Below are 57,671 nucleotides of genomic sequence, written 5' to 3'. Positions count from 1 at the left end.
AACTAAGTAAATTGAAAATATCTGCTTTGACGTTTCTGCTAATTCTAGAACTTCACGCAAGTTTTCACTGTGAGCGATTAAGCCATTAGCATTGTAAGCAATATATTGATTTTTATATAAATCTAATAACATCTGGCGATTCTGGTTTAACCACTTCAGCATTTGCTGGCTTTCATCGGCAGAGGGTGTTTTATTCATAGATTTTGCTGACAATTTCAGCCATTTTCTACCAGCTTGCCTTTTACTTATGATTGTATCTGCGATCGCTGTGCATCTTCTGGTTAAAAAAGAGCGATCGCCTGAGCTAAAATAATATCCCAGGCTCAATAATGGTTATTACTAATGACGATATTTACAAATCAAAATAATCAATCTTCTTCAATTTTATAAGTTTGTGGTTTAAAGACAATTTTTTCATATTCATCTAAGTCAACAAAAATTAAGTTCCCTTTTTCTACATTCTCTAAAGCTTTGAGTAGATGTTTTTTGTTTGTTTCTGATTTCAGAAGATAGGTAGTTTCGTCTTCTTCAGATGTTGGTTCAACTAGCATAATGACTTGTACGAAAGTTTTCGTATGTTTCTCAGTATATTGTAACTGTATCTGAGTCAGATGAATTGGAGTGATTGCTAATCCAAACATTTTGTTGACTAGCCCGATTCTCAGTTATTTACCTCAAGGCTTATTAGCAAACTCCCATTCTTCTACCGCGTAATCTGCTATCTCCTTATAGCATCTACCTATATAAATGTCACCATTACTTAATTTCTGAGTTTCCCGTAATGTTGCTATAAATGGTTTATTTTTACTACGCCAAAGAATATTTGATTTGTTAATTACATTTGTAATTGGGCTTTGTTTGTAACCTCCCCAACACCATTTTATTGCACGTTCTAGCTTTATCCCATCCCATTTACCTAATTGAGGGCTTCTACTTAAAAGATTACTTAACAGCGATTTAATTATTAACTGTGTGTATGTTTTCCTTCCGTGTAATTTTATAATTCTATTAAAGCCTATATTATTTTTTTGGTAATCTACATAAGCTGAGATTATGTTTTCTTTCGCTTTTTTGTTTATTGCGCTATTATTTAAAATTTGATTTATAAATTGAGCAAAAGTTATATTAGGATCTTGAATTAAAGGTAAAATCTCTTGAAGTTGCCGTAAGTAAATTTCTTCACTATTTGACATACTTCTTCCTTCATTATCTGCAATAATTAATTCAATAATATCCAAAAAATCATTTACTTTTCTCATCTCTACCTGAACTTTGAAATTAGATTTATCTTTATTCGATTTTTCCAGTAATTTCAGTAATGCAGTGACTCTATGCCTGCCTCCTATAATATAACTGTGTCGTATAGGATTATCATCATCATTATCATCTTCTCTTTCCAATTCTACGTATGCAATACTAGGTAATCTGAAAAATTTATTATATTTTTTCAAACTGTTCATAATATCGAGTAATCTTTTAGAGTTTTCTTCAATAAGAGCTTGATTAAAAGTTTTTTCAGTTCTTTCAAAAGCTTTTTCCAGTTTCTCCGCTGTCATTATTCCTATATATGGTTCATAACCTTTTTCATAACTTATCCAGTTTTCTTGATTTTGAGAAAAACTACTCATTATTTTTTCCTTGTAATTTTATTTATAAAAAATGATGAATTATATATTTTCTGTATTTACAGTTATAGTAACTTTGCATCGTTGTCTAGTGGTTGAATACTACCCACTAGCAGAAGATTGTATGTGTGTTCCTCTTTCGTTAAAGGTATTTAGCGCCGTTGCATAGCATGTTAGGGTCTTATAGGGCGTTGGGAAGCTGTTAGATAAGGCTGAGGCATTTACTTACAAATTCTCTTTAAAATAAACTCTTGTTCGCTGCCTGGTATTGCATACTTCCAATCTAAAGGCTCTTTATTATCTTCCTGGGTTAATACTTCGCCACTATCATTATAAAAAACAACGGTCAAGTTTTTGAAAGCCATTAAATCACAGCTAACGGCTTCATGGAAAATTACTGATTTTATATTGTCACTAGAGATTGTTTTATAGATTATTTTTTGCCAAAAGAATGCAGGTTTGCCATTAACTTTAATAATTCTGTCAACAAATGAAGCAAATTTATCGTTTTGATCTACAAAAACCCATTCGGCTTTGACTATTGTCGGAACAAATATAAAAGTAGATGTTATTGCTGCTATGGCTATTTTTTTTAACATACAAGTACTAAAACTATACTTCGGTTTTACCTACTAAGTGAAAAATATTGCAACAGTATAACTACTAAAACATCTGTAACATCGGTCAATAAATTCTGACTGATTGGAGTTCAAAACGTTGTAGGCTGTCGATTACAGGGTTTACAGTAAGCGTGATGAAAATAAATCGACACGGACGCGCTAAGGTATTAATGTAGTCAGAGATACAGAGATACTTGTGTAGTTTTCAGAGATGTCTAATGAATGAGTAAGGCGCTCGCTAATATGATCTAGTTCCTGCTCAAAACCGTGTTTCTACAGGCGTCGAATCCTCGTAAATTGGTGAAGGTCTTGTGAAGTAAAAAAAGGACGAACCCGAAAGTTCGCCCCTAACATAGTGTTATGCTGTTGCTAAATCCAAACCCAAATCTAAATCTTCGCTTCTTCTCTCACCAACTTATCCCAACCCAAATCTTTCAAATTATTATTTCGACGCAACGGACGAGTCACCAACTCTAACATGTCACGCGCATTCGTAAAGCCGTGAATTTGAGCAAAAGTGAACTCCACAGACCACTTAGTATTAATACCGCGTGCTTCCAACGGGTTAGCATGAGCCATACCAGTAATTACCAAATCTGGTTTCAACTCATAAATCCGCTGAAGTTGATTGTAATTATCCGGCTTCTCCACAATCCTTGGCAGGGGTGAATTCATTTCTTGGCAAGTTTTCTCCAACAGTGCCAACTCAGCAGCTTGATAGCGCTTATCCATGTAGGGAATGCCGATTTCGTGAACCGTCATCCCACACCGGATTAAAAATCTTGCTTGGGAAACTTCCAGCAAGTTATCACCCATGAAGAATACAGACTTACCGCGAATCAGTTTCACATAATCTTCCAAACCTGCCCAAATTTGGGCTTCCCGTTCATCCAAACCCTTGGGAGTAATACCGAACACCGAGCAGATTTTCTCAATCCAAGCGCGAGTGCCATCGGGGCCAATGGGGAAAGGTGCGCCAATGAGTTTACACTTGCGGCGACGCATTAAGGTGGTAGCTGTGCGGCTGAGGAAGGGGTTGACACCAGCGACATAATACCCTTCTTCCAGTACTGGCAGTTCAGTGAAGCGCTTCGCGGGTAGCCAGCCGGAAACTTTGATGCCTTGTTTCTTTAATTCCAAGGTTAACTGAGTAACTACGGGGTCGGGAAGGGAGCCAAAGAGAACCAGTGGTGGATGATCTACGTACTCAGATTCATCTTGAGCGACATCTTCTTTCTTCTTGCCGAAGTTGAGTAATTTAGCGATCGCATTGCGTTCATTTTTCTCTGTTTCCGCCACAGGAGCCTTATCAGGACAACGGTTAGCCATTGCTGCTAATACAGTGTCTTCCCCTTGCGTGAAGGCGTAATCTAGACCATTTGCCCGCGCTACAACGATGGGAATACCGATTTCGGATTCCAGCTTCGGTGCCAAACCTTCCAAATCTGTTTTGATAATTTCAGTGGTGCAAGTGCCAATCCAGACAATTACACTAGGATTGCGATCGCGTTTAATTTGCAAGCACAACCGCTTTAACTCTTCATAATCACTCAGCTGTGCCGAAATATCGCCCTCTTCCAACTCTGCCATTGCATAGCGGGGTTCAGCAAAAATCATCACCCCCATCGCGTTTTGCAAGAAGTAGCCACAAGTTTTTGTCCCAATCACCAAAAAGAAGCTATCTTCAATTTTTTGGTATAACCACGCCACGCAGCTAATTGGGCAAAAGGTATGGTAATTCCCAGTTTCACATTCAAAGTTTAAAGCTTCTGGTTGTTGAGCGACAGTCATTTTGGTTTTTTCTCCCCTTGATATTTAATGGCAGGTCAACCAATTCTAGATTTTAGATTGACGATTTTGGATGAAGACTGGGACAACAGAAGTATCGTATGTCTGACGACAATTTCCCTAATTCCTAATCCAAAACCCCAAATCTAAAACTTAAAATTGCGAGGAACGGCAATAATTAAGCGTTGGGGAAGAGACGGGCAATTTCTGATTCATCAAAAACGCCTGCTGGCAGTTCTTCCCCCAAAAAATCGTTACTTTCTTCAGCCTTTTGTAAAGCTGTTTCATCACCCCAGACATCTGATAACACGTCTTTAAACGCATTCTCATCTAGTGGACTATCCTCAAGCGCCTGGTCGTCATCCAGCTTTACTTCGTTTGCAGCTGTTGTATCGAAGGCAATTTCCCCAAACTCATCTGCTTCTAGACTAGAGATTTGGAGAGACTCATCTTTTGAGTCGTGTCCGTTGGATAAGGAAATATCGCCAAAGTCATTTTCGGTTTCCCCCAACTCGCTGATCCCCAGGCTTTGATCATCAGAATCCACTATTGCGAACTCCTGAACTACCGCCACCGACCCAAAGCCATTTGTATGAGAATGTGTCAATGTTTCATCTTCAAGCTTTTCGTCAATGATCGCTGTTGCTTCTTCTACGTATCTCTCTGGTTCTGGGTTGATTACAAAGCGGTTACCGAGAGCAAAATCTGGGTCAAAATGCAAATCCAGCACCTCAATCAGCGTATCGGCGTCAGGATTAAGTTTGGCAAAGGGCAACATTAACTGCGCTAGCTTTGGCTCTAGGGCGTTAACTACTCCCAGGATGAGGTAAGAAGGTGGTCGCTTCCCGCCATCAGGGGTGTACACTGATTCCACTTGCATGTGCAGGGTAATCCAGTCCCGATTGTTCTGGAAAAATTGCAACCACTTTTGCTTTAATGAATCTGTAAAGCTGTGAAAGAAAGCCATATTATTGTCCCCCATCCTGAGAACTTGGTGATTTATACAATCATCAAGTCTAGTTCCTCTTCTGAATTAGGAACCTGGGGTTTACCCGGATTTAGATAAAAATCGGACAACAAAGAGAACAGCTCACGATCTGGTGTATCGTTAGGTACAACACCTTCGGGACGCGCCAGAATTTGGTCAGCGATGTTGAGATAGTAATCGCAAACGTAGTCTAGGGAAGGATCTTGCTCTGCCATCTCAAACAAAGTCTTGCCTTTCACACGGGAAACACGGATATCTTCAATCAAAGGTAAAACTTCCAAAACTGGCATTGGCACAGCTTCTATATATTTTTCAATCAAGTCGCGCTTGGAGGTGCGATTGCCAATCAACCCAGCTAGACGCAGTGGGTGAGTTCGTGCTTTTTCGCGGACTGAAGCAGCAATGCGATTAGCAGCAAACAAAGCATCAAAGCCGTTGTCTGTAACAATCAGGCAGTAATCTGCATAGTTGAGTGGTGCTGCAAAACCACCGCAAACTACGTCACCCAGAACATCAAAGAGAATTACATCGTACTCATCAAAGGCGTTGAGTTCCTTAAGTAATTTCACGGTTTCGCCAACTACGTAGCCACCGCATCCAGCACCCGCAGGTGGTCCACCAGCTTCTACGCAATCAACACCGCCGTAGCCTTTGTAAATCACATCTTCCGGCCAGACATCTTCGTAGTGATAGTCCTTTTCTTGGAGGGTGTCGATAATTGTCGGAATCAAAAACCCAGTCAGGGTGAAGGTACTGTCATGTTTGGGGTCGCAGCCAATTTGCAGCACTTTCTTGCCACGTTTAGCTAGGGCGACTGATATGTTACAGCTAGTTGTGGATTTACCGATACCACCTTTTCCGTAGACTGCTAGTTTCACTTTTATTTGCCTCTTATAGCTTATTGTCAAACTTGTGGCTCAAACATTTGCCTTCACCTGTCCTGAGATGGCGATGCGTGAGGTCTGTTGATGTCATTATTGGGCAAATTACATAGAAAAGAAAGTGGACCTCAATCTGTAAATCGGTCTAATATCATGAATTAAAGCTTAATCATCCGTATTTGAAGTTTTATCAACCTTAAAGACCTTATTAGCTCTCAAAAAATTCAATAAACAGTTTTTATTACTTATTTTTATAAAAATAGTTACAAAATACAAAAGACTGGAATTGGCTTTTTTGAATGGTTTTCCTAGAATTAGCTGATGGTCATGCAACGTGTTTTCAGGGTATTGGGGCACAGGGTCAAGGGTAAAGAGAGGTATAGCCAGCACTATGCTAGAAATATCGGTGAAATATTGCGAGCAGATAATTTGGCAGTTTTCAGTCGGTAGCCAAGACCCTTTAATTGCTGCTTGAGAGTAAGTTAGTCTGTTTTTGTAAAAAATTATTAAATTGCCAAATATTGTCTAAGATTATTAAAATCTTTCGGCTGTGCCGATTAAAACCTCGTTTCTGGGTTATACCTAATAAATGCGTGTTATTGATCTGCTGCCGGCAGTGAAGAAGGGGGCAGCCCACTAATGGGCATTCCCAGTCAGTGACTGGGAACGAGGCAAATCAGGACACCTCAGTTTCAAGTTCCTGAATTTCTTGTAATGTTTGCCAGCCAGCTTGCCACTGGGAGTTATCTTGTAATAATTTGGCATTTATCCAGAAACGGACTTTAGGATCGCAAGCACAAACCATTTCGGCGTAAACCCACTTAGCTTGATTTTTCCGGTTGACAACTTGGAAGTGCCGCCAGCCATCAACTTTTTGCTGTGCTGTCCACTTAGAACCAACTAGGTAAGGAAATTTTTGTTTTTTAGTCATTTGTATATTAGTCATTTGTCATTGGGCATTGAGCATTGGGCATGGGGCATCGGTTATTAATTATTCTCCCCTGCTCCCCCTGCTCCCCCTGCTCCCCCTGCTCCCCCTGCTTCCTCATCCCCCTTATCCTCCCCCATCCCCAGTCCCCAATTAAGATGTCACTAAATCGCCGTTACGGGTAAACTTCTGACAATGCAACTCACTATCTTGCTGGACACATAGCGAAAACCATCTGATATGGCTCCAGCAAGTGTTAATGTTATTGTTAATTTTGCGCTTTTTCCTAGAAAGGCGTTGTCTTACGACTTCGTTAGGGCAAAGAATTTCTAACGTGCCCGTACCATCTTCATAATTGATGATCCGAAATAGACAGTCTTGCAACATAGCACGGCTGCTGCTGTCGAAGAACCGCTTAAATCGCTGTAGCTTTTCCCCTTCAGTCATTTGGCTGATGGGTTTCATTTTTAAGAAATCTTCATCCTCAAAGTCAAAGTTATCATCTTCAAAGTCGTAGGGGTCAATCATTTTCAGCATCCACTAGGCGACCTAGAATTATGGTAACTCTGTGTGGGGGCAGGGGAATCAGGAGATACGGAGATGGTTTTGTACCATTGACTTGAAAGTTGATGGAGTTTAACAACACCTTGCACTGCTGAGAATTAAAAATGATATTTACGATCGCGTACCCACATATTTATAGGTATCGCTTTACCTTGTGCATTCACTTTCACTTCCACTACTATCGGTTGCGGCTGTCCTGGTTTGATTGATCGGGCTTTAAAGATATCGTTGTTAATATCGTTCCGTTGATCCTCTGGGATGTAGTAAGTTTCTAAGCCATAAGTAATCGAATTATAGGCACTATATTGACCTTTTAAGGCTATCTGATTTGCAGCTAGAGAAGTTGGGACTTGTCCACTTACGCGCACAGGTTTCCAAGCTTGAGGAATTCCACCAGAGGATTTTTGCTCTTCCAAAATTATATACAAGTTGGTTCCCTGAGCCAAAGGCTCGCCTCGTTTGTCGGGAACAGGATTTTGCTTTACCAAATCTTCCCAACCAGGAAGTTTTTTTAAATTATCTATGCGAGAAATTTGATAATTTAGCGTCACAGAGTAACCGCGCAGCAAATCGTAAGGATCTACAGGTAGAGTTTGCAAAATAGCTGTTTTACCTGTAACAAGTGTGTAAACTGATTGGGCTGGTACTGCCAAGATGATCGCTGTTTGGATTAGCAGGGGAACTACAAACCGCCAAACAGCTATAGGCTTTTCTGAAGGTTCATTTTGCAAAGGTAATGCTTGATTAGTTTCCATAGGGGAGAATCAGAAAAATGAGTTTTAAGTATTGAATGAGCAGCTTTTTTAAATTCGTAAATTTCTTACATAAATTCTGCATAAAGATGCACTTGATATTTATTATTAAAGAAACCGCCAAAGATGCAAAGTAATATATGGTTCAAGTAATTAGTGCAATTTTACAGAGAATTTGTATTATGAACGATTATTATCAGAAGTTGATAAAACTGGTAAAGATGACAAATAACGTTCAAACCACAATCCGGCAAAAATTACAGCAATACCGCACAAAACAAAAATTAAGGATTTGAATAGTAAGGCGGTGTTGTACTCTAGCGTTCGGCTGATAATTTGTAGTGTTAATAATACTAGTCCACCCCAAAAATCGCGTCGTTGTCCTAACTCCAGCGCTTCGCGAATTAGTTCAAACCCTAACACTGCTAAAAGGACATTAAAAGCAAATATGGGAATGGCAGGAATCGGAGTAATAGCTTGATGAACGAAGATTAATAAAGCAGTTATGACAATCAAGCTGCCAATAAAGATTGTCTTGAAATCTATTCCTTGGCGTTCCATGTTGCCTGTTGATCGTAGCAAATGCCACCATTGCCACAGAGCTAAAACTGTGAAAATTGCCACATCAATAAAGGGTAGCGAAGTTGCTAAGTGACTATTTTGAAATTCAGTGTAATAAGCAACAGATGGATCTGACCATAACCAACGGAAAGACAGGTAGTAAAACGTGATGCTGAAAAACACCCTAGCTAGAGTCCTGGCAAAGGGCTGAAATAGCCTGGAAGAAACTCGCCAAAATAATAAGTCATCATAACTCCACAATAATGCTGGGGGGAGGGCAAAGGCGGCTATAGCAATCCAAGGTGGAGCATCTCTATATGTCAGAACTTGCAGCGACTGGAGATGAAATTGCCAGGATGTAACAAATGCGATCGCCGCAATTCTGAAAATCCAACGGGAACGACACCAGTAAGCTAAAGGTACAAACACTACACCTAAGAGTAGGGGCATATGTTGTATTACCAGCCGCGCCCATGTCAGCTCATTTTGTGAAAAGTACCCATCTAAGCATCCTATGGAATACCCGATTAGCACTAGGATCAGGGCAAGCATCCCCAAGGAAGCCAAGCGCAGACTGTAAGCCATTAGCAAAACAGCCAACCCCCAAATTAAGAACAGTTCGTAACTTGAACCGCTAATATGGAACATTTGCGCCAACAGCGCTATATTTGCGCCGATTGTCAACGCACCTAAAAGTAGCAAGCCTTCTCCGAAGACCTGTTGGCGGCGTTTTCGGCCTCTTGGGGAAATATTATTGCTTGCAGGTTGTCTCCACAAAATAAAACCAGCAATATTAGTTGTCAGAAATAAACTTAACAGTAGTGTTAACTTGGCTTCTCTATTCAAAGCTTGCCAGTTGGCAGCTACAAAAGTAATTACACCTAAGCCTAACAATGTTGCACCCACAGCGATCAAGATAAAAACGAAGCGATCGCGAGCGGCAGTTTCTAGATTATTAAATTGATACCTTTGTGCGAGTATTTGGTAAAAATCCGCATCAATAAGTCCTTCATCCTGCCATAGTTGCGCTTCTTGACGCAACTGGCGGCGAAAATTATCAAGTAACATGATTTTCTCTGAGGCTGTAAGCAAATGGAATGTGGGACAAGAACTATGCTCGTCAGATCAATGAAGCTAATTATACTTACAGTGTCGATCAACTGTTTTACGCAATACCGGCGTGAACGCACGCGGATTCTTCTATCTACGAAACGACTTGCTCTTTAAGGCGATCGCCTAATTCATTGCCTCAAACATCTCACGACTGCCTAGAAAGTACAAATAATGAATTTTTTTTCCACGAGCGGTAATACTACTACTCTATAAAGATGTAAAGACCGATCCAGCTAGTCGCCTCCATGTTTTTACAATGACAATATCAGAACAAAACTGATTCTTGTTCTGTATGCGATGGACACTTCGCCCAAAAAGTGTTCCCCCAAAGTTCTGATATCTGAAGACAAGCTGCCGTCCGGGCATGTCGGAAGTCGGCACTCAGACAACTCTGGGCAGCATTGTCTCATGGTTGGGCGTCTACGTTCCTCAAAAAAGCCTATGCAACCAACTAATTCAAATCAATTTACAGAAAAAGCCTGGGAAGCGATCGCCCATACTCAGGATATTGTTAAACAATATCAACAACAGCAGATAGAAAGTGAACACCTAATGAAAGCGCTGCTAGAACAAGATGGACTAGCCAACGTTATCTTTACTAAAGCGGGTGTTAACCTTCAAAAACTGCGTGATCGCACTGAACAATTTTTCCAACGTCAGCCGAAAGTGTCCGGTAGCAGCAGTTCTATCTACTTGGGACGTAGCTTAGATACACTTTTAGACCGAGCAGACGGATATCGCAAGGAGTTTCAAGACGAATATATTTCAATTGAACACTTATTGCTGGCTTACGCTAAAGATGACCGCTTTGGCAAAGGTTTATTCCAAGAATTCGGTTTAGACGAAGGCAAACTAAAAAATATTATTGAACAAATTCGTGGGAGCCAAAAAGTGACCGACCAAAATCCAGAAGGCAAATACGAAGCACTGGAAAAATACGGGCGTGACCTTACAGAAGCCGCGCGTAAAGGTCAACTTGATCCAGTGATTGGGCGAGATGATGAAATTCGTCGGACTATCCAAATTCTCTCTCGCCGCACTAAGAATAACCCTGTGTTAATTGGTGAACCGGGTGTTGGTAAAACTGCGATCGCCGAAGGATTAGCACAGCGGATTATTGCAGGTGATGTCCCTCAATCCCTCAAAGACCGCAAGCTAATCGCTTTAGATATGGGTGCTTTGATTGCAGGGGCAAAATTCCGGGGTGAATTTGAAGAACGTTTGAAAGCAGTATTAAAAGAAGTTACTGAATCTGGCGGGAATATTGTTTTATTTATCGATGAAATTCACACCGTTGTCGGCGCTGGTGCAACCCAAGGCGCGATGGATGCGGGTAACTTGTTAAAACCGATGTTGGCGCGGGGCGAATTGCGTTGTATTGGGGCGACAACCCTGGATGAATACCGCAAATATATCGAAAAAGATGCCGCACTAGAAAGACGCTTCCAGCAGGTTTATGTTGATCAGCCCAGTGTTGAAGATACTATTTCGATTTTGCGTGGGTTGAGAGAACGCTATGAAACCCACCATAGTGTGACGATTTCTGATAGTGCTTTAGTTGCAGCAGCCGTATTGTCGAGTCGATATATTAGCGATCGCTTTTTACCTGACAAAGCTATTGACTTAGTAGACGAAGCGGCTGCTAAACTGAAAATGGAGATTACCTCCAAACCAGAAGAACTCGACGAAATTGATCGCAAGATTCTGCAATTGGAAATGGAGAAGCTATCGCTGCAAAAAGAAAGCGATGCAGCTTCTCGTGAACGTCTAGGAAGACTAAAAAAAGAAATTGCCGATTTTAAAGAAGAACAAAGAACACTGAATACTCAATGGCAGTCAGAAAAAGATATTATCGATAAAATTTCGTCAGTTAAAAAAGAGGAGGAACGTGTTAACCAGGAAATTGAGCAGGCCAAACGTAACTACGAACTTGAAAAGGCTTCGACGTTGGAATATGGGAGATTACCCGATTTGAAGCGCCAAGTGGAATTAGCCGGAAGTGAACTAGCAAACGCCCAAAGAACTGGTAAATCTTTATTGCGTGAGGAAGTCACCGAATCTGATATTGCCGAAATCATTTCTAAATGGACAGGGATTCCGATCAGCAAGTTGGTGGAATCAGAGAAAGAAAAACTGCTGCATTTAGAAGATGAACTACACCGCCGCGTGGTTGGACAAGAAGAAGCAGTCACAGCTGTAGCAGATGCAATTCAGCGATCGCGGGCTGGACTGGCTGATCCCAATCGTCCCATCGCTAGCTTTATTTTCCTTGGGCCTACGGGTGTGGGTAAAACTGAATTGGCGAAAGCGCTGGCGGCGTATATGTTCGATAGCGAAGATGCGCTGGTGCGAATCGATATGTCGGAGTATATGGAAAAACACGCTGTCTCCAGGCTGATCGGTGCGCCTCCAGGATACGTGGGTTACGAAGAAGGCGGACAACTGACAGAAACGATTCGGCGGCGTCCTTACTCAGTGATTCTCTTCGACGAAATCGAGAAAGCACACCCCGATGTCTTTAATATCTTCTTGCAAATTCTCGATGATGGTCGCGTCACTGATGCCCAAGGTCATAAGGTGGACTTTAAGAACGCTATTATCATCATGACCAGCAACATCGGTTCGCAGTACATTCTTGATGTTGCCGGGGATAACGCCCACTACGACGAAATGCGCCGTCGAGTCATGGAGGCGATGCGGAATAGCTTCCGTCCAGAGTTCCTGAACAGAATTGACGAAATCATCATCTTCCACGGTTTAGATAAGAAGGAATTGCGGCAAATTGTGCTGTTGCAAGTGGAGAGATTACGCCAAAGACTTAGCGATCGCAAAATATCCCTCAAGCTCTCGAATATTGCACTTGACTTTTTAGCAGAAGTAGGATATGACCCAATATATGGGGCACGTCCACTGAAGCGAGCCATTCAGCGGGAGTTAGAAACTCAAATTGCCAAAGCCATCTTGCGCGGCGAATTCAACGACGGCGACACTATTTTTGTAGATGTGCAAAATGAGCGTCTTTCTTTTAGTCGCTTACCTGTTGAGGTGTTTACTAGCTAATTAAATTCATTAAAAACCTTCCGCAAAGACGCTAAGTTACACAAGAGCGCCTTTGCGTTTTTTTATGAAACTGTTCTGTGAATGGGGACAGGAAACTACTCACTTTGCTTTTGGTTCCAACAGTCGCATTTATTCAAGCAAAGCTAGAAATTTTTTGGAATGGATACCCAGACATTCATCTGTGAGCGACTGGCCAAAGAAGGCATTAAAATCATAATCCTATAACCCAGTTCATCGGGTTGACCAAACCAAAATTCCAAAATAGCTTTTGCCTGTGACATTGCTCTTACTGACTCTTACAAAGCTCTTGTCGCATTTTACGCATATTTGCAGGCAACTCGAAGTTCATTGCTTGTTGAATGAAAATTGATGGAATTGGAATAAGAGGTGTAGCTTGGACAGTATAAGCTAGCAACGTACCATTACCGCAATCTTTTAGTTCTAAATTGGCGTTAAAGTCCTCAAAAGTCCCTTTTACCATGCGAAATTGGATTTGCTGCCCCAGCACTTCCATGACGTTGAGGTAAATTTCAACTTGAGCGGTGAAAAAGAAAAAGGCTTTTTGTGCTGCTTGATACAGATGTTTAACTTCACCTCTGTACATCACTTCGCTTTTAGTGATATCGGGAAAATATTGCACCCACCGGGGATAATCAGTTAATTGCTGCCAGACTTGCGATCGCACCATCGGCAAATACATCCAGGCTGTCACCGCGCCACCCCAAGTCTTGTGCGATCGCGTTTCTACCAAAATTTCACCTTGTACCAGCAACCTTTGCTTGTCTTGACTCCAAGCCATATCTGAACCTGCAATAATTGAGTCTGAGATATAAGACGCAGACATAATGATTTTATTTACTCCTCAACTCATCCACCTAAATGGAGTTGAAACTACAAGCTATAAAACTTGATTTAGATTCAACCCACTAAATTTTAATTTAAGTGTAATGCTTATCTTTTCTGAGAATCGTGATTTTTTGGTAATTATTTCAGAAACTTTACTGTAAAAACTGTATTTCTTATCACAATTAACACAATTAATACTTAAATGAGTTTTCTCAGAGCAATATTTGTAGATGAAAAACTGAGTTGTTAACAGCTAGAATGGCACAAACACGACCTAATATCAAGCACCTTACCCCAACGTCTGGATAGCATCTCTCAATTTTTACGTGTTATTTCTGATGAAACTGCAACTTCATCGTAACTTCATATCTTATTGTCAATATCATGTGTAATCTCTGTTGAGTTGAGAGGAAAAGTAGGTGAGTCAATCTGATTTAAATCGTAGATTAATCCAGATTTTTGGTATCCTTCTCGGCATTAGTGTAGCCGTCTGGGTACTGAGAGGCTTTGGTATTCTCACTTTTATTCCAGGTGGAATAATTTGGCTACTATTACTAGGGGCGATCGCGATCGCGATTATCAGTTACGCCCAAAGGAGATGGTGGCGTATTTAATCTGATTTATGAAATAGTCATTAGTCACTGGTCACTTGTACTGAGCGTAGTCGAAGTATTAGTTATTAGTCAAAGATACAAGAGTTTTTGGTACATACCTCGCCCTTCCTGGGCGAAAAAAACTAATGACTACGGCCTAATTCAAGCCACGCCGACAAGGGACGTGATTTCTCTTGGACTATTGACTAATACTTCGACTACGCTCAGTACAAGTGACTAATGACTAATGACTCCGCGAAGCGGTTTGATTTTCATAACGTAGTCTCGTTTAAGAATTGTAGCCTGCTTGTTTTGACTCACTACCAAAAGTATTTAATAGTGAAGCAATGCCAACAATTTACTAGGGGAAACGAACATGGCAAACTATATATGTACTGTTTGCGGCTACGAATATGACCCAGAACAAGGCAATCCAGATAGCGGTATAGCACCGGGAACAGCTTTTGAAGATATACCAGATGATTGGTCATGTCCAGTTTGCGGTGTCACAAAAGACCAATTTGAACCAGCTGAAGAGTGAAGATAACCGCTAACCTAGTAAAGTACGTGCTATTAAGAAATTTTAGAACTTGCTACCGTTACGAATCGTAGTTATTGGGGGTGGGGCAGCGGGATTTTTTGGTGCGATCGCTTGTGCTAAAGCCAATCCTGATGCCCAAGTTACTTTACTCGAAGCCAGTCGCCAACCCCTAGCGAAAGTGCTAATTTCTGGTGGTGGACGCTGCAACGTTACTCACGCTTGCTTTGACCCTGAGGAGTTAGTCCAAAATTACCCCAGAGGTGCAAAAGCTTTGCGGGGTGCTTTGACTCATTTTGGGCCTGAAGATACAGTAGCTTGGTTTGCTGCTCACGGAGTATATCTAAACACTGAAGCTGATAGCCGGATGTTTCCTGTCACCAATACTTCAGAAACCATTGTGGAATGTCTGATTAAAGCGGTGGCAACATCTGGGGTAAAACTCCGTATCGGTACACCTGTAACTTCGGTGACCGCAGCAGATGGGGGGTTTGATATTTTTCTGAAGTCGGGAGATCCGATTAAATGCGATCGCCTACTTCTTGCGACCGGCAGCAGCCTTGCTGGTTATAAAATTGTCCAGGAGTTAGGTCATCAAATTGAACCGCCAGTACCCTCATTATTTACCTTCAACATTCTCGATCAAAAGCTGCGGGAATTAGCTGGAGTTAGTGTTAACCCTGTACAATTGCGGCTATCTGTGGGCGGAAAATCCCAATTACAACAAACTGGGCCATTGCTAATTACCCACTGGGGTTTGAGTGGCCCCGCAGTTCTGAAGCTTTCTGCTTGGGGTGCGAGAGTTCTGCACGAAAGCCGCTATCAAGCCAGATTATTGATTAATTGGCTGCCCCATTTGCAACAAGAACAAGTGCGAGAAAAAGTTTTAGCAGTTAAGGATGAATGGGGCAAGAAAGCGATCGCATTGCATCGCGGCGTTGATCTACCCCATCGTCTCTGGCAATATATCATCGCCCGTGCAGGAATTACCACAGAAGACCGTTGGGCAGGAATATCTAGTAAAACCTTAAATCAACTGGTGCAAGAACTTACTCAGGGACAATACTTAACTAACGGTAAAGGAGCCTTTAAAGAAGAATTTGTTACCTGTGGCGGTGTCCACCTCAAAGAAGTCAACTTCAAGACAATGGAAAGTAGGTTAGTTCCTGGTCTTTATTTTGCTGGAGAAATCTTAGATATTGATGGCGTCACCGGTGGGTTTAACTTCCAAAGTGCTTGGACAACCGGGTATTTAGCAGGCGTAGCAATGGCGAATAGCGATTAGTACAATCACAGAGAGACAGCTTAAGGGAGTTTTTAGTAAGGGCTTTAGTCTTTATTTTATAAGCACTAAAGCCCTTACTACGAACTTATTAAAATTAATATAGCAGACTTTTATAAGGTTTATTGCTAAAGCTTATTATCAAAAAGATAACTTGGAGTTTTTATCTTAGTCCCCTCTTTATCAAATATTCAACTTGTTCTACAAATTCCTCTATCCAATCCATCACAGATGTACTGGACTCTTTGATTGTGTCATTCTCATGTAGAAAATAAACAGAACAGTCATCTTGTCCATCGGCAATAATAAACCACGGATCTCCATGTAAGGCACAGATACAGAAAGCATTTTCAGGTAAGCGTGTACATTCTTCTCCCTCAGCAATGGACTCAAGGATAACCTCCTGCTGCCATTCATTCATTTTAATAAGTTGGTCAAAGTAAAACTCAGATTCCGATCCTCTAACAAGCTTTCCGGCACTATGCCCAAGTAAGCTTAAGATTTCCCTGTAAGTCCTTGGCAAAACTCCATATTTGCTCTCAATGTATGCAATTTCCTCTGAGGTACATCCTTGTAGCTCTTGCTCATTTTTTACTATTCCACTAGTAAACAAGCGCTCTCTTAATTCTTGGATATTATTAATCATTTCAAAACCTGGAACTTTCTAGATAATTAATAATCTCTATCTTAATTATTAATTATCTGGCTAGTACAAAGCGGCAAAAATAAAGCTACCATCCTTTGTAGATCAATTTTTAACACACCCAACAATGAAATTTAGCGAAATTCTCCGCCAATTTGGTGATGCAGCCACCAATCATAGCCTGACTAGCAACCCAGACCATGACCCAGAAATTACAGGGGTAGCAGCCATTGATGAAGCTAGCAACGGTACTCTCAGCTACGTAGAAAGTGCAAAATTTGGGTCTTTTATCGGCAACAGCAATGCTAGTGCTTTAATTTTGCCCCAGGACGAAAAATTACAGGCGCTTGCACAGGAGAATGGTATTGCCTGGTTAGCGACCCCAGATCCGCGATTATTATTTGCCAAAGCGATCGCACTTTTTTACCAGCCATATCGCCCCATCCCAGAAATTCATCCCACCGCTGTGATTCACTCCACCGCAAAAGTTGGTAGCGATGTTTACATTGGGCCCCATGCTGTGATTCAACAAGGGGTAGAAATTGGCAATGGCGCAATCATTCATCCGAATGTGGTGATTTATCCAGATGTTAAAATAGGCGATCGCACCACCTTACACGCCAATTGCACCATCCACGAACGCACCCACATCGGTGCAGATTGCGTCATTCACAGTGGTGCTGTCATCGGTGCAGAAGGCTTTGGTTTTGTTCCTACCCGGACTGGTTGGTTTAAAATGGAACAATCCGGCTATACAGTTTTAGAAGATGGCGTAGAAGTTGGCTGCAACAGTGGCATTGACCGCCCATCTGTTGGAGAAACACGCGTAGGTCGCAATACAGTAATTGATAGTTTAGTGCAAATAGGTCACGGTTGCAAAATTGGTTCTGGCTGTGCGATCGCAGGTCAAGTTGGCATGGCGGGAGGTGTTCAACTGGGAAATCGCGTTATTTTAGCTGGACAAACAGGAATAGTTAATCAAGTGAAGATGGGAGATGGGGCAATGACATCTGCTCAAACTGGAATTCACAACGATGTTGCACCAGGAGAAATTGTCTGCGGAACTCCAGCCCTTCCTTACAAACTATATCTCAAGGTATGTGCTGTTTATGGTCGCCTGCCAGATATGTATCAATCGCTAAAACAATTGCAACGTAAATTAAAAAATAGCAATGATTAATAGGAGCTAGTAAGTTAAAAGATAAAAGTAAAAAGAGAAGAAAGACTTAATAAGTTCTGTTTTGCCTTTTTACTTTTGCCTTCTGGCACTTGATTTGATAGAAGGATGAAATTAAAAGTGTGTAGGCGTAGCCCATCGGAAACATTGCCTACACATCAACTTAGATAATTGCCTACATTCTCATATTAATTTACCAAAATCAGTAATCTCTGCCTTGAACTCAACCACTGAATAGTAGCAACAAGCTATAGGAATCCGATTTAATTTTTGAACAAAATAAACAAAAACAGCAACATTCAAGCCTCTGAACTCGGAAGTTGAGCCTCTGAACTCGGAAGTTGAGCCTTTGAACTCGGAAGTTGAGCCTTTGAACTCGGAAGTTGAGCCTTTGAACTCGGAAGTTGAGCCTCTGAACTCGGAAGTTGAGCCTTTGAACTCGGAAGTTGAGCCTTTGAACTCGGAAATTGAGCCTCTGAACTCGGAATGTCCGGTTCAGAAGTTAAAATCCTAATTTTTCCAATACTGGCTTTGTGGAAACAATATGGCGTTCTAAACCCAGGTCTTTTGGACTAACCCCAAGTGCCAAAGCAATCAACTGGGGTAAATGCAACACTGGTAAACCTAGCTTCTGTTCAATCACCTTTTCCACCTCTGGCTGACGCGAATCTAAATTTAAGTGGCACAGTGGACAAGGCGTAACTATACAGTCAGCACCAGAAGTCAAAGCGTCCTGAATATGCATCCCCGCCATCTTGAAAGATTGGGTAGTGGCATAACTAGCCAGGGGCCAACCACAACATTGTGTCCGGCCTCGGTAATAAATTGGTGTTGCACCCACCGCCCGAAACATATTTTCCATCGCTTCCGGTTGGAACGGGTCATCATAGGGCATATATTTTTGGGCGCGGAGGAGATAACAGCCATAAAAAGCCGCACATTTTAATCCAGTTAACTTCCGGGTGACACGTTTGGTAATTTCCTCTAAACCGTAATCTGTTACCAAGGCGTAGAGGAGATGTTTAACCTCGGTGCTGCCGCGATAAGGTGAACAGCCTTCTTTGTGCAGCAAGCCATTAACCTGTTCAATGTAGGTAGGGTCAGAAGTCTGGCATTCTTTCAGGTGTTCGTTGACGTGACCGATAACACCTTGACAAGTACTGCAATGGGTAAGTAAGGGCAGATTTAATTCTTCTGCTAAGGCAATATTTCTGGCGTTGACTGTATCTTCTAGCAATTGGGAATCTTCTTTAAATGTGCCAGAACCGCAGCAAGCAGCTTTTTTAAGTTCAACCAGTTCAATACCCAGGGCTTGGGTAAGCGCTTGAGTTGACTGGTAAAGTTCCCGACAGGCCCCTTGGGCAACACAACCGGGGAAGTAAGCGTATTTCAGGGTGTGAGATAGCATAGAAATATGTTTGGGTTAGAGCGATCGCTCTAAACAATAACTGTTTTATCATCCCTTGTTAGCACCGAAGTTCTGATGTTTGACGTTCAACGACCCTTTAACCGTCTAGGTTCAAAGTCGCAGCATCTACATATTCTTAATTGCTAGCAAGGCTGTAAATACTGATAGAGACATTGTAAAAAATTTTAGCAATAATTGGAAAACCGAAGCATTTACACGGTATCGGCGATGGCGTAGCCTGCTCCATTGCCCAAGTGTTAAGAGAAAACTTACCCCATTCTTTTTAGAAGAAAGGTTTTCTAACAGAAAAACCCTTGGCAGTATGCGGGCGATCGCGCTTGACGATAAGATGTATATGCTCAAAACAATGTCTCCTCTAAAGAGCAGATCGTAGCAACTGGTTAAGGACTTTTATTATTTATGAGCCAAACGGAACTTTTTGAAAAGGTCAAGAAAATCGTCACCGAACAATTGAGTGTTGACGACCCTGCCAAAATCACACCCCAGTCCAAGTTTATGGACGATCTAGGAGCAGATTCCTTAGATACCGTTGAACTGGTGATGGCCTTGGAAGAAGAATTTGATATCGAAATTCCCGACGAAGCTGCCGAGCAGATTATATCGGTTCAAGACGCAGTAGATTACATCAATAACAAAGTTACCGCATCAGCTTAATTAGGAATTGGGGATTGGGGAACACGTGGCCCTCTCTGGGGATAAGGGGCAATGGGAATTGGGAAGATTTTTCTTTGCACCTAGTCACCCAAAGGGTGACGCTCCTAACGTCGCTAACGCCAGTCGCTCATAAAGGAAACCTTTAAGACCGCGCTGGCTCACCAGTACCTACTCGCTAAACCCGAATTTTTTGGCTGCTGCTTTTTCGCCATTTTTAACCGAATCATGACAGATCATACACGTAAACGCGTTGTTGTAACTGGTGTTGGCGCGATTACACCTATAGGTAACACAGCAACAGAATATTGGAATGGATTATTGAATGGACGCAATGGCATTGCCTACATCACACTTTTTGATGCGTCTCGCCATGATTGCCGCATTGCTGGTGAGGTGAAAAACTTCGATCCACATGATTACTTGGAGCGCAAAGAGGCCAAGCGCATGGATCGATTTGCCCAATTTGGGGTTTCGGCAGCAAAACAGGCTGTATCTAACGCGCAGTTAGTGATCAATGACCTGAATGCAGAACAGGTAGGTGTCATGATCGGTTCTGGCGTTGGTGGCATTAAGGTATTAGAAGACCAGCAAACTATCTACCTCAACCGTGGCCCCGATCGCTGTAGTCCATTCATGATCCCGATGATGATTGCCAATATGGCAGCAGGATTAACGGCAATTCACACGGGTGCTAAAGGGCCAAACTCCTGTCCTGTAACTGCCTGCGCTGCTGGCTCCAACGCCATAGGAGATGCTTTTCGTCTCATTCAAGGGGGATACGCCCAGGCAATGATTTGCGGGGGAACGGAGTCAGCTGTCACACCATTGTCGATAGCTGGGTTCGCCGCTTGCAAGGCACTCTCTTTTAGCAATGATGACCCGACTAAAGCTTGCCGTCCCTTTGACCGCGATCGCAACGGATTTGTCTTGGGTGAAGGTTCAGGAATTTTAATTCTAGAAGAACTGCAACACGCCATCAGTCGCGGCGCTCACATTTATGCCGAAATGATCGGCTATGGGATGACCTGTGACGCCTACCATATCACCTCCCCCGTACCTGGTGGGCTGGGAGCAGCGAGAGCCATAGAACTAGCGCTCAAAGATGCCGCCATAACTCCCGAACAGATCAGCTATATTAATGCTCACGGCACTAGCACCCCAGCTAATGATTCAACTGAAACCTCAGCAATCAAAAAAGCCTTGGGAGAACATGCCTATAAGGTGGCAATTAGCTCCACCAAATCGATGACAGGTCATTTATTGGGCGGTTCTGGAGGTATTGAAGCAGTAGCAACAGTACTGGCGATCGCTAATGACCAAATTCCACCGACAATCAATCTGGAAAATCCCGATCCAGAGTGTGACTTAGATTACGTGCCTAACTCTAGCCGCGCTCAAAAAGTCGAGGTAGCAATATCCAATTCTTTTGGGTTTGGCGGTCATAATGTCACACTAGCCTTTAAGAAATACGTCTAAAAATTTCCCATTTTATTGCTAGTCGGCTCTCCTGAGATGACTGTGCCAAAAGTATGATAGATATCATTCCGCTATAACTTAAGCGTTCAGCATGACCCAATTATCAGCTTGATTTATCACCACAAACTCAGGAGATCCCGCTTGTCCATCGACAAGCGGGAGTGGGATGATGAGGATACTGTGGGGAATCTAAAATAACCCCAGCAAGAGAAGCTACCAAGAGTGCTAACCCGTCGTTAAAAACAAGAGATTATGACTGTTGCAACCCAATCCCCCAAAGAAGTTTCCCTCGAAGGACTTTGTATTAACTCGATCCGCTTCTTGGCTGTTGATGCCGTAGAAAAGGCAAACTCAGGACACCCAGGACTGCCGATGGGCGCGGCTCCGATGGCTTTTGTCCTCTGGGATCGCTTTTTGAAGTTTAATCCCAAGAATCCCAAATGGTTTAATCGCGATCGCTTTGTCTTGTCTGCCGGTCATGGCTCGATGTTGCAGTACGCCCTGCTCTATCTAACAGGCTACGATAGCGTCAGCATTGAAGATATTAAGCAATTCCGTCAATGGGAGTCCAAAACCCCTGGACACCCCGAAAACTTCATGACCCCAGGCGTAGAAGTCACAACTGGGCCCTTGGGTCAAGGAATTGCCAATGGAGTCGGTTTAGCGATCGCAGAGGCGCACCTTGCCGCTAAATTTAACAAACCCGATACCAAGATTGTTGACCATTACACCTACGTGATTGTGGGTGACGGTTGCAACATGGAAGGAATTTCTGGTGAAGCTTGTTCTTTCGCGGGGCACTTGGGACTAGGCAAACTGATCGCTCTGTACGACGACAACCACATTTCCATCGACGGTTCTACAGATGTGGCATTCACCGAAGATGTTTCTAAGCGCTTTGAAGCTTACGGTTGGCACGTCCAACACGTCGAGGACGGTAACACTAACCTAGAAGCGATCGCCAAAGCAATTGAAGCAGCCAAAGCAGTTACCGATAAGCCTTCTTTCATCAAGGTAACAACCATTATTGGTTACGGTTCCCCCAATAAAGCAAACACTGCTGGTGTTCACGGTGCTGCCCTTGGCAAAGACGAAATAGCATTGACTCGGAAAAATTTGGGTTGGGAATACGAGCCTTTCGTAGTCCCAGAAGAAGCCCTCAACCACACCCGCAAAGCAGTGGAACGTGGCGCAGGTTACGAAGACGAATGGAATAAGACTTTTGCAGACTACAAAGCTAAGTATGCCCAAGAAGCGGCTGACTTTGAACGCTACATAAGCAGCAAACTACCCGATGGTTGGGATAAGGTACTACCTACCTACACCCCAGAAGACAAAGGACTGCCTACTCGCAAACACTCAGAAAATTGCCTCAACAAACTAGCGGCGGTTTTACCTGAATTGATTGGTGGTTCGGCTGACTTAACCCACTCAAACCTTACCGAAGTCAAGGGCAAAGGCGACTTTCAAAAAGGGCACTACGAAAACCCCAACATCCACTTTGGTGTACGGGAACATGCTATGGGCGCAATCTGTAATGGGATAGCGCTGCACAGTTCGGGATTAATTCCCTACGGTGCTACCTTCTTGATCTTCACAGATTATATGCGTGCTGCCATCCGCTTATCCGCGCTTTCCCAAGCTGGGGCGATTTGGGTGATGACTCACGATTCCATTGGACAAGGTGAAGATGGCCCCACACACCAACCCATTGAAACTCTGGCTTCCTTGCGAGCTATTCCTAATTTATTAGTGTTTCGTCCCGCAGACGGTAACGAAACCTCTGGCGCTTATAAAATAGCGATCGAAAAGTCGAAGCAAAACGCTCCATCTTTATTGGCGTTCACCCGTCAAAACGTTCCCAACTTGGCAGGTACATCGGTTGAGGGCGTAGCGAAGGGTGGATACACCGTAGTTGATAGCGAAGGTACACCTGATATCATTTTGATTGGAACTGGTTCAGAACTGAGCCTCGCCGTCGGCGCAGCCGAAAAACTCACGGCTGAAGGTAAGAAAGCCCGTGTTGTCTCGCTACCTTCATGGGAACTGTTTGAAGCACAAGATGCGGCTTATAAAGAGTCCGTTTTGCCGAAAGCTGTCACCAAGCGTTTGTCTGTAGAAGCTGCTAGCAGTTTCGGTTGGCACAAATACGTAGGCACTGAAGGCGATTGCGTTAGTATTGATCGCTTTGGTGCTTCGGCTCCAGGCAATGTTTGTCTAGAGAAGTTTGGCTTTAGTGTTGATAATGTGTTTGCTAAGGCTAAACAATTGTTGGGTTAATAGCAACAAAATATTCTCGAAATTGTATAGGGTGGGCATCTTGTCCACCTTTTTTTTACGCAGAGGAGCGCTGAGAGTTCAGGGGATTAATTTAGAGAATTGGGCAGCAAGAACAGAACCTTGAGTTTGAGGCGATATCACCCTGGCAAAAACTGGCTTAACTGACTTAGTATATTTAAGGATGCAACAGTAAAAATTTATTCAATATACTAACCAGACTCTTAATGGAATCTTTGGAATCGCTTTTTAAACAATATCCTCCTGCACTTATACCAATTTACTTGACTGGAGAACCTAATCAACCTATCCAACTTTATCAAGGTTCCTTAAAAATTACTCAAGAAGAAACTGTATATGAAGGAAATGGTACTGTTTCCTTTGAATGGCTGCCATCTCCCGATGTTAAGTTCCTGTTTTCAACATCTAATAATGAGTCTCTTCTTCAACTTGAGCTTGGCAAAGGTAATCTAAACCTTTCAGAAATCAAAACTTCTGCTGAAGTTTGGATTTCTAGTATTCTTCCTATCTACTTTGAGCATCAAGGTGGAGATATTTCAGGTAAATTAAATAAACCTGTAATATTAAGATCGGGAGATAATCTATCACATATACTCTTTCACCTAACCAACTTTCATGAATTTCTGGGGATGGCTATATCAACATTAAGGGGAATGCGGAGAGGTAGACTTATATTAAAAGCTGAGAGTTGGTATATTTCCATTGATGAGCTGGAAAACATTGGAGATATTATGAAGTCTCTCCAATCAAAAGGAGGCTACGCCATAACTCATGTGGGAAAACTCGAACGTTCCGATAAAAAGCCTTTTACCACAGAGGACCCTGATAAGGTCTTGGAAGCTTTGCATTGGTTTCTCTCTTTTTCTAGAGGCTTCAGGACTTGTCCCATCCTATTAGTCGGTTATGACAACACCGGGGAAAAGATCTGGGAAAACTGTACTTCGGTTTATACAACATCACCCTGGCGAAGTGTGCATTCGTGGTTTGCAGATTCACAAGATTCTTGCAGTCTCAGTAAACTTTTTCCAGGTTTCTTTAATCGCTGGCGAAGTACTACTTGGAATGAGCCGATAAGGTTTGCAATCCATTGGTATTTGGAAAGTATTGCTCAAGCCGGAGCTGTACAAGGTTCCATTGTTTTGATGCAAGCTGCTTTTGAAATCCTTGCTTGGACTCTTCTAGTGGAAGAAAAAGCTATCATCAGTCAAGAAGAATTTAAAAAACTTCCAGCAGCTGAACAACTAAGACGCCTCCTTTCACAGTGTGGTGTACCGTTGAAAGTACCTGATAGCTTAACTGACTTGCTCAAAGCCTCAAAAGAAAAAGAATTAAACTGGGTTGATGGCGCACAGGCTTTAACAGAGATACGTAATGCAATCGTTCATCCTAATCCAAAAAAGCGTCAAAAATATCTTAACCGACCCTTTCCAGAACAAATAGATGCTTATAAACTTGGATTATGGTATTTAGAACTGATTCTGTTAAATCTTTTTGAGTACAAAGGCGACTACTTCAACCGTATAGCAAATAAGGAATTCTATCAGGAAAATATCGAAGCTGTTCCCTGGGTTTAAAAATAAACTGAAACGATGGCTGTAGAATTAGGAATTTGGCAAGGGCGCTATCAAAATCTAGAATTACCCTGGCTGCGCTGGTGGGATAATCAGGGTAATTTGCTACAAACAAGATGGGAGCGATCGCAGCAAGCTGAAGCACGAGTGGAACGCTTGGCTGCTAAACTAAGAGAATTAAATATTAACCCCGATGAGTTAGTTTAATTATTTTGGCAACTATCTTTAGATAGATAGGGTAAACACTATGCGGGAGATCATCAGAAATCCCTTGCTAGCAATGAAAAAATGCAACTTTCATATCTAAAATTCTTAAGAGCATCTTTGATTGATTTTGTCAATATGTAATAACCGGCATTACTGAAGAAATCAGCAAGGCCTTCTCTAGACTGAATCTATATTCATGCTTTCAGTGGATGCAGTTATGACTTTGCGAATGCGATTATATTAAATATAATATGTACTCGAACAATAAATAGTTACTGTTGTTCAGATAAAAAAATTCAGATTTTATCCAACTCTAGTAACTTTGGTTTTTAGCCAATTGTTTGATGTTTTGAAAAGGTAACACAATGAATAATATCCTCAAGCGCACACTTCTACCCAGCCTCATGGCTGCAAGTTTAGCTGGTGTCACCTTAGTTCCAGCAAAACCAGCTGCTGCTGATGATCAAGTACTAAGAGATGTAGGTATTGGGGCTGTTACCAATGTAGTAACAGGATCTGTTAGGGGACATGGTAGTGTATTAGGTAATGCTGCCAAAGGTGGTCTCACTGGTGCGGCTGTCAATGGTGCAAATGGTCTGAGAAGCCATCACCATCGTCGTAACCGGAACCTTGGTCAAGATATCGGAGTCGGTGCAGGGGCTAGCGCATTGACTGGCGCAGTTACTGGTGATGGTAGACATACCGTTGGCAATGCTATTGATGGTGCAGCTGTAGGTGGAGCAATCCATCTATTAACCAATCACAAATAATTCCTAAATTCATCAGCCGAAATACTTTCCAACCGTTAACGAACTTATCCTTCCCTAATTCCTCTGCTTCCTAAAAAGAGCAAAACCAACCTCTCTTCCCTAGTAGGGAAGAGAGGTTGGGGGGGTAGATTTATATTGAGATATGTGCCACCGTCAATAACGGATGACGTTAGACTTAATAGTAAACTCTAGCCCTTCAACGCCTTTCTAAAGTTTCGACGATAGGATTGATTTGTAATAAACAAAGCTGGCCATAGCAAAGATAAACCAATGCGATTGGTCAAAGTTGGATTAAAATTAGTCCGCCCAAACCCATTCCAAAACTTCAAAATCCCGCCTCCGTAAACCGCTATCAAGCCAATAACAATTAAAGTACCCATTCCTATCAACTCCGTTAGTAACTGACAGAATTTAAGTTAAGTTTTACCACGCTAGGTAAGCACTTCATAAGCAACACCGAGAAGGTATGACAAAACTTCCCAGTTTTTGACATCTAAGTTAGTTAAACACACATCCTCTTATTCCAGTGTAGAATAGCCTCAAGCATTACAGCTAATTGAAAGCTTATGTCTTGCACCTTTTTGCCTAAAGTCTAGAAGCCTTGAGCTAAATGCATAAAGCCGTATTTGTTACTGAAAGCTTGCTGTAATTCTAAAAAACGAGAAATTATCGTAAAAATTAAGCTGAGACAAGACTAAAACTTCATCTGAAATTTAGAGGTTTTGGCATTGATCGTTGTCAAAAACCCATATAAAGACTTTTCACTTTAAATGTTGCTACAAATGCGCAGCAGAGACATTTATTCTACTTATCATAACTTTCTGGCATACCAACTGGTGATAAACCTGCGATCGCTCGTAAGTTTTGGCAACGAATCAACTCAGTAAAATTTAAACTGGAACGCCCTTCAATTTTGGCCACCGCTTCAATCGCAGTTAACAGGTGCTGTGCTGCTTGTGCTTCTGAATAACCGCGCCGTTGTGCGATGCGAATTGCGGCTGCATCGGCATTTAACTCTGACTCTTGAGATTTATTAGTGCGCCAGATGCGAAAAGCCGCGATCGCACTTAATCCCCCAGCTACGGCTACACCCACGACATCTGACTGTGCTGCTTCCAATAATCCACCTAACAGCCCGGCCAGCACCACACCTTGATAAATGTCGGGTTTAAACCACTTTACCCCCGTCAACCAACTAACCATCTGCAACAGCTGCAAATCTCGTTGCGGCTTGGTCAAGCGACGCCACAAATCGAAATTAATATATATCGGTCGCGCCTGATTCCAGGGTTGGGGAAAGGAGGCGTCAATCACTTTTGCTTGCTCTGGCTTACTAACGATTTTTGTCGTCATCCGACCAGAAGCAGGCATCATATCTAACAAACGGCGAATTTCAACATTTGGCTCCATAAATTTAATTATTAGCCATAATGTGCATGGTAACTATTTTAGTTATCATTCGTGTTAACCTTTGATTTGTGCGATGCTCTGGCAGTCTTTCTAAATGGCTGTTCTATTAGTGAAAACCTCTGCAAATTGCGATTTGTGAGACCAGATAAAGGCATAAGAATATTGATTAAGCAGTTTGATAGGGTGGCGGGATTTTATGGTACTCGTTTGCCCCCAAGTTCAAAACCTGAAAGTTTTGGATAACCATTGATACTACATTTTTAACGATATGGACGCTTTTGCTTCCCTCCCGCCTGAATGGACGAATAAGGCAATACATGCCTATGAATTTTGCTGTCCTAACTGCCGCTCAAGTAGCCTAGAAGCTGAAAAAGTTTGGCTAAATCGGCGATCGCCTGTACTTACAGAAGACCGTCGTCGCAAATGGCAAGAGTTCTACTATTGCCACTGTGGTTCTGTGTGGTGGGCTTGGAGTAGCGATCGCCCCCCAAAAGATATATCTAATCAGCCAGATTATAATCCCACATAGGAAAGTGGATTAAATACTTATAAAACTCTACCCGCTTAGTTGAGGAACGAAATCTAACTGCATTTTTGACTCTTATCACTCACCGTGAGTAATAAACAAAAGCCCACTTAAAAGTGGGCTTTTGTTGATCTAATTCTGAGCTTTATTTCGCAGCACCAATTTTAGAAGGTGAAAGTAGTACGTAGAGTGCCTACGTATTCAGTGTCATTAGCATCGTTGTGCTCTGGATTGAAGATTACCAACAAGCCAGGGGTGACTTGAATATTATCGGAAACCTTGAACTTGTAAAGACCTTCTAAGTGATAAGATTTATCGTCATCTAAGTTAGTATTGGCAGCGACATTTTTTATGCTACCACCAGTAACTCTGGGTGGTTGACCAAAAATAACACCTAATACGTTACCTTCTCCACCAAAGTCTCTCAAAGCAAGCGATCCAGCCCAGTACCAAATATCTGCGTCTGTACCCGCATTAGCACCAGTTAAAGCATCGGCAGTTGTATAACCTCCCCAACCACTAATAGCCAACTTACTAAGTTGGAAGGTAGCTTCTACACCGTAGTTATTGGATTCGGTACGAGTGTTATTCCCAAAGGGATTGTTGGCAAAAGCACTACCTGTACTTTGGAAAAGGTTGTTGTTAACATTATTGTTAACAAGATTAGTTTGATAAGTGCGGGCGTAGGTTAGACCAATGTTAAAGGCTTTGCTAGGTTGGAAAGATAACTGACCAAATATGGCGTTATCACCATCCAACAGTCCATTATTAAGGGTAGGGTCATTAGCAGTCCTAGCTATATAAGCACCAGTCAAGCTGATGGCACCTTTAGGATTGAAGGTAACAGTCAAACCAGCGCCACCTTGACCTTGACGATATATGGGGCTAAAACGTCCATAGCGGGAAAGCGCACCTCTGCCAGAGCTAGCAAAGTCAGGGTTGAAGGTATTAACGTTTTCGTATAACTCAGCATTAGTAGCATCAACTTTGACACGCACTGCATCACTGAAGTTGAAAGCATAGTTGAGTTTATCGATTACAACAGAGTTGTTGTTGTTACCGTCAAAGGCCAAGCGGGTCATGTTAGTACCGCTCACAGCAGCATTAGAGACGGTATTGTTAGCATTCAGACGGATTTGCAACTGGTCTTTACCAGTGAAACTGCTGAACAAGTTCAAACGAACACGGTCACTAAAAGTGGTGTTAGAATCCAAGTCTTGAGCCGGAGCACCACCAGGAACTGCTCTATTGTTGCCAAAAACATCAGACGCGGCGAAAACTGCTTCTCCAACTAGCTTGGTGGTAGTAGAGAACTGATTAGCTTCCAACTCAGCAGTGCGGGCTTCTAGTCCATCGACACGACCACGCAGGGTTGCTAGTTCAGCAGAATATTCTTCTTGTAAGCGCTGTAAAGTAGCCAGGTCTTGTTTGCTGACCAAATCGGCGGTAGCTGTAGCAATCAGTTCGTTAACCCGGTCTAAACAGGCATTCAAACCTGCGGCAAATTCATAACGGGTCAAAGCACGGTTACCACGATAGGTACTGTTGGGATAACCTGCAATACAGCCGTAGCGCTCAACTAAGGATTGTAAAGCTTGGAATGCCCAATCTGTGGGCTGCACATCCGAAAATTGCGAAACTGATGTTACCTGACTCATGTTGTTAGACTCTTGAGCTTCAGATAACTGGGCAACATTTGTTAGCTGTTCGTTGACTTCGGCAGCTAAGGCACTATTGGCAGCAAAAAATGCAGCAGCTACAACAACCGGACTAACCTTAAAAAGATTCCAGAATCGTTTTGTCATGTTCTTACTCTCACTCACACCTAGATCATCCAATCATGTAAAATGCTTTAAAACACTTTACTTTCAGGAATTTTACACACAATCACAGCGATGATTATACCTTATATTCTGTGATAAAAACAAGTCATTTAATATAGTAATGAACTATAATTTTCAATTAATTTATTTGGTGACCGCAAAATAATGCGGCGTTTGTGACGTAAAACTGTTCCTTCTTCCTCCAACTGTTGTAGTAGCCGGGTAACTGTTACTCGCGTTGTATTTAACACTTCAGCAATATCTTGATGGGTAACATTTAAATCAATTAGCTTGCCCTTATCTACATCACGTCCAAATTTTTCACTTAACCACACTAAAAACTGCCATAAACGTAGCGAAATTGGTTTTCGATGCACAATGCTTAGTAGATCCTCTGCCTGTTGAATGTGAGACAACAAAGCATTAATATCTTGATGCCACAGATGAGGTGGCACAATGCTTACTTCCACGCCTGTGAGACATTCAATCTGGTAGGGCTTGACTCTAGACAAAGGATAACCAATCAGATCCCCTAATCCCCAATAACCGAGAGTGATGAATGTTCCATCTTCACTCCACGTTAAGGTACGAACTGCCCCGTGTTCAATACGCCAAAGTACGTCATTTTGAGGTGGAATTACTTCCCGACGGGTAAATATCTGCTGGGGTAATTGTCCGCTAAAAGCAGAGCTATTTAACACGTCAGAAGAGTTTGAAGTAGGACTTGTGGAATAGATCATTAACTGTAATTACATAATTATCAGGGAATCTCGCTATTTACAATGATTAAGAAACTCCAATAATTTGTATCAAAAGTTACCTGTAGACCTGAAAGTCTATTCTTCTCAATCACAGCTAGGGACTAACTAAAAATTTTCTGATGGCAACAACTTTTAGTTTAAGGTATCTATCAGTGAGATAGACCCGGAATTTTTTAGTTATTTATCTGTTACTTTAATTGTGCAAGTTTAAGAATAGGTAAGCTTTTAGTAAAATATTCAGTTAACTTATTTTTAATTATTTTGGTATTTTCTGAAAACTAAGTAAGTGAGTAGGCGCAAATAATTATCAAGATATAGAGTGGAATGGCGCTGACTAAATCGCTGGATTTAGCTCCCCGACTTCTTGAAGAAGTCGGGGAGCTGGGCAGCACGTCAATTAAGAGCGTTGACCGGTAACAATATATGCTACCCTTTGACCAATATTAGTGGCGTGATCTGCCATTCGTTCTAGACAACGAATTGCCAGTGCTAGCAGTATAATTGGCTCGACTACACCAGGCACATCCCGTTGTTGGGCTAAAGTCTGATAAACATGATCGTAGGCATCGTCTACAGTATCATCTAAGTGCTTTAAACGACGCCCCCCGGCTTCATCGAAATCTCCCAAAGCCTTCAAGCTAGTTGCTAGCATCGCCTGCGCGTGAAGGGACATAGCTTCAATCTCTGGCAAACACGTATGAGGCGCATAAGGAAAGATTTTAATCGCAATCTCAGCTAAATCCTTAGCATAATCGCCAATGCGCTCTAAGTCTCGCACCAGTTGCATAAAAGCACTCAAGCAGCGCAAATCTTGAGCCGTAGGCGCTTGCAGCGTCATAATCGCCGTACAGTCTGATTCGATTTGTCTATAAAAGCGATCAATCTTTTTATCTAATCGGGGAAGTTCCTCAGCTGCTGTTAAGTTACGAGCAAATAAGGCTTGGTGGCTGAGGCGAAATGATTGTTCTACCAAAGCACCCATGCGTAATACATCCCGTTCTAAGCGCCTAATGGCGCGTGCGAGTTGGGGTCTTTGAGGATTGGGAGTATAATCGACAGCTTTCACACTTGTTGTCTCAAACGTGAAGATATTATTAACTATAGTCTTGGCTTAAGGAGTTTGCCATAACTTCATGAAATTGAAGTTGCATCCACGCACCACCAGTTTCTGGATGGTTCATAGCTTTGATTGAACCCCCGTGGGCCAGAAGAATTTGCTCAACGATCGCTAAACCTAAACCATTGCCAACGATCGCCCCTATGGAGTTACCATCTTGGGGGGAATGGGTTCGCGCTTTATCTCCTCGATAAAATCGCTCAAAAACGTGGGGTAAATCTGCCTCAGAAAACCCGACTCCAGAATCGATAAGATTTATTTCCAGGATTGGGGAAGCCCCATCATTATCCTTGGTTGATAAGATTTTTGTTTCAACGCGAATACTTGTACAAGGAAGACTGTACTTAATGCTATTGTCTAGCAAGTTGAGAAAAACCTGGTAAATCCGGGCTTCATCTGCCTTAATCCAAAGATTTTCTGGGCCAGAATAAGCAAGAGACAGATGTTGGCGCCCTGCCAAGGGTTCTAGTGTTTCCCAAACAGATGCAATCAGCGATCGCAATTCTACAGCTTTGGCTTGCAATTGCATATTTGGGTTTGCTTCCATTTGGGTGAGGTCTAGCCAGCTTTGCACTAAATTAATCAGCCGATCAACTTCCTGCATCAAACGGTTAACCCAACGATTTAGAGGTGGTTCCAAGCGGATTTGTAAAGTTTCCACAACTAAGCGAATCGAAGTCAAGGGTGTTCTGAGTTCGTGGGCTAGATCAGAAAAAGAGCGATCGCGTATTTGATTTATATCTAATAGGGGTTGACGATTTTCTAAAAAGACTCCCACTTGTCCATTGGGTAAAGGCAAGCTAGACGCCCGCAAAGCCAGAGATTTTATTGTTGGCATCTCTGCCGCATTATCACAAGATGGATGAAATACCCATTCTCCTGTCTGTGGTTTTTGCCGGTCACGAGTTTGCTCAATTAAATGGTCAAGTTCGTAAGACCGTACCAACTCCAGTAACAAGCGCACCTGTTCTGGTTGCCACCTTTGCAGATACAAAATTTCCTGCGCCTGTCGATTACACCACAGCAGTTGATTTTCCTCATCTACCTGCAAATATCCCACTGGTGCAAAATCTAGCAGGTCTTGGTAAGTTTGCAACGACTGCTGCAAATCTTGCCGCTGCTGCTTTACCATCGCTATTTCCTGGCGCAACCCAGGAATCAGCAGCAGTCCCATCTTGTAAGAATGCGAGGTTAACGGTTGGAGTAAGCGCCCCAGGTAGCGGCTAAGTTGAACCTGTTGCCAAACCCAAAACCCAATGCCTACCGCTAAACCCAGAAAAAATCCCAATAAAAGCATTTGAGTTGTTAGTTTCTTGGTGACTACTAAAAACTAACAACTATCCAAACTAATTATCCAAACCTATAGCCAAAACCTCGTACAGTCACAATATATTCGGGATGACTGGGGTCTTGCTCTAATTTTTCGCGCAACCACCGAATGTGAACGTCTACGGTTTTACTATCACCGACGAAATCTGGTCCCCAAACTTGATCTAGCAATTGTTCCCGTGACCATACCCTACGGGCGTAACTCATAAACAGTTCCAGCAAGCGGAACTCTTTGGGGGAAAGACTCACCTCTTGACCACGAACCAGCACACGACATTCTTGGGGATTCAAGGTGACATCCTTAAATTTTAATACTGGTACTTGTGGTAAATTACTTAGACGTTGGCGGCGGAGTAAAGCGCGACAACGAGCCACTAACTCACGCATACTAAAGGGTTTGGTTAGGTAGTCATCTGCTCCCACCTCTAAGCCCAGAACGCGGTCAGTTTCACTACCCTTAGCACTGAGCATTAAAATAGGTACTGGGTTTCCTTGATGACGCAGTAAACGGCAAATATCTAGCCCATTGATTTGAGGCAGCATCAAATCAAGAATGATCAGATCAAAGGGAAGTTCCCCTGAGTTGGTTTCAAAACTTTTGAGATACTCTATAGCAGACCGCCCATCGGGGGCAGTTATCACCTGGTAACCTTCCTCTTCCAGGGCTACAGCTAGCATTTCCTGGATTAATTCTTCATCTTCTACTATTAGAATACGGCTGGTTTGTCCAATATCCGTTCTGGCAGAATATTTAGTCGATTCACTGGTATACATTGATATCACAAAAGTCTTGGACTGTGCTTGTATCAATTAGGATAATTGAATCTATTATCTAGCCTTACTGCAACCGCGCTTCTACTAGGGTTAATTCTTTGAGATTTTATTTACAAAAAGTAACATCTGCCACAGCACGCTCCTAAATCACTCTGGCTGCAAACAATAATATTTTAATTAAGGACTTTGGATTTTCAAATTCCTAAATAGCTTCGATTCTGTTTTAAAAATAGGGAGCAGGTGATAGGTGATAGAAAAAGACATTTTCATATTTTGTTGTGTAAGGCAATTACATAAAGGGTTTTCTTGACAAGAGCAGATCAATTTGAGTATATTTATCCTAGTACAAAAATACTATAAATCTCCAAGGGAATAACTATACCTGAAAAGCAAAAAGACACATGTGTGGAAAATTCATACTCTAACTAAGTGTCATCTGTTGATTATTTCAGTATTTCCACTGTACTAAAAATGTTGATTTAAAGGCTACCCTGATGTCTGCATAGGGTAGTCCTTCGTATGGCTTGCTACCCAATAAATCATTGCCTATTGAAGGGAGTTGGAAGATAACTACAGTTGGAGTCAACGACAGCAAACAACAACTAATGCAAGCATTTCAACAAATTATCATCCAAAGAAAAAAGCTGGAATCTAAAATAGCAACCAAACAAGAGGAAGTTGAAAAGGCAAAAAGTCAAGGAATCCTGCAAGCAGCTTCTACATATACGATTGATAGTATTGTCAAAGGTTTAGCTGATTTACAATTGGAGTTTGGCAGTATTCTAAATGTATTATCTGAAAAACTAGCTCAGGAAAACTCTAAGTTAGATGAATTGAACCGAGCTATAGAAATTGAAACTCAACGCCTACAAGAGCTTCAACAAATCAGGGTTATAGCGGATACTCTAGACATTTTAAGTCAAGAACACCAAGGAAAATTGAAAACCCTAGAACAAGATACTATCAACAAAAGGGAAGCACTTGAGAAAGAAATTACAATCAGGCGGAAAGAATGGCAAAAAGAGCAAGCAGAGTATGAGGAAAAACTCCAAGCATATAATGATTTATTAGCCAAAAATCGCCAGCAAGAACAAGAAGAATCTCAATATGAGTTAGAAACTATTCGTAAACTAAATACAGACAGCTACGAAGCGATAAAGCACCAACAACAAAGGGAAATACCAGAAAATTCTCCAAATAAACAGAAAGATTGGGCAGAACGAGAAAAGATATTCGCTGAACGTCAACCAATCTTTGCGGACTATCAACAAAAAGTAGCTACATTTCCTAACGAACTGGAAGAAGCCGTTAAAAAAGCTAGAGAAGAGGCAATTAAAGAAACAAGTCAAAAAACTAAAATTGAGGCTGATTTATTTGATAAAGAGTGGTCAGCTAATAAACAGAGTTATGAACTAAGAATTCAATCTCTGGAAGAAACAATCAAGAAACAGTCTGAGCAAATAGAAGGTATTTATGCTCAATTGCAAACTGCATTAAAACAAGCACAAGAGTTAGCTATGAGGGCTTTTGGTAGTTCTACTCCTAAATAGTTATGAGTCTGTAGCATCTGAATAATTTTTAATTCCTGAAGAGGAGGTTTATTGTGGTGGGAAAAAAACCTACTTATAAGAATACTAAAGTAGAAAATCTTCAAACGTATGAAGAGTTAGCTAAAGAAAAAGCAGCGCTGAAATCGGAACTTGATCAAGTTGGCAAAGAAAATCAGTCTGTAACTAAAGAACAGCCTAAATTAGAACAAAAAACTGCTACAAATCAACTTTATAGGGTCAAAAAAAAATGAACAATACAATTAAAAGCTTGGCGAATATTCAATTAATTTTTGGCAGTGCTACTAATGAATTTTCGGAGCAGCTAACTACAAAAGCCTCTAAGTTAGAAGGAATCAGGCTAAATGTAGAAGAAGAAATCTGACAATTAACACAGTTGCACAATTTGGAAATTTCTGATGATATCTTGGATATGATCATCCAAGCCTATGAAGATAATACCAACGCTTATCAGGAAGAATATACTCGGCGTTCTCAAGTGTTATTCCAAGAAATATTAGAGCAAAAGAATACTTGGGGAAAAGAACAGCAGGAACAGCAACGGGCGATAAAAGAACGGAATGAAAACTCGAATAAAACTCGACAACGCGATGCGTCCGAGTATAAGTATAATTTAGAACTCCAGCGGCAACTGGAAAATGACGAATACGAACAAGAGCAGAAAGCACTATATAAACAACTGGAAGAATTACTACAACAAACAGAAAAACAGTGGGCTGAACGGGAGAAAGCAATTTCTGAGAGAGAGAAACAATTTGAAGAATTAAAAGCCAAGGTAGAGGCTTTTCCGAAAGACAAAGAAGCAGCTATAAAAAAAGCTACGGAAGAAGGCAAAGGCATCGCCCACTACCAAGCTAAAGTAAAATCAGATTTATATTCTAAGCAAGTGGAAGGACAAAAGCGTTTCTATGAACAAAGACTGCAATCTCTAGAACAAACGATTACTAATCAAGAGATGCGGATTCAAAATCTTTCTAAACAACTTGAATCTACTCTCAAACAAGTTCAGGATTTAGCAGTTAAAACTATTGAAGGTACTTGAAATGTTAATTGATACCAGGCAATCAAAGAAATAGCTTTAGAACAGGCGAAGACTCAAGTGAAAAATAAATTAGCTGATTTATTTTTGATGAGAATTGTAGAGACTTAATGGAATTTAAGTCTCTACAAGGAACTCTAAAGCTTTTTATTCGGTTTTATTTGGTTTTTTGATATCTGGGGGAGGTTGTATTTTCTTCTTTATACCGCTAACTTGTGTTTGCTTCAATGCTTTGTTGGAATTTTGTTCTTGACTAGACATAATACTAAATTTTGAAATTTACGACAATAGTATCTACACCACGGGTATTGTAGATTACAGAAATATATCACAGAAAATTTAAGTTTAACCAAAAAAAGTTATTAGATAATGTTACGCCTGTAGGAACCTTTACTTTTAATGGAATCAATACAAATCTTAATATATGAGTCAGCGATCGCTTGCTGGCTGGACAAAATAGGTAATCTCAAAACTTGACAACATACATTTGATTAGATTTAATACCACTACGTTAACTCAGAACAATTTTGTCTTTGTTTAAGTGTGTAGGCTATAGGTCTGTACTTGTTTGAATCAGAGTAGTAGCCATTAAGATATTGGAATCTCAATGACAAATTCTGTTCCTTCGCCAAGCACAGAATTGCAACTCAACCGCCCATCGTGGGTTTCCTCGACAATTTGACGAGCGATCGCTAATCCTAATCCTGTTCCTTTCCCAACCTCTTTAGTTGTAAACAGGTGGTTAAATATCTGCGCTTTAATCTCCTCTGGCATCCCCTGACCGTTATCTTTGATCTGAATTGTTACCGTGCGTCGGTCACTGGATACTTCAGTGTGAATCAGTATTTGCTGATGATCGGCTTGTACTTGGGCAAAAGAACGTCCCTGAATGGATGTATCGAAGGCATCAATTGCATTAGCGAGGATGTTCATAAATACTTGATTTAGCTGTCCTAAAAAGCACTTTACAGGTGGTAATTTTCCATATTCGGTGATGACTTCGATCGCTGGACGTTTTTCGTTAGCTTTGAGGCGATACTTCAAAATCAACAGCGTACTTTCAATCCCTTCATGGAGATTACAAGCAACTTTTTCGGTAGTATCCGCTCTGGAGAAGGTGCGGAGACTGGTACTAATGTCTCTAATCCGTTCCGAAGCCACCTTCATCGAACTTACTAGCTTTGGGAAGTCTTCAGTCAGGAATTCTAAGTCAATTTTTTCGCCATGCTCAATGACTGCGATCGCAGGAGTGGGATGATGTTGTTTAAGCAATTGGATATGGGCAAGTAAGTCTTGAGTATACTCTTCGGCATTGTTGAGGCTGCCTTTGAGAAATCCAATGGGATTATTAATTTCATGTGCCACCCCAGCAACCAAATTGCCCAAGGTTGCCATTTTTTCATTTTGCACCATTTATAATTGGGCTTGCTCAAGTTCTTGCAGCGATCGCTCTAACTGTTGTCCATAATTCTGGGATTCTTGATAAAGACGGGCATTTTCTAAAGAGATGGCGGCTTGGGTGTATAGCAGTTGGATAACTTCAGTGCGATCGCTCGTAAATGCACCAATTGTCAGGGGATTTTCTAGATATAGCAGCCCGATGATTTTACCCTGATTTAACATCGACGTACACAACAGACTTTTAGGTTGTTGCTGGATGAAATATAGATCGGCGATAAAATCAGTTTGTGCTGTTGCATCATCCAGCACAATAAACTTCTTGCATAAATCAAAAAAAGAACCCCACCCCGCCTTTGACTTACGTCAAATTCTCCCCTCCCCGCCTGCGGGGAGGGGTTGGGGGTGGGGTGTTAGGGGACTTTTGCAAGAGGTCTAATAGTTTTTAAGCTGTGTTTGACAGAGTTTACCAGTGTAATTGGAATGGCTTCGTTGGTTGACAATGGTACAGATACCAGAGTGACTCCTTCATTGATACTGGCTACAGCTTCAACCACTAAGTCGCCCTGTTGGAGTACTAGCAGGGCAGCTTTTTGTGCCCTAGCATTTTCCATCACTACTTGCAAAAGGGTAGTGAGTAAGGGACTTCCAAAGAATAAATTATCCCAAGAAAATCAAAAAACAATATTTATTTGATAATAATAATCATTATTACAAAGGAATGTTTTATTTTTTGGAAGTCCCCAATGTCACTTAACTATCATTTCCCGCCCCCGTGGGAGCGATCGCTAATCGAGTTCGTGTATTTGAGCTTTTTTGGAGAAGTGCGATATACTCGTGTTTTACTATTTTGGCTGGCTATTGCTATAACCAAAATCTAAGATGCTGAGAGGATGAGCCAATCAACTTATCCGAGCCAACCCAAAAAGCCAATCCTGCTGCACTGGCAGGTGGCGCGGTCATAGGCTAAATTTCTTGAGACATTACAAACATTATCCGTAAATAATTAATATTTTCTGGAGTATTTGTGGAAATATTCACTCTAGATACATCTTGTGTCCTAAATCTGCTTAACACCCATGAATCAGTAGACCAACAACTTATTCTGCTTTTACAATTTGGCTTCACTGATGCTGTGAAGTTAGTAGTAACAGAGCAACTGTCAGCAGAGGTTATTGGAAATGCAGGCAACCAAAGACCAGAAATAGCACAACGCATAGGCATTCTTCCTGTTCACAGTGTTTCTCCACAACGATCCACTGAACGTGATTCGCTGGCTCAAAACTTGTTTCAAAAATTTTGGTCAAATGCAATGCTGGGTTCTCGTAATGCAGAACATGGCTATCGCGATTGTTTGCATTTGGCTTCACATAAACTATGCGGTGGTAATGTCTTTGTAACCCGTGATGAAACACTCCGTAAAAAAGTGACAACTCATGGTGCTAGTTTTGGAATCATAGCACTGTCTCCCACAGAAGCTGTTACTCGAATCCAAAATGAGTTGCCGCCTTTAACTGGAATAGAAGTGTTATCACCAGTTATTAGACTTTCTCAACCAGACGATAAAGACGCATTAAAAAATCTTTTAGAACCGCTAAAAGATTTTTACTTAGACTTTGACAAGTGGTTAAGTAAAACGTTGAATGATCCAAATGCCCGTATTCACATAGCTTCAATCGAAAATAATCCTATCAGCGCAATAGCTATTTGGAAGAAAAAAGATAAACTTACAGCTAAACTTTCTTTATTTTACATAGCGCCTGAAAGCCGAAAAACAGGTTTAGGTCAGCATCTATTGTTTTACTGCATAAGGGACTGGATTGGAAACCGTTTTGAAAAAGTTATTGTAACCACATCAGAGCAAAATGCAGAACTTCTAACATTTTTTACACGCTATGGTTTTCGTATAGAAGGAATTTCTCAACGTAGATATCAGCGTGCAGATGGAAAGAGTTCTGGGGAGCTTGTTCTCGCTAAACATTTCTTCTATCAGCGCATCACAGAAGCAGATATAAACATTTTTATAAACGACTTAGTTAATACAGTCTTTTCTATCCCCAGCAATGAGAACATTGTAGCTAATAATAATTGGTTTGTTCCTCCCCAATTTCTACAGATAACAGCTAAATTACATGAGACTAACTTAAGCAAAAAACTGATTTTATATAATCAAAACCAAGAAATTAATAATTTTGCTATTTCTGATTTAGAAAAATTGTTCTATCCAGTTCGGTTTGCTTTGAATAATCGGCTAGCTTATCTTGTCCCAATTCAGCCAAGATGGGCTAACAAAATGATACAAATAAATAATGCACAAACACAATTAACTAGTCATGTTAATGATAGACTTTTTCTTCGTACAGATAATGTTTATTACTGTCATCCTTGGCATGCGGATAAAGATGTTGTTGGTGCGCCAATATTATTTTACATTTCAAGTCCAGAAAGTATGATTGGTGGAATGGGTTATATTCTTAAACGCCGTATTGCTTTACCTGAAGACCTTTTTCTCAAATTTGGAGGTATTGGTGTATATCAGATACATGATATTCAAAATCATATCAAACAACAAGGGACTAATCTAGGGTGTGCAATGGCGCTAAGATTTGGTTGGTGGGTACCATTTACAAACCCAATTCCTAGTTCTAGATTTAGCAAATTTGGTATTAAGGGTGTCCCTCAACATATGCAAAGTATTAGCTATCAGCAATATGAAGATATTGTTAAAGAAGGAGGAATGGAATGGTAAATGATTATGTTAAATTACTAAAACTTTGGTCATCTCACAACTAAAAAATTTGAAGAATTGCTAATAGGTGAATAAATTTAATTGTTTACTGAGCCGTCCTTTGTGCATCAATTCATTTCTGCAATCTTCTAGTACATTAATCCACTCATAATGAATATACCAATCCTCACGCCAATTGATTGTAGCTTGTGGAGGTGTAAAACCAGAACAGAGCTTATATATTTCGTTCAGAGGCAACTCAGTAAAGCTAAAATTGCGATAGATTAAAGTACCATATGCAAATTCACAGTTCTCAAAATAGCTGTCATAAAACTCTTTTTCTACCCCCATAACCGAATGATACTGTTCCCACATTTTGTAAACAGGTAAAGATATAGTTTTATCTGCTATAAATCCTCCTCTTATAACAGCATCAGGAGCAGTTTCATATAAAAGAATAAGATTACCTAATTCCATACCAATTGGACGTTTTCGCAATTCAATAGTTTTTATACCACAAATAATGCGTTCAGCATATATTCGCTTGATACTTAAAGCTTTTATATATTTAGCTTGCATAAAGACCTCCCAAATTAATCGCTCTCTGTAATCATCCAGAGTAAATACTATACATTGTCTATGTTATCTTGGGGTGAAATAAGAATGATTCGGAAAGTTATGTTAAAGATTTGATGACCTGCTTTAAACATCCTGGTTAGCAAGGAGAAAACTGTATTAATTGCACCCAATGTGTGGGATGCTTCCTAGCAACGAGATGTTAATCAAAGTAACTAAGAGCTTTATCATAATGCCAAAAAAGTTTTAGATAGACTTGGGTTAACTCTAAAACGTTATCACAAATCACCCCAATCAAAATTCAGGAACCGTCGAGCATTTAACTTTGTATATTTTTCAGTGTGTTTGATATCACGGTGTCCCAGGAAGTCTTGAATTTCTCTAGTGTTATAACCCTGATTCACCAGATAGTAACCGCAAGCATGGCGCATCATGTGACAGTGAACTTTGATATCAAGCCCAGCCTGTGCTGCCAGTCGCCCAAGCAGCTTTCGCACTGCATCAGTAGACATTACCTCACCACGCTCAGAAACGAAAATATATTTGCTATCAGCAAACTGTTTTCTTAGCTTTTTAAGCAATTCCAGTTCATCATCTCTCAAGGGATGTATCCCTGAGTCACTGCCCTTTTCCCTGGTGATGAAAATCTGGCGTTCGCCCCACATCACTGCATCCCACCTTAAACCGTACTTAGCCCCTACAGCTTCGCCCACCCTAAGACCGTGGCGAAACATCATCAGCATCAGTGTATAATCACGGTGGGAATAACGAGCTTTGCGATCAAGTGCGGCATTCAGCAGAGATCACACCTCGCTTGGTGTAAGGTATTCTCTAGACCTGTAATGCTTGTTGGGTAGACGAGTTGGGGGCGGTGGCCTCATTTATTCTCGCTGGTAGTGTCCTCTTTAGGCGTTATTTTATGGACACTTCCCATTCTCCCAAACCCTGATGCTTTCGTGAAGAACTACCCAAAACTGACCTCAGTTAAGTATTACTTATCTTTTAAGCACCAGAAAATTATCTATAGAACCCATTTGATATTTTTTTTCTAGCTAGCGGCCAGTCTTCTGAGCATCAATCTGATAAAACAAAGCTTGAGCTTGGCATGTTTAACAACCATTTCATCCTCCGTACCGTTCACTCTTTAGCTAAAACAAATAGCCGGACTGGTTAAGAGAACCACCACTGTACTCGAAGTACTGAGTACAGTGTGTGGAGTGTTTCACCAAAGACAGAAAAGGTCAAGCAAAACTAGAAAAACCTAGATTAGGTGGAATATCCTGAATCCGCCCAGGGCCGATCGCTCGTAATGCTTCTTTGAGTAAAATATCCCCAGTATACAAAGCACGTCCGACAATCACACCAGTCACGCCTTGAGGTTCTAACGCCAACAAACTCAACAAATCGGTAACAGAACTTACCCCACCAGAGGCAATTATCGGGATGGAAATTGCCGCTGCAAGTTCTCGCAAAGCTTCCAAATTGGGGCCTGTAAGTGTACCGTCTCGCTGGATATCTGTGTAAATTATCGCGGCTGCACCCAATTCTTGCATTTTTACAGCCAGTTGGGTTGCTAAAACTTCCGAAGTTTCTAACCAACCGCGAGTTGCTACGCGTCCGTTACGAGCATCAATCCCGATGATAATCTGTTCGGGAAATTCTTCACACAGTTCTTGCACTAGCTGGGGTTGTTCTACGGCGATGGTGCCGAGAATTGCCCACTGTACGCCTAGATTAAACACTTGTTGCACGCTGGTGCGATCGCGTAATCCTCCACCAATTTCAATCGGCACTGACACCGCTTGAGCGATCGCTTCAATTGCCCCCAGGTTTACTACTTTACCTGCTTTGGCACCATCTAAATCAACTATATGCAATCTGGTAGCACCTTGATCTACCCACTGTTTGGCAACGTCAGCCGGGTTTTCGCTAAAAACTTGGGAGCGATCGTAGTCTCCCTGATACAGTCGCACACAGTGACCTTCTAGTAAATCAATCGCTGGAATTACATCCATTTACCTTTTCCTCATAACTCAATGCAATCAAAACCCTAGCTATAGCTGAATTTACTATTTTTCATTATTCATTTTTAATTGCCTTACAGCTTGCCCAAAACCTAGCACAAGCAAGATGTTAGAAAGGGTCAAAAATACTTCTGCACCACCGTGCAACCAATCCACATCTGCCAAAGACTTGCCATAATGCAATACAGCATAAATCCCCGCCGGGATGGTGACGCCAACAAACACGAGAGTACCGTAAAATCCATACAGCGCTAAACGCGGCATTTGCGGACTGCGGCTGAGAAACCACAAGAAACCCAAGTAGGGAAACAGTGAAAGCGCAAATAGGGTTTCTTTAGAAATCATTGCTCTGATTTAATAGGTTTTGGTTCAACAGTGTCAGGAGATTTGGTAGAACGCCAAATCAAAAACGCCGCCGCCCAAAGCGTAAAATTACCAACTAAGGTCATGGTAGCTTGAAGCGTTACCAGCCATTCCAGAGATTCGGCGTTGTCGAAATAATGCCAGGTACAAGCACACATGGCGCTGACTAAAGCTGGTAACATGGCAAGGGATAATCCCCACCAACTGCGGTTGCCTGTGAGTTCGCCGTAAGTCCAGATTAACCAAATGGCGACAATCCACTCAATAACGCTAGAAACATGAATAATCCAGGTGGGAATCGAAAGGGCGTGCATAAGAAAGTTAGGAGTTTGGAGTTTGGAGTTTGGAGTTTGGAGTCTTTTCTATCTTCCTCTGTTACGAAGTTTGAAAATAGAACTTGTGAATGAGTCTACTATCTGTATCAACGACAGATATTCTGTATAAAAAATAAGCTGATAATCTAAAATCGTTCGACTGAGCGTAGCCGAAGTCCAAAATCCAAAATCCAAAATGGTCAAGATGCGGGCATTATTGTCTGGGTATTACGGTAAAGGTAATGGTGGTGACGAAGCTTTGTTGGCAACGCTTTTGCAAATGTTACCATCTCACGTAACGCCTGTGGTGCTTTCTGGTAATCCAGAGGAAACGCGCGATCGCTACAATGTAGAAACCTATGATCGCATGGCTCCCTTACCTGTACTACAAGCTTTACGCTCTTGCGATGCCTTGATTTGGGGCGGTGGGAGTCTCATTCAAGATGTTACTAGTACTATCAGCCCATTTTATTATGGGGGGCTGATGGCATTGGCGCAGAAAATGGGTTTAAAAACCGTTGCTTGGGCGCAGGGTATTGGCCCGTTAGTGCGTCCGCAAACCCGCTGGTTGGCACGGCAAACCTTTGGTAATTCTACCAAAATCAGTGTCCGCGATCGCGCCAGTGCTGCTTTATTATCTGATTGGCAAATTCCTTGTATTATAGCTCCTGACCCGGTTTGGTCGTTGGAATCTAAACCAGTTCCAGGACTTTGGGATTTACCTGCGCCGAGAGTTGCGGTAACGTTGCGATCGCATCCCCAACTTACAGAAACACGTCTAGCAAATTTAACTCGTGCTTTGGTGGATTTTCAAAAAGCTACACAGGCTTTTATTTTACTACTGCCATTTCAAAAAAGTGAAGATTTAAGTATTGCCGAAGCTATTCAACCCCAACTTCAAGATGTCAGCAAGATTTTGTGTCTGGAAAATCCGCAACTTTTGAAAGGTGTGTTTCGCGGTGTCGAGATGGCAATTGGGATGCGTCTGCACAGCTTAATTATGGCTGCTGCTGAAGGTTGTCGCTGCTTTGCTCTCAGTTATGACCCGAAGGTAAATCGTCTCATGGAAGACTTAGAAATGCCTGGGTGGGATTTGGCAAGTTTACCAGATGACCCTAATTTGATTAGTCTGACTTGGATGGAGCATTACGCCAATGGCGATCCTTTATTACCAGAGCAAATACAATCTTTGGTAGATAGAGCATTAATGCACCGCGAGTTATTGAGCCAAGCTTTATTTAATAATTGAGACCAAAAAATCTAGAGCGAAAAAAATATAAAACTTCATTTATATACTCTTTGATTAAACTGCAATTCTTGTTCCCAGTTAACCAAATCGGCTTTTGCAGATTGATATAGATAGCGCCAACGGGACGCGCAAGGGACAAAGACCTCTTGCTAGCTAGCAAGCTTTGTCCGTAGGAGTACGGTAGGTTTTTGACCTTGTTCGCGCAGCATCTTTGAACAAAAGAAGCAAGTGGCGTGGAAAGACGCGTCTTCGTTGGTAATTTTATAGCAGGAAAGGAGTAATTGTCAAAATTTTAGGAAGTGATTATGAAAATATTAGCAAGTAATTGTGAAAACTTTGTGAAGTGAGCAGCAAAATACTTAAGTATCTGTTAGAAACATTAGCTTCAGCGATATTATTTACCAAGTGCAGAAATAATTATTGAGATTATTCCAATGATCAGCTTTGGCTTTTGGAACCTAATTATAGTAATTTTAGTTGCTTTGGTTATTAAAAATAATTGGCGATTAGATGATGAAGAGGAAGCCTGGAAAAATTCTTTATTCTTAAAATCTTCTGTGATCCAACAGTTGATACAATTTTCTCGTCAACCAATAGTTCGCTTTCTCGTTTTAGCAGGTGTTGTATTAGTCGTTACAAGATTCCTCTGTTATACAGGTTGGCTAGTTTATTTCCTAAATCAAGCACATCCACCCTTATGGGATTTTAAGTGGTATTATGTGGCGAGTAAATTGGCTCATCAGCATTTGAGTCCCTTTAATGTCGAGATTTTTAACCAAAGTTTCTGTACCATCACTAAAGTGTGTGGATTTATTCCACCGTTTGTATATCCACCTAATATTATTCCTCTTATCTGGTTTCTCGGTTATTTTTCGATGAATACTGCATTTAAAATCTCGATTTTGATGCATATATTAGCAATCGGTTTGGCCTTATGGGGAGCGAATATCCTGCTGGAGTCGAAGTCGCGAGCTTTGAGAACTATTTGCACAATCTCGGTTGCCTTGATTTATGGCTTAGTTCGCGATCTTCAAGTTGGTAATATTGCCATTTTCGTTGCAGTTCTAATCTTATGGATGTTTATCTTGGCTAGAAAACATCAGGATATTCCAGCCGGAATTTGCTTGGGGGTTGCCCTTTGTAAACCAACATTAGCTGCATTATTCATTCTGTATTTTCTACTTAAAAGACGGTTTTTTCTAGTTTTTGTATCTCTGATCACAGTCACTTCTCTAATATTTTTAGGTCTAGCTTTGACGGGCAATTCTTTGACACAATTCCTGTCAGATGCAGATCGGGGATTTTCACTCTGGCTAAATGATCCATCAGTTAGCCCTTATATTTCTATCAGTCGCCTCGATTTGATGGTCGTGGGTCCAAGATTGTTCCCCAATTACCCATTCTTTGCCAAGCTTTTTTCAGACATAATTGTTCTAATACTCGTTGGTTTGGTAAGTTGGTATTGGTATCTACAACAATCTTTCACAGCCTGGTCCAAAAAAATCCATTTAGCAGAAATGGTATTAGTTTCCTGCTTGAGTATTGGCATCAACTATTCACAGGAAACTAGTTCTGTGATGTTAATACCTGCTGCTGTTTTTTTGCTAAATGATTTGCTCTATCAGATCAGGCATTGTACATTTTCTAGGAAAAGAATGTCTGTTTGGTTAGGAGGGGTTTGCTGTCTAGCAGTGCAAACAGCGGTTATTCATGGCTGGCTCATCGGCTCTCTAGCAAAGCACTGGAAGGTGAAAGCGGGGGAATTGCCATACATTATGAAAGTAACTATCTTTGCCCTACCGAGTTATGCCGTTTTAGGAATCACTGTGAGTATTTTAGTCTTAGCAATTAGTTCCCTGCGTCAAAAACAGGTTCTGAAATTTGAATCATTGGATCGGGTGTCAATTTAGAACATCAGGAATCATGCTCACTAATGCCATTGATGAAGCGCTTGTTAGCTGAGGAATGCTCAATCCAAATATGGTGCGGGTGTATGAAACAGAAGCATTAGGTACTGTACTACCTATGTCGATTACCCTACAACTTGGTTTGAGAATTCGAGGACAGCAGATTGCTGAATACGCTAATCGTAGTGAAGAATCTATAGGCCTGACTGAACCCGTAATTATTGAATTGACAGGACGGGAAACTACCGAAGCCACATTGGTTACAGTCCAATACGCTTGGGTTAAAGCCAAAAACCTTAACCTACGTAGGTTGGGGAGCCACTGCGTTGCGTATTTTTCCCCCGTTGTTCGCTCTTAGCGTTCCCGCTATGATAGCAAGTGGCGTTTGAGGGACGAAACCCAACATTTTCGCGACTTTGTTGGGTTTCACTATGTACCCCTACTCTTAAGCAAGCTACAACCCAACCTACAATTATCCTTAACCCAAGCGTATTGGGTTATAGGCGATATACTTCTGATTGGACAAATGGTGCTTGAGACGCTGGATTATACTGGTGGACTGGAGAAATCAGCGACTTATCCCGAATCCGGAACATCCTAACTATCCTGTGATCATAATATAGGCTAGTACCGCAAGGCGGAAGTCACTCATTCAAAAGTCAAAAGTCAAAAGTATTATGGAATGGGCTTTTTAGGGATTTTAAATGGTTGCTCTATTTACGCCGTCGCGTACTAGTGACTCGTTTTGCTACTGACAATCCCTGACCATTGAACTTTTTTTTCTTTCTCCCGGCGGTAAGAAAAGAAATGCTCTGGAGTTTGGAAAGTACAATAAGGTGCGATCGCAATTTGTTCTGCACTAATCCCCATGTTTTCCAGTTGTAAGGTATTCACTCGCCTAACATCCAGCCGTACCTTTCCTGGATTGGAATCTTCTCGCAAAGGTGAATTGGGTAGATCATGCAACGCTTGAACAATCTTTTGTTTTTCATCATATGGTATAATACTAGCCCCAATTTCGGCAGCCACTTCTATAGAGACTTGGTAAACCTCACCAGCGATCGCTGGGCCCATCGCAATTCTCAAATCATCGAGTTTGCTGCCTTGAGATTGTAGTCGAGCGATCGCTAGGGGCACAATCTTCTTGGCAGTCCCCCGCCAACCTGCGTGTAGTGCTGCCACCCGTCCAGTTACCACATCCCCAATCAGCACGGGTGTACAATCTGCACTAGCTACCCAAACAGCTTGTAGAGGCTGTTGGCTAATTAAACCATCTGCCGATGCTAAATCATCTCCAAGAGTGCTTAACATCGAGTCAATTTCTTGGGAGGTGAGAACAGTATTGCCATGAACCTGCTTTAAGCGATAGACTGATGCCTCAGATTGCAATACTTCTGTGATAACTTGTGGCGATCGCGGCCAAAACTGCTGGGTAAAGAAGCCGTGATGCCAACTTTCCAGAATACTACAAGTTAGATAGGGCAGTCCTTCCCAATTGTGCCAGTGCCAAGTGTGCATCTTCAACCAAACCTAAACAGAAATCACTCATCAGCCAATCAATGCTAACTTGAACAACGGAATTTGGGTTAACTGCTGTGGGATTTAATCTGCAAAACTTAGAAGCAGCCTTGAAAGCAGGGCGTAAGTATACATATTTACCATTTTCTCTCCACTTTTTTGAAAGTGTCTCCTCAACTAACCAAACTCTTTGGAACTTACTCAACCAAGGGGCTATCTCAGGAACAGTAGTAATCGCAACTGTGCAATCTGCTGGGCGGGGACAATGGGGACGCCAGTGGATTTCTCCGGTTGGGGGATTATATATTTCCGTGGCGATTTCTTTCGACCACAAAATAGAGGCTAATGACAGCTATCAGCTAACTTTCGCTACTGCTTGGGGAATTGCGTCTCAATTGCGTCAGTGCGGTGTAGATGTTGGGATAAAATGGCCCAATGATTTAGTTTTAAATGGTCGCAAACTAGGCGGCATTTTGACAGAAACCAAAGTAAACAAAGGACAAATCACCCAAGCAGTAATAGGTGTTGGTATTAACTGGACAAACCCAGTACCAGAAACTGGAATCAATCTGGAATCGTGGCAAGCTTCCCAAAATTTCAGACCAATTTCTTGTCTGGAAATGCTAACCTCTAAAGTCTTACTGGGAATAGAATCCGGTATGGAGTGCCTTTGTCAAGAAGGAGTAAAGGTACTCTTGTCTCGCTATTTAGATTTGCTTACAAACATGGGCGATCGCGTCTACATCAATAATCTTTCAGGTACAGTAGTTGGGGTGACTCTTCAAGGAAATTTACGAGTTGATTTAGAAACACATGATACAAAGGAACTAATTACACCGGAAATTTATATTGAACCCGGTACAATCAGTTTGGGTTACCATAAATCTTCCGTTTAAATTTGAGGTTTGTTCAAAATTTCGCTCTTTGGGCAAGACAAACCACTAGCATCATCTCTTTAGGCTAATTACACACAACTGAGAGAACAAATGACGCAGCGCAATAATTCTGCCCATGATCGTTTGCATTACTTATGGCAGCAAGGTTTGACGAAAAAACGCTTTGCCTCGACGCTACCAGCTCAGAGCCTCTGTTGGCTGAGTAGCGTCAGCCTCCTCAGCGGCGGGTTTGTGTTTGCCCAAACGGAAACACAAATAGACAACATTGTTCCCACTGTTGAAAGTTCCCAACCAACAGCAGTTACAAATCCAGTTAAAAAACAGACTGTTGCGCCCGAAACAGCTCAAGCGCAACCGGAATTTTCCCAACGGCGAGCCAGACTCAGACAGAGATTAGGCAAGCCAGAGGTTGCTCAATCAAAAGAGCCAGTCAGGCAGTCTACACCCAAAATCGAAGCTGCCGAACCTGCTGTGATTATCAGACAGTCAAAGCCCAAGGTAGAAGCCTCCCAGGTTGCTCCTGTAAGGGTGAGACCGGAAAAACCCAATACCCCTGCCCGCTCTTTACCTGAAAAACTTCCAGAAGTTGCTCAACCATCAAATAACTCCAACAGCCCTGTCAGTGCAACGGCGGGGAAAACCAAGGATTATAATAACGCCTATATTGATCCTAATAGTTATGACAGTGGTGCTACAGGTACTTATCAAGCACCAAATTCCGTAATTCTCACAGAACGCTCCAGTGGTTGTCGAGCCATCTTGCCGTCAGGGCAAAGCGTATTAGGCGGCGTTTGCGCCAAAGTACCCCAAAGGAGTGTAGCTGATTCTAATGGTAAACCAGTACCTAATTGGCTCAGAAGAAGTGAAAACGCACAATTACCAGTAGTTCCACCCGTGCGGCAGATTGCAACTACTGGCAACACCAGCAGATGGCGTGCTACTGAAAGTGGTTCTAGCGGTGTCACCAAGAGCGCATTTCGCCCGAATCGGTTTATTCCGAATCCCGGCGAGTTCAGCCCCACAACAGTGAGTGCAACTCCCATCACACCCAGTGGCGGTACTTTACCTCCACCAATGGCAGATGGCAACATTGCACCCCGCCCCAGCAACGTAGCTTACGACTTCTCACTGGCATCAGTATTGCCGCAAATCCCCTACACTGGGGCAGTCGCCTATAGTGGTACGGGAATGATGTATCCACTGTCTATTCCCGCTCCCATTACTTCTTTGTTTGGTTGGCGAATTCATCCAATCACAGGCGATCGCCGCTTCCATGCTGGTACAGACTTGGGTGCGCCTACGGGAACGCCAGTTTTGGCAGCTGCTGCTGGTCAAGTGGAAACTGCTAACTGGGTGGGTGGTTATGGTTTGACCGTTATCCTAAATCACAAATCTGCTGAACAAACTCTCTACGGTCACATGTCACAAATCCTTGTTCAACCTGGTCAGTGGGTGCAACCTGGAACTGTCATCGGGCTAGTTGGCAGTACCGGGAACTCCACAGGCCCTCACCTGCACTTTGAAGTCCGTCACCTGACACAGGACGGGTGGGTTGCTGTTGACCCAGGTGTGCAATTACAAAGCGCTCTCAGCGAGTTAGTACAAGGCTTGCAAACCGCTCAGGTAAGCCAGCAACCAGGCAGCTAGATTGGAAATTTTGGATTTTGGATTTTAAATTTTCAATTAATCTAAAATCCAAAATCTAAAATCTAAAATTCAGAGATACCCGTGTTCTGCTAAGAATGCGGGTGTAATACCATCTATACTATTGTCATCAGGGGCTGTGGTGTGTGGGTTGCCAGAGTAAAGGAATTTTTCCACGTATTTGCCGAGAATATCCCCTTCTAGATTCACCAAACTGCCAGGAACCAAATAGCGAAGATTTGTCTCGGCATAGGTGAGGGGAATTACTGCCACCTTGAATTGGGATTCTGGCTCATATGAGGCTACTGTGAGGCTGATGCCATTGACGGCAATGCTACCTTTGGGGACAATGTACCGGGCGATCGCCTCGGATGCAATAAAGGTCATTTCCCAAGAACTAGCCGTTTGTTCTGCCACTAGCAATCGACCGATGCCGTCTACATGACCCATCACAAAATGACCGCCAACTTTGCTGCCCACCTTTAGCGACGCTTCTAAATTGACATATCTTTGTTGCGTTTGCTCACCTCCCAGAGTCGTGCGGCGTAAAGTTTCCGGTGACGCAGTGGCAATAAACCCGTCTTTTAAAACTTTTTCCACTGTCAGGCAAACACCATCTACTGCAACACTGTCACCATAAGCCAAATCTTGCATAATTACTTCACCCGACTGGCTTACACAAGTAACTTGCCAAGAATCGCCCCCCAAGGGTTCCATCGTTCCTAATGCCTGGATTAATCCTGTAAACACGGCTTTTTTGTCAAACTAACTCTATTTATTGCCTAATTTTGCCTGAAATCAATTGGTAATTGTCACATAAATTTCGCACATGCAAGTATATTTTCTGACTTTTTTTCGGATAGGGATATTAACACATTAGCATCCTTCACGAGGCATACTTGGGTAAGAAGGTTATTGTCTAAGAAGACCAATTTGACTTACTCTGGTTTTCACCACAAGTTCGGAGTTTAATAGAAGCAATTATAGAGAACAAATGCTTATGTTTATTACTGTCGCCAAACCGCCCAACAATGGGTGCTATTTGTTACACAGCATCCCAGGCTCTCAAAGGATTGTAGAGGCTTAGGCAATGATTGAAATGAAAGTCGCTGGCATAGCATTAGATGCCATAACCCGCAGCCCGATCGTCCTTTTGAAAGATTCTTCAGATCGGCGGGCTTTGCCAATTTACATCGGTCAGGAACAGGCTAGGGCAATTATGGGTGCATTGGAGAATCAGAAGCCTCCTAGACCCTTAACCCACGACCTGATTGTGAATCTTCTAGAGACTTGGAACATGACTCTAGAAAAGGTGATTATTCATTCCCTGCAAAAGGATACATTTTATGCAGCTTTAATTGTTCAGCAAGGCGAGGTCAAAAAAGAAATTGACGCACGTCCTAGCGATGCGATCGCCATTGCTCTCCGTACAAATACCCCCATTTGGGTAATGGAAGAAGTTATTGCCGATGCTTCTATCCCTGTTGATCGCGATGCAGATGAAGCCGAACAGCAAGCCTTCCGTGAATTTATTTCCAATCTCCGTCCTGAAGATTTGATCAAGCGCTTTGGTAATGGCGACAGCTAAAAAAGTTAGGAGTTAGGAGTTATAAGTTAATTGGTTCAACTCCTAACTGTTAACTCATAACTCCTTTTTAAGATGCAATACCGACGCTTTGGGAAAACGAATCTGCGCCTCTCGGTTTTTTCTCTGGGAACAATGCGCTACCTGGCTTCTCTTGAAAATGCTCACCAGACTATCGAACAAGCCTTAGCGCTAGGAATTAATCATCTAGAAACCGCCAGAGGTTACGGCAAAAGTGAGGAGTTTCTTGGTAGGACACTAAAAGCTGGGTTGTCAGTACCCCGAACGAGGCTTTACATCACTACCAAAATCTCAGCCACAGCAGATGCTGATACCATGCGTCGGTGCATCGACGAATCCCTAGAACGATTACAACTAGATTATTTAGATTGCTTAGGGGTTCATGGTTTGAACACTTGGCAACATTTGGAGTGGGTGCAAGCTAAAAATGGCTGTATGCAAGCTGTAGAGGAAGCTGTCGCTGATGGTCGAGTCCGACACGTTGGTTTTTCCACCCACGGGTCATTAGAGCTAATTCAGGCAGCAATCAATACAGATTTTTTTGAATTTGTCTATCTGCATTATTACTATTTTTTCCAACGGCACGCACCAGCGATTCAACTAGCTGCCGAGAAGGACATGGGCATTTTCATTATTTCCCCTGCTGATAAGGGAGGACGCCTTTACACGCCACCCCAAACGCTAAAAGACCTGTGTCACCCGTATTCACCCTTAGAATTAAATTATCGATTTTTACTTGCTGATCACCGTATTACTACTTTGAGTATAGGCCCAGCAAACCCAAATGAATTAATGGAACCTTTGCGAATTGCTGACCATGATGGAGAGTTAACATCAGCAGAAATTTTTGCTTTCCAGGAATTAGAAAATCACCAAAAAGTTGCTTTGCAAACTGATAAGTGTAGCCAGTGTTATGCTTGTTTGCCCTGTCCAAAAAATATCAATATTCCCGAGGTATTGCGGTTACGTAATCTTGCAGTAGCATACGACATGAAAGACTATGGACAATATCGTTACGGAATGTTTGAAAATGCCGGTCACTGGTTCCCTGGAATGAAAGCCAACCGCTGTACAGAATGTGGTGAATGTTTGCCCAGGTGTCCAGAAAAACTAGATATTCCAGCTTTGTTGGAAGATACTCATGAAAGATTAAATGGGAAAGCAGGTAGGAGATTGTGGGGTTAACACGATGCGTGACTTCTATAGCGGTTCTCAATTGCATGGAATACAGACCTAACAAGAACAGCCCCAACCCTTGTAGTGTCGGGGAGTAAGATTCAAAGCCTCTGACGCCACGTGCAACAAGAGTGGCTCGCCGCCCAACGCAGTGGCTCCTCCTTTTATGTTTTGCGCCGCTCACGTAAGCCGATAAAAATGTAAAATTTATAAAGATTAATATAGAGTCAAGAAGATCTGCTGCACCTAGGGTATCTCGCGCAAAGAAAGATGAAAATTAAAAAAAAAGAAATATTCTACGGCAATCACTGACGGTTTTCCGCTATAGTGGACGGGCTGTAAGCTTAGTATGGACTACTAGCCGCTCTCTTACTATTCTTCTGGCTAGTTTAACTTTAGTGGCTGGTCTTTTACCGGCAGCGATATCATACATCAGCAAGTTAATTGTTGATGCAGTGGTATTTGCATCTCAAGTTAACTCAGACAGCAATGGTTCTGTGAATATTTCTCACCCTTTATTATATGTAGGATTTGAAGCGATCGCTGTAATTTTACTAGCAGGCAGTCAGCGGGGACTCACCATTTGTCAGTCGTTATTGCGGGCGCTAATGGGTCAGCGAGTGAATGTACTCATCTTAGAAAAGGCGCTGACACTGGATCTTAGGCAGTTTGAAGATTCAGAATTTTATGACAAATTGACCAATGCCCGACGAGAAGCATCAGTTCGTCCCCTTTCGTTAGTAAATCGCACCTTTGGATTGGTGCAAAGTGCCCTTTCCCTGATCACCTACGGGATTTTGCTAGTAAATTTCTCAGTTTGGGCGGTGGTGGTACTGGTTTTGGCAGCTATGCCTGTATTTATTGCTGAAACGAAGTTTGCTGGAGAAGGCTTTCGCTTGTTTAGTTGGCGTGCGCCAGAAACTCGTGAACAAAACTACTTAGAAAATCTGCTAGCAAGAGAAGATTTTGTCACAGAAGTCAAACTCTACCAGCTGGGAGAGATGCTGCTAGAACGTTACCGCAACCTGTTTGAGCAACTCTATGGGGAAGACCGCGATTTGACTCTACGGCGAGGACTGTGGGGGTATCTGCTGAGTTTAGTTAGTACTGGTGCTTTTTACCTAGCTTACGCTTGGATTGTGCTGGAAACAGTGCTAGGTAAGATTTCCTTGGGAGATATGACAATGTATCTCACTGTGTTTCGCCAAGGACAATCTACTTTCTCCAATGCCCTCACTTCTATTGGAGGGATGTATGAAGACAACCTATATCTATCAAATCTCTACGATTTCCTGGAGGAGGAAGTACCAAAATCTTGGGGTAAGGCAACCATTGGTTTAAATTCCCAAGATGGCATCCGTTTCGAGAACGTATCATTTACTTATCCGGGAAATTCCAAGCCAGCGTTGACAAACATTTCGCTGCATTTGAAACCCAGAGAGAAACTGGCAATTGTCGGTGAAAACGGTTCCGGTAAAACTACCTTAATCAAACTACTTACCCGACTCTACACTCCAGACTCTGGGCGAATTTTTTTAGATGGCTTGGATTTGCAGGAATGGGATGTGGATGTGCTGCGGCGTCGCATTGGTGTAATTTTTCAGAACTTTGTCCGCTACCAATTCACTGTGGGTGAGAATATTGGCGTGGGTGATGTAAAACATCTCGAAAATAAAACCCGCTGGCAAACTGCTGCCCAAAAAGGCATGGCTCAATCTTTTATTGACCAATTACCCCAAAGCTTCCAGACTCAGCTTGGTCGTTGGTTTAAAGGAGGACAGGAACTTTCTGGGGGCCAGTGGCAGAAAATTGCTTTGTCTCGTGCTTTTATGCGATCGCAAGCAGATATCTTGGTGTTAGACGAACCAACATCAGCAATAGATGCCCAAGCTGAGTTTGAGATTTTCAATCATTTTCGCGCTGTTACTAAAAATCAGATGGTACTTTTGATTTCCCATCGTTTCTCGACAGTACGAATGGCTGACAAAATCCTAGTTATAGAAAATGGGGAAGTTATAGAACAGGGAACTCACAAAGAATTATTGCAGCTAGGAGGACGTTATGCCAAGTTGTTTATGTTGCAAGCAGCCGGTTATCAATAGGAAATAGGGCTAGGAGTTACTTTTGAATTTAGATAGCGATGCCTACGCCGGGCTGCGCCTACGCTCAATTTTTACAGAGTACAGAACATCTCTATCTAACCACGTTAAACTGTTCAGTAAACATGGGTCACTAGACGCTCCGTATCGTTAAACATTGCTACCTAATAAAATTATCCAAATAACAAAACAGCGATACTATACCCCAGAGGAATATTTAGAGCTAGAAGAAGCTGCTGAATACAAAAGTGAATACATTGATGGGCAAATAATTCCTATGGCGGGTGGAACAGTAAATCACAATCGTATAGCTGGTAATTTCTATGCTGTATTAAACTTCGCGTTCAGACAACAAGAATACGAAGTGTTTAATAGCGATATGCGTCTTTGGATACACCAAAAGCGTATCTATACGTATCCAAATGTGACAGTAATAGCAGGTGAACCAGAATTTTTCAACAACCGTACAGATATTATTATAAATCCCCAACTTATTGTTGAGGTTTTGTCTAAATCTACTAAAAACTAGGATTGCGAGGATAAATTTCAGGCTTACCGAACTATTTCTACTTTCCAAGAATATCTATTAATTGACCAAACTCAAATTCATGTAGAGCAATTTTCCAAAATTGGGAAAAAGCAATGGACGCTTCGTGAATATGACCAAGAAGATGAAGCGATCGCACTTGTAACTGTACCCTTTGAGATTTCCTTACAAGATTTATACAACAAGGTGAAGTTTGAGCCTGTTGAATCGGAAGGGGAAAGTGCTGATGTTGAGGGATTGGGGTAAAGTGCGTTAAATAACTTGCTGTTCTGTAAGCTTTTTAGAAGCTATATTTAAGTTATACAGGTTCTAAAATAATATCTGTATTCAAAAGATTTCAGAAGTATCAAAAGCAAAATAAGATGGTTCACAAGATTGCCTTGTTCAATCACAAGGGTGGTGTCAGTAAGACCACTACGACTTTTAACTTAGGTTGGATGCTTGCTTCAAAGGGTAAGAGAGTTATCCTTGTAGATACTGATCCTCAATGTAATTTAACAGGAATAGCTCTAAAAGAAGAAACTGAAGATGATGAAGCAAGAATAGAAAACATCTACAACACATATTCAAATATCAAAACTGGCTTGGCTCCTGCTTTTGAGTCACAACCACGGGCTATTGAAGCTGTAGATTGTATTCCGATAGAAGGACAAGAAGGTTTGTTTTTATTACCTGGTCATGTTGGCTTTGCTGAATACGAAGTAACATTAGGTATCGCGCAGGAACTCAGTGGCTCAATTCAGACACTGAAAAACTTGCCAGGTGCTATTTCTGATCTTTTAGAAAAAACTGCTAAGGAATTTAATGCTGACTATATTCTGATTGATATGAGTCCAAGTTTAGGAGCAATCAATCAGAACTTACTAATGACAAGTGACTTTTTCTTAGTGCCTACAACTGCTGATTTTTTCTCTG

55 protein-coding genes and 3 pseudogenes (2 of these 58 cut by a window edge) are annotated in these 57,671 nt (G+C 41.9%); 26 read left to right on the top strand and 32 right to left on the bottom strand.

Annotation, left to right across the window (positions count from 1 at the left end; genetic code table 11):
- The 11 genes from V7K85_RS07560 to V7K85_RS07510 all read right to left on the bottom strand — a co-directional run.
- Positions 1–198: the 5' end (the start) of a retropepsin-like domain-containing protein gene (locus tag V7K85_RS07560; RefSeq protein ID WP_334812326.1), read on the bottom strand. Its footprint begins 429 nt before the window's first position; the window shows 198 of its 627 coding nt (coding positions 1–198); it begins with the start codon at positions 196–198; its stop codon lies off the left edge, out of view.
- A gap of 170 nt (positions 199–368) precedes the next feature.
- Positions 369–641: a hypothetical protein gene (locus tag V7K85_RS07555; protein ID WP_334812324.1), complete on the bottom strand. Its 273-nt coding sequence runs from the start codon at positions 639–641 to the stop codon at positions 369–371.
- A 33-nt stretch (positions 642–674) separates the two neighbouring features.
- Complete coding sequence (locus V7K85_RS07550) at positions 675–1,628, bottom strand: hypothetical protein (RefSeq protein ID WP_334812321.1); 954 nt, start codon at positions 1,626–1,628, stop codon at positions 675–677.
- Between the two features lie 218 nt (positions 1,629–1,846).
- A complete protein-coding gene (locus V7K85_RS07545; RefSeq protein WP_334812320.1) occupies positions 1,847–2,224 on the bottom strand; it encodes a surface-adhesin E family protein in 378 nt (125 codons plus the stop codon).
- A gap of 408 nt (positions 2,225–2,632) precedes the next feature.
- A complete protein-coding gene (locus tag V7K85_RS07540; RefSeq protein ID WP_334812317.1) occupies positions 2,633–4,036 on the bottom strand; it encodes a ferredoxin:protochlorophyllide reductase (ATP-dependent) subunit N in 1,404 nt (467 codons plus the stop codon).
- Positions 4,037–4,211: 175 nt separating this feature from the next.
- A complete protein-coding gene (locus V7K85_RS07535) occupies positions 4,212–5,000 on the bottom strand; it encodes a DUF5331 domain-containing protein (protein ID WP_334812315.1) in 789 nt (262 codons plus the stop codon).
- 32 nt (positions 5,001–5,032) lie between these two features.
- Positions 5,033–5,899 carry a ferredoxin:protochlorophyllide reductase (ATP-dependent) iron-sulfur ATP-binding protein gene (gene bchL, locus V7K85_RS07530; RefSeq protein ID WP_012410753.1) on the bottom strand — a complete coding sequence of 289 codons (867 nt, stop codon included), beginning with the start codon at positions 5,897–5,899 and terminating at the stop codon, positions 5,033–5,035.
- A 679-nt stretch (positions 5,900–6,578) separates the two neighbouring features.
- Positions 6,579–6,833 (bottom strand): TIGR02450 family Trp-rich protein, encoded by a 255-nt coding sequence (locus V7K85_RS07525; RefSeq protein WP_334812363.1) that lies wholly within the window; start codon positions 6,831–6,833, stop codon positions 6,579–6,581.
- A 150-nt stretch (positions 6,834–6,983) separates the two neighbouring features.
- A complete protein-coding gene (locus V7K85_RS07520) occupies positions 6,984–7,358 on the bottom strand; it encodes a hypothetical protein (protein ID WP_334812312.1) in 375 nt (124 codons plus the stop codon).
- Between the two features lie 134 nt (positions 7,359–7,492).
- Positions 7,493–8,149 carry a GDYXXLXY domain-containing protein gene (locus V7K85_RS07515; protein ID WP_334812309.1) on the bottom strand — a complete coding sequence of 219 codons (657 nt, stop codon included), beginning with the start codon at positions 8,147–8,149 and terminating at the stop codon, positions 7,493–7,495.
- 177 nt (positions 8,150–8,326) lie between these two features.
- The gene (locus tag V7K85_RS07510) at positions 8,327–9,775 is read right to left on the bottom strand and encodes a DUF2157 domain-containing protein (RefSeq protein ID WP_334812307.1); all 1,449 of its coding nucleotides are present in this window, start codon (positions 9,773–9,775) and stop codon (positions 8,327–8,329) included.
- Positions 9,776–10,261: 486 nt separating this feature from the next.
- Here V7K85_RS07510 and clpB point away from each other — a divergent pair, with 486 nt between their 5' ends.
- Complete coding sequence (gene clpB / locus V7K85_RS07505; protein ID WP_334812305.1) at positions 10,262–12,880, top strand: ATP-dependent chaperone ClpB; 2,619 nt, start codon at positions 10,262–10,264, stop codon at positions 12,878–12,880.
- 143 nt (positions 12,881–13,023) lie between these two features.
- Here clpB and V7K85_RS07500 read toward each other — a convergent pair whose 3' ends face one another.
- Both V7K85_RS07500 and V7K85_RS07495 read right to left on the bottom strand, forming a co-directional pair.
- Positions 13,024–13,161, bottom strand: a complete 138-nt coding sequence (locus tag V7K85_RS07500; RefSeq protein WP_334812303.1) for a hypothetical protein — start codon at positions 13,159–13,161, stop codon at positions 13,024–13,026.
- Between the two features lie 5 nt (positions 13,162–13,166).
- The gene (locus tag V7K85_RS07495) at positions 13,167–13,724 is read right to left on the bottom strand and encodes an SRPBCC family protein (protein WP_334812301.1); all 558 of its coding nucleotides are present in this window, start codon (positions 13,722–13,724) and stop codon (positions 13,167–13,169) included.
- Positions 13,725–14,145: 421 nt separating this feature from the next.
- Here V7K85_RS07495 and V7K85_RS07490 point away from each other — a divergent pair, with 421 nt between their 5' ends.
- The 3 genes from V7K85_RS07490 to V7K85_RS07480 all read left to right on the top strand — a co-directional run bounded on the left by V7K85_RS07490 (position 14,146) and on the right by V7K85_RS07480 (position 16,142).
- A complete protein-coding gene (locus V7K85_RS07490) occupies positions 14,146–14,340 on the top strand; it encodes a hypothetical protein (protein WP_334812298.1) in 195 nt (64 codons plus the stop codon).
- Positions 14,341–14,695: 355 nt separating this feature from the next.
- On the top strand, positions 14,696–14,860 hold the full coding sequence (gene rd, locus V7K85_RS07485; RefSeq protein WP_334812296.1) for a rubredoxin: 165 nt from the start codon (positions 14,696–14,698) through the stop codon (positions 14,858–14,860).
- A gap of 49 nt (positions 14,861–14,909) precedes the next feature.
- Positions 14,910–16,142, top strand: a complete 1,233-nt coding sequence (locus V7K85_RS07480) for an NAD(P)/FAD-dependent oxidoreductase (RefSeq protein ID WP_334812294.1) — start codon at positions 14,910–14,912, stop codon at positions 16,140–16,142.
- A 160-nt stretch (positions 16,143–16,302) separates the two neighbouring features.
- On the opposite strand, the gene V7K85_RS07475 is transcribed toward V7K85_RS07480, so the two are convergent.
- Entirely contained in the window at positions 16,303–16,785 is a 483-nt protein-coding gene (locus V7K85_RS07475) for an SMI1/KNR4 family protein (protein ID WP_334812292.1), read from the bottom strand.
- Between the two features lie 124 nt (positions 16,786–16,909).
- On the opposite strand from V7K85_RS07475, the gene lpxD reads away from it, so the two are divergent.
- Positions 16,910–17,962: a UDP-3-O-(3-hydroxymyristoyl)glucosamine N-acyltransferase gene (gene lpxD / locus V7K85_RS07470; RefSeq protein ID WP_334812290.1), complete on the top strand. Its 1,053-nt coding sequence runs from the start codon at positions 16,910–16,912 to the stop codon at positions 17,960–17,962.
- Between the two features lie 346 nt (positions 17,963–18,308).
- Complete coding sequence (locus V7K85_RS07465) at positions 18,309–18,473, top strand: hypothetical protein (RefSeq protein WP_334812288.1); 165 nt, start codon at positions 18,309–18,311, stop codon at positions 18,471–18,473.
- Here V7K85_RS07465 and V7K85_RS07460 read toward each other — a convergent pair.
- Positions 18,462–19,367: a CoB--CoM heterodisulfide reductase iron-sulfur subunit B family protein gene (locus V7K85_RS07460; protein WP_334812286.1), complete on the bottom strand. Its 906-nt coding sequence runs from the start codon at positions 19,365–19,367 to the stop codon at positions 18,462–18,464. The genes V7K85_RS07465 and V7K85_RS07460 overlap by 12 nt on opposite strands.
- Positions 19,368–19,787: 420 nt before the next feature.
- Here V7K85_RS07460 and acpP point away from each other — a divergent pair, with 420 nt between their 5' ends.
- The 6 genes and pseudogenes from acpP (at position 19,788) to V7K85_RS07430 (ending at position 26,364) form a co-directional block, all read left to right on the top strand.
- Entirely contained in the window at positions 19,788–20,042 is a 255-nt protein-coding gene (gene acpP, locus V7K85_RS07455) for an acyl carrier protein (RefSeq protein ID WP_273768562.1), read from the top strand.
- Positions 20,043–20,267: 225 nt separating this feature from the next.
- Positions 20,268–21,518 (top strand): beta-ketoacyl-ACP synthase II, encoded by a 1,251-nt coding sequence (gene fabF / locus V7K85_RS07450; protein WP_334812283.1) that lies wholly within the window; start codon positions 20,268–20,270, stop codon positions 21,516–21,518.
- A 252-nt stretch (positions 21,519–21,770) separates the two neighbouring features.
- A complete protein-coding gene (tkt, locus tag V7K85_RS07445; protein ID WP_334812281.1) occupies positions 21,771–23,798 on the top strand; it encodes a transketolase in 2,028 nt (675 codons plus the stop codon).
- A 224-nt stretch (positions 23,799–24,022) separates the two neighbouring features.
- Positions 24,023–25,390, top strand: a complete 1,368-nt coding sequence (locus V7K85_RS07440) for a hypothetical protein (protein WP_334812278.1) — start codon at positions 24,023–24,025, stop codon at positions 25,388–25,390.
- A 15-nt stretch (positions 25,391–25,405) separates the two neighbouring features.
- Positions 25,406–25,594 (top strand): annotated as a pseudogene (locus V7K85_RS07435) (Uma2 family endonuclease); the annotation flags it as partial.
- 365 nt (positions 25,595–25,959) lie between these two features.
- On the top strand, positions 25,960–26,364 hold the full coding sequence (locus V7K85_RS07430) for a hypothetical protein (RefSeq protein ID WP_334812276.1): 405 nt from the start codon (positions 25,960–25,962) through the stop codon (positions 26,362–26,364).
- 188 nt (positions 26,365–26,552) lie between these two features.
- Here the strand turns inward: V7K85_RS07430 and V7K85_RS07425 are convergent, their stop codons facing one another.
- Together V7K85_RS07425 and V7K85_RS07420 are read right to left on the bottom strand one after the other, a co-directional pair.
- Positions 26,553–26,744 carry a hypothetical protein gene (locus V7K85_RS07425; protein WP_334812274.1) on the bottom strand — a complete coding sequence of 64 codons (192 nt, stop codon included), beginning with the start codon at positions 26,742–26,744 and terminating at the stop codon, positions 26,553–26,555.
- Between the two features lie 424 nt (positions 26,745–27,168).
- Positions 27,169–27,774: a DUF3318 domain-containing protein gene (locus V7K85_RS07420; protein ID WP_334812273.1), complete on the bottom strand. Its 606-nt coding sequence runs from the start codon at positions 27,772–27,774 to the stop codon at positions 27,169–27,171.
- 268 nt (positions 27,775–28,042) lie between these two features.
- Between V7K85_RS07420 and V7K85_RS07415 the strand changes: the two genes are divergently transcribed.
- Positions 28,043–28,303 carry a hypothetical protein gene (locus tag V7K85_RS07415; protein WP_334812271.1) on the top strand — a complete coding sequence of 87 codons (261 nt, stop codon included), beginning with the start codon at positions 28,043–28,045 and terminating at the stop codon, positions 28,301–28,303.
- Between the two features lie 161 nt (positions 28,304–28,464).
- Here V7K85_RS07415 and V7K85_RS07410 read toward each other — a convergent pair whose 3' ends face one another.
- The 5 genes from V7K85_RS07410 to V7K85_RS07390 form a co-directional block, all read right to left on the bottom strand.
- Positions 28,465–30,105 carry an iron uptake porin gene (locus V7K85_RS07410; RefSeq protein ID WP_334812269.1) on the bottom strand — a complete coding sequence of 547 codons (1,641 nt, stop codon included), beginning with the start codon at positions 30,103–30,105 and terminating at the stop codon, positions 28,465–28,467.
- 128 nt (positions 30,106–30,233) lie between these two features.
- Complete coding sequence (locus tag V7K85_RS07405) at positions 30,234–30,863, bottom strand: Crp/Fnr family transcriptional regulator (protein ID WP_334812267.1); 630 nt, start codon at positions 30,861–30,863, stop codon at positions 30,234–30,236.
- Between the two features lie 418 nt (positions 30,864–31,281).
- Positions 31,282–31,950: a phosphate signaling complex protein PhoU gene (gene phoU / locus V7K85_RS07400; protein WP_334812265.1), complete on the bottom strand. Its 669-nt coding sequence runs from the start codon at positions 31,948–31,950 to the stop codon at positions 31,282–31,284.
- 28 nt (positions 31,951–31,978) lie between these two features.
- On the bottom strand, positions 31,979–33,298 hold the full coding sequence (locus V7K85_RS07395; protein ID WP_334812264.1) for a sensor histidine kinase: 1,320 nt from the start codon (positions 33,296–33,298) through the stop codon (positions 31,979–31,981).
- Between the two features lie 53 nt (positions 33,299–33,351).
- Positions 33,352–34,104 (bottom strand): response regulator transcription factor, encoded by a 753-nt coding sequence (locus V7K85_RS07390; RefSeq protein WP_334812262.1) that lies wholly within the window; start codon positions 34,102–34,104, stop codon positions 33,352–33,354.
- A 566-nt stretch (positions 34,105–34,670) separates the two neighbouring features.
- On the opposite strand from V7K85_RS07390, the gene V7K85_RS07385 reads away from it, so the two are divergent.
- Complete coding sequence (locus V7K85_RS07385) at positions 34,671–35,654, top strand: hypothetical protein (protein ID WP_334812361.1); 984 nt, start codon at positions 34,671–34,673, stop codon at positions 35,652–35,654.
- Between the two features lie 53 nt (positions 35,655–35,707).
- Positions 35,708–36,726: pseudogene (locus V7K85_RS07380) on the top strand (hypothetical protein).
- 573 nt (positions 36,727–37,299) lie between these two features.
- Here the strand turns inward: V7K85_RS07380 and V7K85_RS07375 are convergent.
- The 3 genes from V7K85_RS07375 to V7K85_RS07370 all read right to left on the bottom strand — a co-directional run bounded on the left by V7K85_RS07375 (position 37,300) and on the right by V7K85_RS07370 (position 38,723).
- Complete coding sequence (locus V7K85_RS07375) at positions 37,300–38,124, bottom strand: sensor histidine kinase (protein ID WP_442940552.1); 825 nt, start codon at positions 38,122–38,124, stop codon at positions 37,300–37,302.
- Entirely contained in the window at positions 38,125–38,421 is a 297-nt protein-coding gene (locus V7K85_RS36410) for a GAF domain-containing protein (protein ID WP_442940551.1), read from the bottom strand. It abuts the gene before it with no gap.
- Between the two features lie 101 nt (positions 38,422–38,522).
- On the bottom strand, positions 38,523–38,723 hold the full coding sequence (locus V7K85_RS07370) for a hypothetical protein (RefSeq protein WP_334812260.1): 201 nt from the start codon (positions 38,721–38,723) through the stop codon (positions 38,523–38,525).
- 413 nt (positions 38,724–39,136) lie between these two features.
- On the opposite strand from V7K85_RS07370, the gene V7K85_RS07365 reads away from it, so the two are divergent.
- On the top strand, positions 39,137–40,858 hold the full coding sequence (locus V7K85_RS07365; protein WP_334812258.1) for a GNAT family N-acetyltransferase: 1,722 nt from the start codon (positions 39,137–39,139) through the stop codon (positions 40,856–40,858).
- Positions 40,859–40,918: 60 nt separating this feature from the next.
- Here the strand turns inward: V7K85_RS07365 and V7K85_RS07360 are convergent, their stop codons facing one another.
- The 5 genes from V7K85_RS07360 to V7K85_RS07340 form a co-directional block, all read right to left on the bottom strand.
- Positions 40,919–41,416 carry a hypothetical protein gene (locus V7K85_RS07360; protein WP_334812256.1) on the bottom strand — a complete coding sequence of 166 codons (498 nt, stop codon included), beginning with the start codon at positions 41,414–41,416 and terminating at the stop codon, positions 40,919–40,921.
- Positions 41,417–41,691: 275 nt separating this feature from the next.
- On the bottom strand, positions 41,692–42,210 hold the full coding sequence (locus V7K85_RS07355) for a tyrosine-type recombinase/integrase (protein ID WP_334812358.1): 519 nt from the start codon (positions 42,208–42,210) through the stop codon (positions 41,692–41,694).
- 444 nt (positions 42,211–42,654) lie between these two features.
- Positions 42,655–43,428, bottom strand: a complete 774-nt coding sequence (gene hisA, locus V7K85_RS07350) for a 1-(5-phosphoribosyl)-5-[(5-phosphoribosylamino)methylideneamino]imidazole-4-carboxamide isomerase (RefSeq protein ID WP_334812254.1) — start codon at positions 43,426–43,428, stop codon at positions 42,655–42,657.
- A 54-nt stretch (positions 43,429–43,482) separates the two neighbouring features.
- Complete coding sequence (locus V7K85_RS07345; protein ID WP_334812252.1) at positions 43,483–43,782, bottom strand: DUF3593 domain-containing protein; 300 nt, start codon at positions 43,780–43,782, stop codon at positions 43,483–43,485.
- Entirely contained in the window at positions 43,779–44,114 is a 336-nt protein-coding gene (locus V7K85_RS07340; RefSeq protein WP_334812250.1) for a DUF2499 domain-containing protein, read from the bottom strand. The genes V7K85_RS07345 and V7K85_RS07340 overlap by 4 nt, the downstream gene beginning before the upstream one ends.
- 205 nt (positions 44,115–44,319) lie before the next feature.
- On the opposite strand from V7K85_RS07340, the gene csaB reads away from it, so the two are divergent.
- From csaB to V7K85_RS07325, 3 genes are all read left to right on the top strand, one after another.
- The gene (gene csaB / locus V7K85_RS07335; protein WP_334812248.1) at positions 44,320–45,363 is read left to right on the top strand and encodes a polysaccharide pyruvyl transferase CsaB; all 1,044 of its coding nucleotides are present in this window, start codon (positions 44,320–44,322) and stop codon (positions 45,361–45,363) included.
- A gap of 434 nt (positions 45,364–45,797) precedes the next feature.
- Entirely contained in the window at positions 45,798–47,273 is a 1,476-nt protein-coding gene (locus V7K85_RS07330; protein WP_334812246.1) for a glycosyltransferase family 87 protein, read from the top strand.
- A 55-nt stretch (positions 47,274–47,328) separates the two neighbouring features.
- A complete protein-coding gene (locus V7K85_RS07325; RefSeq protein ID WP_334812244.1) occupies positions 47,329–47,628 on the top strand; it encodes a hypothetical protein in 300 nt (99 codons plus the stop codon).
- A 374-nt stretch (positions 47,629–48,002) separates the two neighbouring features.
- Here the strand turns inward: V7K85_RS07325 and pgeF are convergent, their stop codons facing one another.
- On the bottom strand, positions 48,003–48,788 hold the full coding sequence (gene pgeF, locus V7K85_RS07320; protein WP_334812242.1) for a peptidoglycan editing factor PgeF: 786 nt from the start codon (positions 48,786–48,788) through the stop codon (positions 48,003–48,005).
- A gap of 77 nt (positions 48,789–48,865) precedes the next feature.
- Between pgeF and V7K85_RS07315 the strand changes: the two genes are divergently transcribed.
- Both V7K85_RS07315 and V7K85_RS07310 read left to right on the top strand, forming a co-directional pair.
- Positions 48,866–49,684, top strand: a complete 819-nt coding sequence (locus tag V7K85_RS07315) for a biotin--[acetyl-CoA-carboxylase] ligase (RefSeq protein WP_334812240.1) — start codon at positions 48,866–48,868, stop codon at positions 49,682–49,684.
- A 90-nt stretch (positions 49,685–49,774) separates the two neighbouring features.
- Complete coding sequence (locus V7K85_RS07310; protein WP_334812238.1) at positions 49,775–51,331, top strand: M23 family metallopeptidase; 1,557 nt, start codon at positions 49,775–49,777, stop codon at positions 51,329–51,331.
- 69 nt (positions 51,332–51,400) lie between these two features.
- Here V7K85_RS07310 and V7K85_RS07305 read toward each other — a convergent pair whose 3' ends face one another.
- Positions 51,401–52,078, bottom strand: coding sequence for a riboflavin synthase (locus V7K85_RS07305; protein ID WP_334812236.1), 678 nt, complete (start codon positions 52,076–52,078; stop codon positions 51,401–51,403).
- Between the two features lie 340 nt (positions 52,079–52,418).
- Between V7K85_RS07305 and V7K85_RS07300 the strand changes: the two genes are divergently transcribed.
- The 5 genes and pseudogenes from V7K85_RS07300 to V7K85_RS07280 form a co-directional block, all read left to right on the top strand.
- Positions 52,419–52,916 carry a bifunctional nuclease family protein gene (locus tag V7K85_RS07300; RefSeq protein ID WP_012406891.1) on the top strand — a complete coding sequence of 166 codons (498 nt, stop codon included), beginning with the start codon at positions 52,419–52,421 and terminating at the stop codon, positions 52,914–52,916.
- Between the two features lie 72 nt (positions 52,917–52,988).
- On the top strand, positions 52,989–54,119 hold the full coding sequence (locus V7K85_RS07295; protein ID WP_334812234.1) for an aldo/keto reductase: 1,131 nt from the start codon (positions 52,989–52,991) through the stop codon (positions 54,117–54,119).
- Positions 54,120–54,403: 284 nt separating this feature from the next.
- A complete protein-coding gene (locus V7K85_RS07290; protein ID WP_334812356.1) occupies positions 54,404–56,212 on the top strand; it encodes an ABC transporter ATP-binding protein in 1,809 nt (602 codons plus the stop codon).
- A gap of 172 nt (positions 56,213–56,384) precedes the next feature.
- Positions 56,385–57,002: pseudogene (locus V7K85_RS07285) on the top strand (Uma2 family endonuclease).
- Positions 57,003–57,118: 116 nt separating this feature from the next.
- Positions 57,119–57,671 carry the 5' portion of a ParA family protein gene (locus V7K85_RS07280; protein WP_334812232.1) on the top strand. It continues 509 nt past the right edge of the window, so the window shows 553 of its 1,062 coding nt (coding positions 1–553); it begins with the start codon at positions 57,119–57,121; the stop codon falls past the right edge of the window.

Origin of the sequence: Nostoc sp. (genome assembly GCF_036917615.1) — a bacterium.
Classification (GTDB): Bacteria; Cyanobacteriota; Cyanobacteriia; order Cyanobacteriales; family Nostocaceae; genus Nostoc.
This window is presented reverse-complemented; position numbering and strand designations above follow the sequence as displayed.

Coding starts and splice junctions, on each gene's coding strand:
- V7K85_RS07555 (WP_334812324.1), bottom strand. CDS start 641: ATGTTTGGATTAGCAATCACTCCAATTCATCTGACTCAGATACAGTTA.
- V7K85_RS07550 (WP_334812321.1), bottom strand. CDS start 1,628: ATGAGTAGTTTTTCTCAAAATCAAGAAAACTGGATAAGTTATGAAAAA.
- V7K85_RS07545 (WP_334812320.1), bottom strand. CDS start 2,224: ATGTTAAAAAAAATAGCCATAGCAGCAATAACATCTACTTTTATATTT.
- V7K85_RS07540 (WP_334812317.1), bottom strand. CDS start 4,036: ATGACTGTCGCTCAACAACCAGAAGCTTTAAACTTTGAATGTGAAACT.
- V7K85_RS07535 (WP_334812315.1), bottom strand. CDS start 5,000: ATGGCTTTCTTTCACAGCTTTACAGATTCATTAAAGCAAAAGTGGTTG.
- V7K85_RS07525 (WP_334812363.1), bottom strand. CDS start 6,833: ATGACTAAAAAACAAAAATTTCCTTACCTAGTTGGTTCTAAGTGGACA.
- V7K85_RS07520 (WP_334812312.1), bottom strand. CDS start 7,358: ATGATTGACCCCTACGACTTTGAAGATGATAACTTTGACTTTGAGGAT.
- V7K85_RS07515 (WP_334812309.1), bottom strand. CDS start 8,149: ATGGAAACTAATCAAGCATTACCTTTGCAAAATGAACCTTCAGAAAAG.
- V7K85_RS07510 (WP_334812307.1), bottom strand. CDS start 9,775: ATGTTACTTGATAATTTTCGCCGCCAGTTGCGTCAAGAAGCGCAACTA.
- clpB (WP_334812305.1), top strand. CDS start 10,262: ATGCAACCAACTAATTCAAATCAATTTACAGAAAAAGCCTGGGAAGCG.
- V7K85_RS07500 (WP_334812303.1), bottom strand. CDS start 13,161: ATGTCACAGGCAAAAGCTATTTTGGAATTTTGGTTTGGTCAACCCGAT.
- V7K85_RS07495 (WP_334812301.1), bottom strand. CDS start 13,724: ATGTCTGCGTCTTATATCTCAGACTCAATTATTGCAGGTTCAGATATG.
- rd (WP_334812296.1), top strand. CDS start 14,696: ATGGCAAACTATATATGTACTGTTTGCGGCTACGAATATGACCCAGAA.
- V7K85_RS07475 (WP_334812292.1), bottom strand. CDS start 16,785: ATGATTAATAATATCCAAGAATTAAGAGAGCGCTTGTTTACTAGTGGA.
- lpxD (WP_334812290.1), top strand. CDS start 16,910: ATGAAATTTAGCGAAATTCTCCGCCAATTTGGTGATGCAGCCACCAAT.
- V7K85_RS07460 (WP_334812286.1), bottom strand. CDS start 19,367: ATGCTATCTCACACCCTGAAATACGCTTACTTCCCCGGTTGTGTTGCC.
- acpP (WP_273768562.1), top strand. CDS start 19,788: ATGAGCCAAACGGAACTTTTTGAAAAGGTCAAGAAAATCGTCACCGAA.
- fabF (WP_334812283.1), top strand. CDS start 20,268: ATGACAGATCATACACGTAAACGCGTTGTTGTAACTGGTGTTGGCGCG.
- tkt (WP_334812281.1), top strand. CDS start 21,771: ATGACTGTTGCAACCCAATCCCCCAAAGAAGTTTCCCTCGAAGGACTT.
- V7K85_RS07440 (WP_334812278.1), top strand. CDS start 24,023: ATGGAATCTTTGGAATCGCTTTTTAAACAATATCCTCCTGCACTTATA.
- V7K85_RS07430 (WP_334812276.1), top strand. CDS start 25,960: ATGAATAATATCCTCAAGCGCACACTTCTACCCAGCCTCATGGCTGCA.
- V7K85_RS07425 (WP_334812274.1), bottom strand. CDS start 26,744: ATGGGTACTTTAATTGTTATTGGCTTGATAGCGGTTTACGGAGGCGGG.
- V7K85_RS07420 (WP_334812273.1), bottom strand. CDS start 27,774: ATGGAGCCAAATGTTGAAATTCGCCGTTTGTTAGATATGATGCCTGCT.
- V7K85_RS07415 (WP_334812271.1), top strand. CDS start 28,043: ATGGACGCTTTTGCTTCCCTCCCGCCTGAATGGACGAATAAGGCAATA.
- V7K85_RS07410 (WP_334812269.1), bottom strand. CDS start 30,105: ATGACAAAACGATTCTGGAATCTTTTTAAGGTTAGTCCGGTTGTTGTA.
- V7K85_RS07405 (WP_334812267.1), bottom strand. CDS start 30,863: ATGATCTATTCCACAAGTCCTACTTCAAACTCTTCTGACGTGTTAAAT.
- V7K85_RS07395 (WP_334812264.1), bottom strand. CDS start 33,298: ATGCTTTTATTGGGATTTTTTCTGGGTTTAGCGGTAGGCATTGGGTTT.
- V7K85_RS07390 (WP_334812262.1), bottom strand. CDS start 34,104: ATGTATACCAGTGAATCGACTAAATATTCTGCCAGAACGGATATTGGA.
- V7K85_RS07375 (WP_442940552.1), bottom strand. CDS start 38,124: ATGGTGCAAAATGAAAAAATGGCAACCTTGGGCAATTTGGTTGCTGGG.
- V7K85_RS07370 (WP_334812260.1), bottom strand. CDS start 38,723: ATGGAAAATGCTAGGGCACAAAAAGCTGCCCTGCTAGTACTCCAACAG.
- V7K85_RS07360 (WP_334812256.1), bottom strand. CDS start 41,416: ATGCAAGCTAAATATATAAAAGCTTTAAGTATCAAGCGAATATATGCT.
- hisA (WP_334812254.1), bottom strand. CDS start 43,428: ATGGATGTAATTCCAGCGATTGATTTACTAGAAGGTCACTGTGTGCGA.
- V7K85_RS07345 (WP_334812252.1), bottom strand. CDS start 43,782: ATGATTTCTAAAGAAACCCTATTTGCGCTTTCACTGTTTCCCTACTTG.
- V7K85_RS07340 (WP_334812250.1), bottom strand. CDS start 44,114: ATGCACGCCCTTTCGATTCCCACCTGGATTATTCATGTTTCTAGCGTT.
- csaB (WP_334812248.1), top strand. CDS start 44,320: ATGCGGGCATTATTGTCTGGGTATTACGGTAAAGGTAATGGTGGTGAC.
- V7K85_RS07330 (WP_334812246.1), top strand. CDS start 45,798: ATGATCAGCTTTGGCTTTTGGAACCTAATTATAGTAATTTTAGTTGCT.
- V7K85_RS07325 (WP_334812244.1), top strand. CDS start 47,329: ATGCTCAATCCAAATATGGTGCGGGTGTATGAAACAGAAGCATTAGGT.
- pgeF (WP_334812242.1), bottom strand. CDS start 48,788: ATGCACACTTGGCACTGGCACAATTGGGAAGGACTGCCCTATCTAACT.
- V7K85_RS07310 (WP_334812238.1), top strand. CDS start 49,775: ATGACGCAGCGCAATAATTCTGCCCATGATCGTTTGCATTACTTATGG.
- V7K85_RS07300 (WP_012406891.1), top strand. CDS start 52,419: ATGATTGAAATGAAAGTCGCTGGCATAGCATTAGATGCCATAACCCGC.
- V7K85_RS07295 (WP_334812234.1), top strand. CDS start 52,989: ATGCAATACCGACGCTTTGGGAAAACGAATCTGCGCCTCTCGGTTTTT.